The sequence below is a fragment of the Blastomonas sp. RAC04 genome, from assembly GCF_001713435.1.
Lineage (GTDB): Bacteria > Pseudomonadota > Alphaproteobacteria > Sphingomonadales > Sphingomonadaceae > Blastomonas > Blastomonas fulva.
The window spans coordinates 446,021-500,671 of the sequence record NZ_CP016460.1 but is presented as its reverse complement, the minus strand read 5'-3'; the positions used below and the strand labels follow the sequence as shown (position 1 = coordinate 500,671).

The 54,651-nt window shown below is 64.5% G+C and carries 58 protein-coding genes and 1 pseudogene (1 of these 59 running past the window's edge); 24 read left to right on the top strand and 35 right to left on the bottom strand.

Annotation, left to right across the window (positions count from 1 at the left end; translation table 11 throughout):
* Positions 1-68: 68 nt before the first annotated feature.
* Both acpS and lepB read left to right on the top strand, forming a co-directional pair.
* Positions 69-473, top strand: coding sequence for a holo-ACP synthase (gene acpS / locus BSY18_RS03475; RefSeq protein WP_054135994.1), 405 nt, complete (start codon positions 69-71; stop codon positions 471-473).
* Between the two features lie 37 nt (positions 474-510).
* Positions 511-1,389 (top strand): signal peptidase I, encoded by an 879-nt coding sequence (lepB, locus tag BSY18_RS03470; RefSeq protein ID WP_069049663.1) that lies wholly within the window; start codon positions 511-513, stop codon positions 1,387-1,389.
* 136 nt (positions 1,390-1,525) lie between these two features.
* Here the strand turns inward: lepB and BSY18_RS03465 are convergent, their stop codons facing one another.
* Positions 1,526-2,335, bottom strand: coding sequence for an NTP transferase domain-containing protein (locus BSY18_RS03465; protein WP_069049662.1), 810 nt, complete (start codon positions 2,333-2,335; stop codon positions 1,526-1,528).
* A gap of 140 nt (positions 2,336-2,475) precedes the next feature.
* Here BSY18_RS03465 and BSY18_RS03460 point away from each other — a divergent pair, with 140 nt between their 5' ends.
* Both BSY18_RS03460 and BSY18_RS03455 read left to right on the top strand, forming a co-directional pair.
* Positions 2,476-3,780 carry a homoserine dehydrogenase gene (locus BSY18_RS03460; RefSeq protein ID WP_054135991.1) on the top strand — a complete coding sequence of 435 codons (1,305 nt, stop codon included), beginning with the start codon at positions 2,476-2,478 and terminating at the stop codon, positions 3,778-3,780.
* Positions 3,781-3,784: 4 nt separating this feature from the next.
* On the top strand, positions 3,785-4,720 hold the full coding sequence (locus BSY18_RS03455; protein ID WP_069049661.1) for a DUF808 domain-containing protein: 936 nt from the start codon (positions 3,785-3,787) through the stop codon (positions 4,718-4,720).
* A gap of 21 nt (positions 4,721-4,741) precedes the next feature.
* Here the strand turns inward: BSY18_RS03455 and BSY18_RS03450 are convergent, their stop codons facing one another.
* Entirely contained in the window at positions 4,742-5,275 is a 534-nt protein-coding gene (locus BSY18_RS03450) for a GNAT family N-acetyltransferase (protein WP_236823438.1), read from the bottom strand.
* Positions 5,272-5,769 carry a hypothetical protein gene (locus BSY18_RS03445; protein ID WP_150126195.1) on the bottom strand — a complete coding sequence of 166 codons (498 nt, stop codon included), beginning with the start codon at positions 5,767-5,769 and terminating at the stop codon, positions 5,272-5,274. The genes BSY18_RS03450 and BSY18_RS03445 overlap by 4 nt, the downstream gene beginning before the upstream one ends.
* Before the next feature lie 116 nt (positions 5,770-5,885).
* Between BSY18_RS03445 and glpX the strand changes: the two genes are divergently transcribed.
* The 3 genes from glpX (at position 5,886) to BSY18_RS03430 (ending at position 8,520) form a co-directional block, all read left to right on the top strand.
* The gene (glpX, locus tag BSY18_RS03440) at positions 5,886-6,887 is read left to right on the top strand and encodes a class II fructose-bisphosphatase (protein WP_054135988.1); all 1,002 of its coding nucleotides are present in this window, start codon (positions 5,886-5,888) and stop codon (positions 6,885-6,887) included.
* 61 nt (positions 6,888-6,948) lie between these two features.
* The gene (nadC, locus tag BSY18_RS03435; protein ID WP_150126363.1) at positions 6,949-7,797 is read left to right on the top strand and encodes a carboxylating nicotinate-nucleotide diphosphorylase; all 849 of its coding nucleotides are present in this window, start codon (positions 6,949-6,951) and stop codon (positions 7,795-7,797) included.
* Positions 7,798-8,520 (top strand): ribonuclease T2 family protein, encoded by a 723-nt coding sequence (locus BSY18_RS03430; RefSeq protein WP_069049659.1) that lies wholly within the window; start codon positions 7,798-7,800, stop codon positions 8,518-8,520.
* Here the strand turns inward: BSY18_RS03430 and BSY18_RS03425 are convergent.
* Positions 8,517-9,863: an MFS transporter gene (locus tag BSY18_RS03425; protein ID WP_054135985.1), complete on the bottom strand. Its 1,347-nt coding sequence runs from the start codon at positions 9,861-9,863 to the stop codon at positions 8,517-8,519. The genes BSY18_RS03430 and BSY18_RS03425 overlap by 4 nt on opposite strands.
* A complete protein-coding gene (locus BSY18_RS03420) occupies positions 9,860-10,195 on the bottom strand; it encodes an antibiotic biosynthesis monooxygenase family protein (RefSeq protein ID WP_054135984.1) in 336 nt (111 codons plus the stop codon). Before BSY18_RS03420 ends, BSY18_RS03425 begins: the two co-directional genes overlap by 4 nt.
* Positions 10,196-10,324: 129 nt before the next feature.
* Between BSY18_RS03420 and BSY18_RS03415 the strand changes: the two genes are divergently transcribed.
* Together BSY18_RS03415 and rpoZ are read left to right on the top strand one after the other, a co-directional pair.
* A complete protein-coding gene (locus tag BSY18_RS03415; RefSeq protein WP_069049658.1) occupies positions 10,325-10,984 on the top strand; it encodes a class I SAM-dependent methyltransferase in 660 nt (219 codons plus the stop codon).
* A 66-nt stretch (positions 10,985-11,050) separates the two neighbouring features.
* Positions 11,051-11,395, top strand: coding sequence for a DNA-directed RNA polymerase subunit omega (rpoZ, locus tag BSY18_RS03410; protein ID WP_054135982.1), 345 nt, complete (start codon positions 11,051-11,053; stop codon positions 11,393-11,395).
* Positions 11,396-11,593: 198 nt separating this feature from the next.
* Here the strand turns inward: rpoZ and BSY18_RS03405 are convergent, their stop codons facing one another.
* The 7 genes from BSY18_RS03405 to ptsP form a co-directional block, all read right to left on the bottom strand.
* Complete coding sequence (locus BSY18_RS03405) at positions 11,594-11,971, bottom strand: hypothetical protein (RefSeq protein ID WP_069049657.1); 378 nt, start codon at positions 11,969-11,971, stop codon at positions 11,594-11,596.
* A gap of 66 nt (positions 11,972-12,037) precedes the next feature.
* Complete coding sequence (locus tag BSY18_RS03400) at positions 12,038-12,436, bottom strand: hypothetical protein (RefSeq protein WP_083231289.1); 399 nt, start codon at positions 12,434-12,436, stop codon at positions 12,038-12,040.
* 15 nt (positions 12,437-12,451) lie between these two features.
* Complete coding sequence (ftsH, locus tag BSY18_RS03395; protein WP_069049656.1) at positions 12,452-14,407, bottom strand: ATP-dependent zinc metalloprotease FtsH; 1,956 nt, start codon at positions 14,405-14,407, stop codon at positions 12,452-12,454.
* 92 nt (positions 14,408-14,499) lie between these two features.
* Positions 14,500-15,468 (bottom strand): tRNA lysidine(34) synthetase TilS, encoded by a 969-nt coding sequence (gene tilS / locus BSY18_RS03390; RefSeq protein WP_069049655.1) that lies wholly within the window; start codon positions 15,466-15,468, stop codon positions 14,500-14,502.
* Positions 15,452-16,429: a tetratricopeptide repeat protein gene (locus BSY18_RS03385; RefSeq protein ID WP_069049654.1), complete on the bottom strand. Its 978-nt coding sequence runs from the start codon at positions 16,427-16,429 to the stop codon at positions 15,452-15,454. Before BSY18_RS03385 ends, tilS begins: the two co-directional genes overlap by 17 nt.
* A 129-nt stretch (positions 16,430-16,558) precedes the next feature.
* Positions 16,559-17,455 (bottom strand): helix-turn-helix domain-containing protein, encoded by an 897-nt coding sequence (locus tag BSY18_RS03380; protein ID WP_150126194.1) that lies wholly within the window; start codon positions 17,453-17,455, stop codon positions 16,559-16,561.
* A 166-nt stretch (positions 17,456-17,621) separates the two neighbouring features.
* The gene (gene ptsP / locus BSY18_RS03375) at positions 17,622-19,904 is read right to left on the bottom strand and encodes a phosphoenolpyruvate--protein phosphotransferase (protein WP_054136145.1); all 2,283 of its coding nucleotides are present in this window, start codon (positions 19,902-19,904) and stop codon (positions 17,622-17,624) included.
* Between the two features lie 233 nt (positions 19,905-20,137).
* Here ptsP and BSY18_RS03370 point away from each other — a divergent pair, with 233 nt between their 5' ends.
* The gene (locus BSY18_RS03370) at positions 20,138-21,208 is read left to right on the top strand and encodes a sensor histidine kinase (RefSeq protein WP_069049653.1); all 1,071 of its coding nucleotides are present in this window, start codon (positions 20,138-20,140) and stop codon (positions 21,206-21,208) included.
* A 46-nt stretch (positions 21,209-21,254) separates the two neighbouring features.
* Here BSY18_RS03370 and BSY18_RS03365 read toward each other — a convergent pair whose 3' ends face one another.
* Both BSY18_RS03365 and BSY18_RS20585 read right to left on the bottom strand, forming a co-directional pair.
* Positions 21,255-22,376 carry a DUF5694 domain-containing protein gene (locus BSY18_RS03365; RefSeq protein WP_442856568.1) on the bottom strand — a complete coding sequence of 374 codons (1,122 nt, stop codon included), beginning with the start codon at positions 22,374-22,376 and terminating at the stop codon, positions 21,255-21,257.
* Between the two features lie 316 nt (positions 22,377-22,692).
* Positions 22,693-22,851: a YdcH family protein gene (locus tag BSY18_RS20585; RefSeq protein ID WP_082382447.1), complete on the bottom strand. Its 159-nt coding sequence runs from the start codon at positions 22,849-22,851 to the stop codon at positions 22,693-22,695.
* Positions 22,852-23,055: 204 nt separating this feature from the next.
* Between BSY18_RS20585 and BSY18_RS03360 the strand changes: the two genes are divergently transcribed.
* The 4 genes from BSY18_RS03360 (at position 23,056) to BSY18_RS03345 (ending at position 26,179) form a co-directional block, all read left to right on the top strand.
* Entirely contained in the window at positions 23,056-23,253 is a 198-nt protein-coding gene (locus BSY18_RS03360) for a YdcH family protein (RefSeq protein WP_054136142.1), read from the top strand.
* A gap of 129 nt (positions 23,254-23,382) precedes the next feature.
* Positions 23,383-23,862, top strand: a complete 480-nt coding sequence (locus tag BSY18_RS03355; protein ID WP_069049651.1) for a DUF1465 family protein — start codon at positions 23,383-23,385, stop codon at positions 23,860-23,862.
* Positions 23,863-23,969: 107 nt separating this feature from the next.
* A complete protein-coding gene (locus BSY18_RS03350; protein ID WP_069049650.1) occupies positions 23,970-25,076 on the top strand; it encodes a phosphotransferase in 1,107 nt (368 codons plus the stop codon).
* Entirely contained in the window at positions 25,070-26,179 is a 1,110-nt protein-coding gene (locus tag BSY18_RS03345; RefSeq protein ID WP_069049649.1) for a hypothetical protein, read from the top strand. The genes BSY18_RS03350 and BSY18_RS03345 overlap by 7 nt, the downstream gene beginning before the upstream one ends.
* 6 nt (positions 26,180-26,185) lie before the next feature.
* On the opposite strand, the gene BSY18_RS21395 is transcribed toward BSY18_RS03345, so the two are convergent.
* The 6 genes from BSY18_RS21395 to BSY18_RS03315 all read right to left on the bottom strand — a co-directional run bounded on the left by BSY18_RS21395 (position 26,186) and on the right by BSY18_RS03315 (position 31,369).
* Positions 26,186-27,511, bottom strand: coding sequence for an RcnB family protein (locus BSY18_RS21395; RefSeq protein WP_069049648.1), 1,326 nt, complete (start codon positions 27,509-27,511; stop codon positions 26,186-26,188).
* A gap of 193 nt (positions 27,512-27,704) precedes the next feature.
* Positions 27,705-28,187 carry a GAF domain-containing protein gene (locus tag BSY18_RS03335; RefSeq protein WP_069049647.1) on the bottom strand — a complete coding sequence of 161 codons (483 nt, stop codon included), beginning with the start codon at positions 28,185-28,187 and terminating at the stop codon, positions 27,705-27,707.
* Between the two features lie 25 nt (positions 28,188-28,212).
* Positions 28,213-28,620: an alternative ribosome rescue aminoacyl-tRNA hydrolase ArfB gene (arfB, locus tag BSY18_RS03330; RefSeq protein ID WP_069049646.1), complete on the bottom strand. Its 408-nt coding sequence runs from the start codon at positions 28,618-28,620 to the stop codon at positions 28,213-28,215.
* On the bottom strand, positions 28,613-29,326 hold the full coding sequence (locus BSY18_RS03325) for an RluA family pseudouridine synthase (RefSeq protein ID WP_069049645.1): 714 nt from the start codon (positions 29,324-29,326) through the stop codon (positions 28,613-28,615). The genes arfB and BSY18_RS03325 overlap by 8 nt, the downstream gene beginning before the upstream one ends.
* A gap of 5 nt (positions 29,327-29,331) precedes the next feature.
* Positions 29,332-30,324, bottom strand: coding sequence for an LLM class flavin-dependent oxidoreductase (locus BSY18_RS03320; RefSeq protein ID WP_069049644.1), 993 nt, complete (start codon positions 30,322-30,324; stop codon positions 29,332-29,334).
* Positions 30,325-30,436: 112 nt separating this feature from the next.
* Entirely contained in the window at positions 30,437-31,369 is a 933-nt protein-coding gene (locus tag BSY18_RS03315) for a hypothetical protein (RefSeq protein ID WP_069049643.1), read from the bottom strand.
* Between the two features lie 235 nt (positions 31,370-31,604).
* Here BSY18_RS03315 and BSY18_RS03310 point away from each other — a divergent pair, with 235 nt between their 5' ends.
* Positions 31,605-32,981, top strand: a complete 1,377-nt coding sequence (locus BSY18_RS03310; RefSeq protein ID WP_069051666.1) for a cytochrome P450 — start codon at positions 31,605-31,607, stop codon at positions 32,979-32,981.
* A gap of 166 nt (positions 32,982-33,147) precedes the next feature.
* A complete protein-coding gene (gene gpmA / locus BSY18_RS03305; protein ID WP_069049642.1) occupies positions 33,148-33,834 on the top strand; it encodes a 2,3-diphosphoglycerate-dependent phosphoglycerate mutase in 687 nt (228 codons plus the stop codon).
* 12 nt (positions 33,835-33,846) lie between these two features.
* Here gpmA and BSY18_RS03300 read toward each other — a convergent pair whose 3' ends face one another.
* From BSY18_RS03300 to BSY18_RS03260, 10 genes are all read right to left on the bottom strand, one after another.
* A complete protein-coding gene (locus BSY18_RS03300; protein ID WP_069049641.1) occupies positions 33,847-34,872 on the bottom strand; it encodes an adenosine deaminase in 1,026 nt (341 codons plus the stop codon).
* A 153-nt stretch (positions 34,873-35,025) separates the two neighbouring features.
* Entirely contained in the window at positions 35,026-35,583 is a 558-nt protein-coding gene (locus tag BSY18_RS03295; protein ID WP_054136159.1) for a phosphoribosyltransferase, read from the bottom strand.
* Between the two features lie 107 nt (positions 35,584-35,690).
* Positions 35,691-36,110 carry a phosphate-starvation-inducible protein PsiE gene (locus tag BSY18_RS03290; RefSeq protein ID WP_211337816.1) on the bottom strand — a complete coding sequence of 140 codons (420 nt, stop codon included), beginning with the start codon at positions 36,108-36,110 and terminating at the stop codon, positions 35,691-35,693.
* Positions 36,111-36,166: 56 nt separating this feature from the next.
* Positions 36,167-36,313 carry a DUF2474 family protein gene (locus BSY18_RS20900; protein WP_117352457.1) on the bottom strand — a complete coding sequence of 49 codons (147 nt, stop codon included), beginning with the start codon at positions 36,311-36,313 and terminating at the stop codon, positions 36,167-36,169.
* The gene (gene cydB, locus BSY18_RS03285; protein WP_069049640.1) at positions 36,313-37,314 is read right to left on the bottom strand and encodes a cytochrome d ubiquinol oxidase subunit II; all 1,002 of its coding nucleotides are present in this window, start codon (positions 37,312-37,314) and stop codon (positions 36,313-36,315) included. Before cydB ends, BSY18_RS20900 begins: the two co-directional genes overlap by 1 nt.
* Positions 37,311-38,744, bottom strand: coding sequence for a cytochrome ubiquinol oxidase subunit I (locus tag BSY18_RS03280; protein WP_069049639.1), 1,434 nt, complete (start codon positions 38,742-38,744; stop codon positions 37,311-37,313). The genes cydB and BSY18_RS03280 overlap by 4 nt, the downstream gene beginning before the upstream one ends.
* Positions 38,745-38,940: 196 nt before the next feature.
* Complete coding sequence (yghX, locus tag BSY18_RS03275) at positions 38,941-39,852, bottom strand: YghX family hydrolase (RefSeq protein WP_236823436.1); 912 nt, start codon at positions 39,850-39,852, stop codon at positions 38,941-38,943.
* Between the two features lie 40 nt (positions 39,853-39,892).
* Positions 39,893-40,795, bottom strand: coding sequence for a haloalkane dehalogenase (locus BSY18_RS03270; protein ID WP_069049637.1), 903 nt, complete (start codon positions 40,793-40,795; stop codon positions 39,893-39,895).
* 72 nt (positions 40,796-40,867) lie between these two features.
* Positions 40,868-41,503: a TetR/AcrR family transcriptional regulator gene (locus BSY18_RS03265; RefSeq protein ID WP_069049636.1), complete on the bottom strand. Its 636-nt coding sequence runs from the start codon at positions 41,501-41,503 to the stop codon at positions 40,868-40,870.
* A gap of 61 nt (positions 41,504-41,564) precedes the next feature.
* Positions 41,565-42,014, bottom strand: coding sequence for a PaaI family thioesterase (locus BSY18_RS03260; protein WP_083231286.1), 450 nt, complete (start codon positions 42,012-42,014; stop codon positions 41,565-41,567).
* A gap of 341 nt (positions 42,015-42,355) precedes the next feature.
* On the opposite strand from BSY18_RS03260, the gene BSY18_RS03255 reads away from it, so the two are divergent.
* The 3 genes from BSY18_RS03255 to bfr all read left to right on the top strand — a co-directional run bounded on the left by BSY18_RS03255 (position 42,356) and on the right by bfr (position 44,456).
* Positions 42,356-43,594, top strand: coding sequence for a DUF418 domain-containing protein (locus tag BSY18_RS03255; RefSeq protein ID WP_069049635.1), 1,239 nt, complete (start codon positions 42,356-42,358; stop codon positions 43,592-43,594).
* Between the two features lie 65 nt (positions 43,595-43,659).
* Positions 43,660-43,830, top strand: coding sequence for a (2Fe-2S)-binding protein (locus BSY18_RS20580; RefSeq protein WP_082382442.1), 171 nt, complete (start codon positions 43,660-43,662; stop codon positions 43,828-43,830).
* 146 nt (positions 43,831-43,976) lie between these two features.
* Positions 43,977-44,456 (top strand): bacterioferritin, encoded by a 480-nt coding sequence (bfr, locus tag BSY18_RS03250; RefSeq protein WP_054136155.1) that lies wholly within the window; start codon positions 43,977-43,979, stop codon positions 44,454-44,456.
* 164 nt (positions 44,457-44,620) lie between these two features.
* Here the strand turns inward: bfr and BSY18_RS03245 are convergent, their stop codons facing one another.
* The 4 genes and pseudogenes from BSY18_RS03245 to BSY18_RS03235 form a co-directional block, all read right to left on the bottom strand.
* Positions 44,621-45,781, bottom strand: coding sequence for a glycoside hydrolase family 5 protein (locus BSY18_RS03245; protein WP_069049634.1), 1,161 nt, complete (start codon positions 45,779-45,781; stop codon positions 44,621-44,623).
* A 127-nt stretch (positions 45,782-45,908) separates the two neighbouring features.
* Positions 45,909-46,046, bottom strand: a pseudogene (locus BSY18_RS21390) (SDR family oxidoreductase); the annotation flags it as partial.
* Positions 46,047-46,165: 119 nt separating this feature from the next.
* Positions 46,166-47,224, bottom strand: coding sequence for a 2-oxoacid:ferredoxin oxidoreductase subunit beta (locus BSY18_RS03240; protein WP_054136124.1), 1,059 nt, complete (start codon positions 47,222-47,224; stop codon positions 46,166-46,168).
* Between the two features lie 15 nt (positions 47,225-47,239).
* Positions 47,240-49,108 carry a 2-oxoacid:acceptor oxidoreductase subunit alpha gene (locus BSY18_RS03235; protein ID WP_069049633.1) on the bottom strand — a complete coding sequence of 623 codons (1,869 nt, stop codon included), beginning with the start codon at positions 49,106-49,108 and terminating at the stop codon, positions 47,240-47,242.
* Positions 49,109-49,321: 213 nt separating this feature from the next.
* Between BSY18_RS03235 and BSY18_RS03230 the strand changes: the two genes are divergently transcribed.
* The 5 genes from BSY18_RS03230 to BSY18_RS03210 all read left to right on the top strand — a co-directional run bounded on the left by BSY18_RS03230 (position 49,322) and on the right by BSY18_RS03210 (position 54,350).
* Entirely contained in the window at positions 49,322-50,299 is a 978-nt protein-coding gene (locus tag BSY18_RS03230) for an alpha/beta hydrolase (RefSeq protein WP_069049632.1), read from the top strand.
* Positions 50,296-51,036: a hypothetical protein gene (locus BSY18_RS03225; protein ID WP_069049631.1), complete on the top strand. Its 741-nt coding sequence runs from the start codon at positions 50,296-50,298 to the stop codon at positions 51,034-51,036. The genes BSY18_RS03230 and BSY18_RS03225 overlap by 4 nt, the downstream gene beginning before the upstream one ends.
* Before the next feature lie 17 nt (positions 51,037-51,053).
* Positions 51,054-51,530 carry an RNA pyrophosphohydrolase gene (locus BSY18_RS03220; RefSeq protein ID WP_054136120.1) on the top strand — a complete coding sequence of 159 codons (477 nt, stop codon included), beginning with the start codon at positions 51,054-51,056 and terminating at the stop codon, positions 51,528-51,530.
* Between the two features lie 37 nt (positions 51,531-51,567).
* A complete protein-coding gene (locus tag BSY18_RS03215) occupies positions 51,568-52,548 on the top strand; it encodes a DUF481 domain-containing protein (RefSeq protein WP_069051663.1) in 981 nt (326 codons plus the stop codon).
* 131 nt (positions 52,549-52,679) lie between these two features.
* Positions 52,680-54,350 (top strand): thiamine pyrophosphate-binding protein, encoded by a 1,671-nt coding sequence (locus tag BSY18_RS03210; protein ID WP_069051662.1) that lies wholly within the window; start codon positions 52,680-52,682, stop codon positions 54,348-54,350.
* A 123-nt stretch (positions 54,351-54,473) separates the two neighbouring features.
* Here BSY18_RS03210 and BSY18_RS03205 read toward each other — a convergent pair whose 3' ends face one another.
* Positions 54,474-54,651, bottom strand: partial view of a CsbD family protein gene (locus tag BSY18_RS03205; protein WP_054136118.1) — the 3' portion only. Its footprint extends 5 nt past the window's final position; 178 of the gene's 183 nt are visible here — the last part of the coding sequence; its start codon lies off the right edge, out of view — the gene reads right to left on this strand; it ends in the stop codon at positions 54,474-54,476.

Below are 54,651 nucleotides of genomic sequence, written 5' to 3'. Positions count from 1 at the left end.
AGGAGTTGCCAGGCAGCAAGCTGCCAGGCCAACTTCATCCTCCCCCGCAAGGGGGGAGGAGCAACACTATGATCATCGGCCTCGGCTCTGACCTTTGCAATATCGAGCGAATCCAAAAGTCGCTCGACCGGTTCGGCGTGCGGTTCGAGCAGCGCGTGTTTACTGAAACCGAACAGGCCAAGGCCGCCCGCCGCCCGTTTACCAAGGCGGGAACGCTCGCCAAGCGCTTTGCCGCCAAGGAGGCTTTTTCCAAGGCTGTTGGAACCGGGTTCAAGGCGGGCGTGTTCATGAAGGACATCGGCGTCGTCAATGCCCCGTCGGGCGCACCGACGCTGAAACTGACCGGGGGTGCGAAAGCGCGGCTGGACAGCATGATTCCCGCAGGCCATAGCGCTTTCATTCATCTGACGCTCACCGATGATCATCCATGGGCGCAGGCATTCGTGATCATCGAGGCGCGGCCCATTGACTGATACTCCCCCGCCCGGTCCGGACCCGAAAGACACCCGCATGGCACCCGAAGCTTCCGACGCTGCGATCAACGCTGACACCGTTCGCCGTCCGCTCGCCGAAGACGAGCACAAGCCGATCAACTGGTTCGACGAGGTGCGCGGGCTGTTCCTGCTGCTGCTCGCGGTGCTGGCGTTCCATTCGCTGGTCGCCAAGCCCTTCTACATCCCGACCATGTCGATGATGCCCAACCTGCTGGTCGGCGACCGGCTGGTGGTGAGCAAATACCCCTATGGCTGGTCCTGGGTGTCGGTGTCGTTCCACCTGCTGCCGCCGATGAAGGGGCGGATCATGGGATCGACGCCCGAATATGGCGACATCGTCATCGCCACGCCCCCGGGCGGCAACGCCGACTATATCAAGCGCGTGATCGGCCGCCCCGGCGACACGATCGAGGTGCGCTCGGGCCGAGTGATCCTCAACGGCGAAGAAGTGGTGCGCGCGGTGCAGCCCAACATGCTGCTGCCGGTCGATCTGAACTCGCCGTGCAACGCCAGCGATTTCCCGATGCTCAAGATGCGCGGCGCCGACGGCAAATATTATTGCGAGCTGCCGATCATCCGCGAGACGCTTCCCAATGGCGTTTCGTACAACACCATCGATCTCGGCCCCGACTATCCGCTCGACAATTACGGCCCCTACAAGGTGCCTGCGGGCCATGTCTTCCTGATGGGCGACAACCGCGACCGCAGCGCCGACAGCCGCGCGAGCCTGGAAGAACTCGGCCTGGGCGGCGCGGTGCCGCTGGAGAATATCGGCGGCCGGGCGGAGATCGTCACCTTCTCGCTCGACGGCAGCACCAACTGGAACCCGATGAGCTGGTGGCAGTCGCTGCGCGGAGAGCGGGCAGGCAATTCGCTCCGCGCGGGCAAGGACTGACACTCAATACTCTGTAACGTCATCGTCACCCCCGCGAACGCGGGGGTCCCGCTGCTGCGCCGAGGTTGCAGAACAAGCGGGATTCCCGCGTTCGCGGGAATGACGGCGGATCTGGCGTGCTCTAGAAGGGCGTGCTCTATGAAGGCTTGCGCTTGGCGAGCAGCATCTCGGCGATCTTGTAGGTACGCTCGTTGTCGACATCGACCGCATAGGCGCCTTCGGTCAGCAGGAACGCGCGGACCTTGACCTTGAACCGGCGCGAGATCGCCGCCATCGCGCCATCGACCGTCGACCAGCCCAGCCGGAACCGGATGAGGTTGAGGATGCCGAAGGCCTGCGCGATCCGGCCCTTGGTCTTGATGAACTGGCCGCCACCGCGAAACGCCTCTGCCGCGCGGAACGAGGCCGCATCGCGCAGCCAGTAGGCGTTGCAGTTGGAGATCGCCATGTCCTTGAACTCGTAGAACCGCCGCTGCGCCTCGGGGTGTTCGGCGAGGATCGAGGCCTTTTCGGCGATCGCGATCACCGCCCCTGCCCCTTCGCGCATTCCGAAATCGTGGATGGCCCGGATCTCCTCTGCGGTGACCAGCACGTTGTCACCGGTGGTGATCAGCATCGGGAACGGATTGGTTCCCTGCTTATTGGCCTGCTCAATGACAGCCTCGATGCTCTCAACGATGCCGTCGCGCGACACGCTCATGTGCAACCGGGCCGCCCGGGTCAGCTCGGCAACGCCGGGCACATCGGCAATCACTTCGGGATCGTGGATAGAGACCCAGATCGGCGCATCGGCCCATCCATCCTTCACGCCCTCGAGCACCCATTGCAGCAGCGGCTTGCCCTGGATCGGCACGTTGCACTTGTGGGTGACGCCCGCGGCTTCGGCCAGCGGGTCGAGCTTGCCATCACGCTTGCCCGCGAGGATGAGAACAGTTGGCGATGACATGATGCAGACCTTTCGCGCGCCCCGATTATCGCAGCGCCTATAGGCAGGGTTTGGCCAAGCAACAACCCGGCTTGCCCTCTTCCCTTTGACGCGGCAGACGCTAAGAGCCAAGCGGATGAATTAACGCTGAAGGACGTCTGATGGGTGAAACGCTGAACATCGCGCTGGTCGGGCTGGGTACCGTGGGCGCGGGCGTGATCCGGCTGCTGGAGGAAAATGCGGCGCTGATCGCGCGGCGCGCGGGCAAGCCGATTCGCGTCGCCGCGATCACCGCACGCGACCGCTCCAAGGATCGCGGCGTCGATCTGTCGCCCTATGAATGGGTCGATGACATGGGCGAATTCGCCAGCCGCCCCGATATCGACGTGGTGGTCGAGCTGATCGGCGGCGCAGACGGCCCCGCGCTGACGCTGGCGAAGGAAAGCATCGCCGGCGGCAAGGCGTTCGTCACCGCCAACAAGGCGATGGTCGCGCACCACGGACTCGATCTTGCGCAGCGTGCCGAGACTGCCGGTCTCGCTTTTAAATATGAAGCTGCGGTGGCAGGCGGCATCCCCGTCATCAAGGGGCTGCGCGAGGGCGCTGCGGCCAACCGGCTTGAGCGGGTCTATGGCATCCTCAACGGCACCTGCAATTTCATCCTGTCGGCGATGGAAAAGACCGGCCAGGACTTTGCCGAAGTGCTTGCCGAAGCGCAGGCACGCGGCTTCGCCGAAGCCGACCCCAGCTTCGACATCGATGGCGTTGATGCCGCGCACAAGCTGTCGATCCTCGCCGCGCTCGCCTTCGGAACGCAGCTCGACTTTGAGGGCATCGAACGCAGCGGCATCCGCAAGGTGCTCTCCGCCGATATCGCGCAGGCCGATGCGCTGGGCTATCGCATCCGCCTGATCGGCATGGCCGAACTCGACGGCAGCAACGGCGACGCGCGGCTGTTCCAGCGGGTCCACCCCTATCTGGTGCCGATGAACCATCCACTGGCGCATGTCGACGGATCGACCAACGCGGTGGTGGCAGAGGGCAATTTCTCAGGGAGGCTGCTGTTCCAGGGCGCAGGCGCGGGCGATGGCCCGACCGCCAGCGCCGTGGTTGCGGACCTCATCGACATCGCGCGCGGCGAGATCGGCCCGGCTTTCTCGATGCCGGTGCGCGAACTCGAGCAGGTGCAGCGCGCCGAAACCGGTCACCGCATCGGCAAATGCTATCTGCGCTTCGAGGTTGCCGACCGCCCGGGCGTTCTGGCCGAGATCACCGCCGCGATGCGCGACGCCGGAGTCTCGATCGAGAGCCTGATCCAGAAGGGCCGCAGCCCCGATGGCAGCGTGCTGGTCGCCATGGTAACGCACGAAGGCCCCGAAAGCGCGGTGGCGGCAACCATTTCCGCGCTCAACGGTTCCCCCAGCTTGCACGCTGCTCCGCTCGTTATCCACATTCTGGGAGACTGACCCCATGCCCTCAGGCCTTGCTGCACTTTTGGACGATGTCGCAGCGCTGACGCGGCTGGCGGCGGTCTCGCTCGACGATGTCGGCGCAGCCTCGGCCAAGGCCGGCGCAAAGGCGGCCGGGGTTGTGGTGGATGACGCTGCGGTTACCCCGCAATATGTCACCGATTTCAAGCCCGAGCGCGAGCTTCCCGTCATCTGGCGGATCGCCAAGGGTTCGCTGTTCAACAAGTTCATCATCCTGCTGCCCATCGGGCTGCTGCTCAGCGCATTCCTGCCTTGGGCGATCACGCCGATCCTGATGCTGGGCGGGCTGTATTTGTGCTTCGAGGGCGCCGAAAAGGTGATCCACAAGCTTGGCCACCATCAGGATATCGCCGAGGATGTCAGCCAGGTTCAGGACATGTTCGCGCTCGAGAACGAGCGGGTCAGCGGCGCGGTGCGCACTGACCTGATCCTTTCGGCCGAGATCATGGCGATTGCGTTGTCAGAAGTCGCCAGCCGCCCGATCGCCATCCAGGCAGCCGTGCTGGCGCTGGTCGGACTGGTGATTACCGCTGCGGTCTATGGCGCGGTGGCGCTGATCGTGAAGATGGACGATTTCGGCCTGCATCTGGCGCAAAAGCCTTCGGCCGCGCTGCAGGGCTTTGGCCGGGGGCTGGTCAAGGCGATGCCGATCGTGATGTCGGCGCTGGCGATCATCGGGACAGCAGCGATGATCTGGGTCGGCGGTCAGATCATCATCCACGGGCTGGCGGTGTTCGGTTTTGCAGGTCCCGAGCACCTGATCCACGATATCGCGGTGGCAGCCGGCGCGGCTGTCCCTGCGATCGGCGGGCTGGTCGAATGGCTTGTTGGCGCTGTGGGCGCTGGTATCGTCGGCTTTATCCTTGGCAGCATCATCGCACTGGCCTTGAAGGCACTTCCGGGCAAGAAGCACTGACAGCCCAACCTCAGGTAATCGTCAGGGCAAACGCCCAGGGCGGCCGTGGATATTCACCGGGTGGCCGTCCAGATCACCCCTGCCGAAGAGCACGAACCCCAGTTTCGCGGCGACCTTTTCCGACGCCGTGTGCCCGGGATCGATGATGCAGCGCACGATCGGCGCCTTCAGCACCGTATCGCTCCAGTCCAGAACGGCGGCCATCGCCTCTGTCGCGAGCCCCCTGCCCCAGGCGTCGGGTGCCATCGCCCAGCCGGCCTCGGGCACGCCATCGATATCGGGCAGACCGCGTTCGAAGCTGGCAAGGCCCCCTACCCCCATCAATGCGTCGGTGCGCCGGTCGGCAAACAGCCAATAGCCATAGCCGCACAGGGCCCACAGCCCATGCATGCCGATGAACCGGGCCCAGCTTTCATTGCGGGTGCGCGGATTGCCGCCGATATAGGCTGTCACCCGCTGGTCGGCCCACATCGCCGCATAGGCATCGAAATCCGCCATCACCGGCGCGCGCAATCGCAGCCGCTCGGTCTCGATCACCGGAATGGCGGCCATCATTGCGGCCCGCCGCTGCTTGCCGCCTGTTCGCGGCGGCGTTCGGCAGCCTCTGCCTCGCGCGCTTTCTTGAGATATTCCTCGTCCACCTCGGGCAGCTTGGAAAAATCGATCAGATAGGCGGGCGGCGGCGGGCATGGCGGCACCACGCACAGATTGCTGAAGGTCGCCTTGCCCTTGAAGATGCCATCGCCCGCAACGTCGGGCGCGGGCGGGGGACCACCGGTGGCAAGCCGCCCCTCGGTATCGGGCGGAACGCGGAACTTCGCGCTGGGATCGGTCTCGCCGCACACCACGATATCCTTGCCCGCGGCGCTTGGCTGGCAGCGCTTGGCGCGCTCTTCCTTGCCGGTCCATTCATCGGCCTTGCGAATCATCTGCTTGACCTTTGCGTCAACCCGGTCGGATTCGCGCTGTTCGGGCTCGGGCAGCCGCGTGTCATCCTGGGCGTCCTGAGCGCTTGCGGGCGGAGCAAAAAACGCGGAAAGGGCCAACACGGCCGCCGCAAACAGCATTCTCGACAATGCAATAATGCTCCCTTATGGACCGGGCGCAATGCACCCGGCCTGAAAGCGGAACTGGTGCCCCACATTAGAAGGATGACCCGCCTGCCATGTCCAGCGCAAGCCTGAAAGCAACGCCGCCTGCAGAAACCCCGCAGCTTGACCGCGTCCTGGTGCTCGAAATGGTCCGCGTGACCGAAGCCGCCGCGATCGCTGCATCCAAGCTGATCGGCCGGGGCGATGAGAAGGCCGCTGACGCCGCCGCCGTGGAAGCGATGCGCGCCGCGCTGAACGGACTGGATATCGACGGCACCGTGGTGATCGGCGAAGGCGAGCGCGACGAGGCCCCGATGCTGTACATCGGCGAGAAGGTGGGCCTGGGCAATGCAGGCGCGCCGCGCATCGACATCGCGCTCGATCCGCTCGAAGGCACTACCATCACCGCCAAGGCGGGACCCAATGCGCTTGCGGTCCTGGCGATCGCCGAAAACGGCTGCCTGCTCAACGCGCCCGACGTCTACATGGACAAGATCGCGGTGGGCCCCGGCTATCCCGACGGCGTTATCGATCTCAACAAGTCCCCGACCGAGAACGTGCAGGCGGTGGCCGCCGCCAAGGGTGTGAAGCCCGGCGACATCATCGTGTGCGTGCTCGACCGCCCGCGCCATGCCGAGATGATCGAGGAACTGCGCGGCTTGGGCTGCGGCATCATGCTGATCCCCGATGGCGATGTCGCAGGCGTGATCGCGACGACCAATCCCGACACCACGATCGACCTGTACATGGGATCGGGCGGCGCGCCCGAGGGCGTTCTGGCGGCAGCCGCGCTGCGCTGTGTCGGCGGCCAGTTCAAGGGCCGTCTGCTGTTCCGCAACGACGACGAACGTGCGCGCGCGCGCAAATGGGGCATCGAGGATCTGAATGCGATCTATGACCTCACCGATCTTGCCAAGGGCGACTGCATCTTTGCCGCCACCGGCGTGACCGACGGTTCGCTGCTTGAAGGCGTCAAGCGTCGCCGCGATGGCGTGATGACCACCGAAACCGTGGTGATGCGCTCTTCCAGCGGCACCGTGCGCTGGGTCAAGGGCGAGCACCGCATCGCCGACTGAACGGATCTGCGGCTTGGCACCGGATGCGCGCGTCGCGCCATCCGGCGGGGGATGAATGGCTATGGCGTTTGCGATCGACGGCTTTGACCTGGACCGGTTCGTGGCCTGCACGCTGGCCGAAGATCTGGGCCCGGACGGGATCGACGTCACCTCGCAAAGCGTCATCCCCGCAGACGCACGCTTTACCGGCGTGATGGATGCGCGCCATGCAATGGTGGTCGCAGGGCTCCCGGTCGCCGAGGCCTTTTTCCGGGCACTGGACCCCGATTGCGAGGTCCGCCTGCTGGTCGAGGAAGGCGCGCAGGTCTCCGGCGGCACCGATATCCTGCATGTCTCGGGCAAGGCGCGCGCACTGCTGACCGCGGAGCGCTCGGCGCTCAACACCGTCCAGCATCTCAGCGGAATAGCCAGCCTGACGCGCACCTATGTCGATGCGATGGCGGGCACCGGCGCGGTGCTGCTCGATACGCGCAAGACCATTCCGGGCCTCAGGCTGCTGGAGAAATACGCGACCCGTCAGGGCGGCGCGCAGAACCACCGCATGGGATTGTGGGATGCCGCGATGATCAAGGACAACCATGTCGCGGTGGCCGGCGATATCGGCGAGGCTGTCCGCCGCGCGGTGGTGGCGGGGATCGCGCAGATCATCGTCGAGGTCGATCATGTCGAACAGATCGAGCCTGCCCTGGCCGCCGGCGCCACGCATCTGCTGCTCGACAACATGTCGCCTGCCACGCTGCGCGGCGCGGTGACGCTGGTCGGCGGACGCGTCCCTTGCGAGGCATCAGGCGGCGTCACGCTGGAGACGATCCGCGCGATTGCCGAAACCGGGGTCGATTACGTCTCGGTCGGGCGCCTCACCCAGTCGGCCCCTGCTGCCGATGTGGGGCTGGACTTCACGGCGGTCTGAATGCGCTGGCTGGCCGCGCTTCTCCTTCCGGGGCTGTGGGGTGCGATGCAGCCCGTTCCGGCAAGCGCACAGGCCTATCAGTGCCGAATGCCGGAGCGGCTTGCCCCGGTCACACCACCACGGCGCGGACCCGAAGATGTCCGCCGTGTCACGCCCATCACAGGCTATACCCTGGCGCTCAGCTGGTCGCCCGAATATTGCAAGGGGCGCGAAGATCGCCCGGGTGAAGCGCTGCAGTGCAGCCGCAACCACGGCGAGTTCGGTTTCGTGCTGCACGGGCTGTGGCCCGAGGGGAAGACCTCCGCCTTTCCGCAATATTGCGCGCGCACGCCTGTCCAGGTGCCAGCGTCGGTCGTCCGCAGCACCTTGTGCTCCATGCCGTCCCGGCGGCTGATCGCGCACCAATGGGACAAGCACGGCAGCTGCATGGCGCGCGACCCGCAGTCCTATTTCCAAACTGCGACAAGGGTTTACCGCGCAATACAGCTCCCAGACATGGAGCGCCTGTCGCGCAGGCCGCTGACCCACGGCATGCTCAAGCAGGAGATCGCCCGGCGCAATCCTGGGATGAAGCCCGATGCCATCGCAATCAAGAGCAATGGCCGCGGATGGCTGCAGGAGGTGCGCATCTGTCTGGCGCCGGGCTATCGTCCGCGCGCCTGCCCGGCCTATGTGCGCCAGCCGCGCGGCGACACGCGCCTGCGCATATGGCGCGGGCTTTAGCGGACCAGCATCTCGTCGCGCTGCAGCGCCTTGCGTCCCCAGGCCAGCAGGAACACGCACAATGCGATGATGATCGCGAAGGATTCGAGCGGCGCGATGTTGTACAGCCAGACGCCGATGGCCGGCGCAACGATATAGGCCGCACCATTGACCGAGGCCACGATCCCGGCGACCTGGCCCTGTTCGGCGCGAGTCACCGCCAGCGAGGCACCGGCGGTAAAGCCCGGGCGGAACAGCCCGAAGCCGAGCGAGGCGATCGCAAAGCCCAGCGCGATCGCGTTGATGCTGTACGAAAACGCGACCAGTGTGCACCCGGTCGCGGCCAGCGCCATCCCCCACAGGGTCGAATTGCGCGGCCCCATCTTCAAATAGGGGATCAGCCCCCATTGCGCGAGCAACGTGGCAAAGGCCCCCGCCATCAGCACCAGCCCGGTGGGCCCGGCGGCAAGCTCGGGCGTGGCGCGCAGGTCCAGCCGATCAAGCAGCATGAAGCCGACCAGCCCCAGAATCATCGCATTGGCATGGCCGCCAACCAGCCCGGTGATCAGCCACGGCCGCAACCGCGCGTCCTTCCACGACAAGCGCTGCTGCGTGGGATCGACCGGTGCAGGAGGAGCCTCGTCATGCTCATCGGCATCATACACTTCCCCGGCGGCGCTGGTGCTCATCGGTTCGGACACCAGACGGCCGCGTGCGGCATAGCTCGGCGTGTCGTCGGGAAGCCGCAGCTTGAGCGTCACCAGCACCAGCAGGCCGAAGGCTGCGAACACGAAGAACGGACTGGGCAGGCCCAGGAACGGCAGGATGATCAGCGGCGCCAGCGCGGGGCCGATCACGGTGCCGAGGCCAAAGGAGGAGGAGATCATCGACAGCGACTGGGTGCGCTCTTGCCGGCTGGTGCGTGCGGCGACATAGGCCTGCACTGCGGGCGGTGCGGCGGAGCCCAGCCCGCCGTACAGGCTGCGGAACATCGCGAAGATCAGCATCGTCCACGCGCCCGAAAGATAGCCGTTGAGCCCCACGATCAGCGTCAGCCCGCACAGCGCGAATGACGAGATGAAGCCCACCAGGCCAAGGTTCATCAGAGCCTTGCGCCCGCGCCGGTCGGACAGCCGTGCCCAGCGGGGCGCAAAGACCATCCACAGCAGCGCCGACCAGCTGTACGCCAAGCTGACCCAGACATCCGCGACCCCCAGCCGGGTCCCGATCGCGGGCATCACCGATTGCATCGCGGTGTTGCCCGCTGCCGTCACCAGCATCACCATGAACAGTAACGCCATGCGGTCGGTCGGCAGTTTCTGTCCGGAAAGCGGGCCCTCGTGCTGGGCGGGCATGTCACTCATGGCCAGGCATAGCCTCTCTCGATCCGCGCGACGTGCAGGGTGTAATGCGCGTACCAGCGGTCCCGCCCCGCCTCGCGCGCGGCGCGGTGCTCGCGGTTGTCGCGCCATGCGCGGGCGCTGGCGTCATCCGCCCAGTAGCTGACCGTGATGCCGAAACCGTCCGCCCCCCCGCCATGGTCCATTCCCAGATAGCCCGGCTGCTGCGCAGCCAGTGCGTCCATGGCCTCTGCCATCGCCGCATACCCCTCTGCATCGCGCCCGCTGCGCTGCGCCGCGAAGATCACGGCAATACTGCCATTGGCATGGATGCGGGAATCTGTGGACGCGTGCATGGCAAATGCTCTACGCGCTGCCACCTGTGTTGCAAAGTGTTGCGATGGCCTGCGGACGCACATGATTGCTTTGCCCGGCCCAATCTGCAATTGTGACAGACTGTTGACAGATATTCTGAGAGGTTCTTCATGCAATCCAACGACCTGGCCCAGCTGCCCCTGCGGCAGCGGATCAAGGCGCGCGCCGAGCGGCTTTTCGGGGCCTGGGGAGTGTTTTTCAAAGGGTTTCTCAAGCACCCGGTGATGGTCGGATCGATCGTCCCCTCGTCCGACCGCACCATCCGCAAGATGCTGGCGCCGGTCCCCTGGAAAGACGTGCAACTGTTTGTCGAATATGGTCCGGGCGTCGGCACCTTTTGCCGCCCGGTGCTCGAAAAGCTGCCACGCAATGCCACCTATATCGCGATCGATACCAACCCCGATTTCATCCGCTATCTGCGCAAGACCATCCCCGACAGCCGTTTTGTCGCGGTGCACGGATCGGCTGCGGATGTCGAAGACATCATCGCCAGCCACGGCTTTGCCCATGCCGATTTTGTTCTTTCCGGCCTGCCGCTCTCGACGCTTCCCGGAACCGTCGCCGACGATATCGCGCAAGCCACACATCGCGCATTGCGGCCAGGCGGTGCATTTCTGATCTATCAGTTCAACACCTTCACCACCCAGCTGCTCCGCCCCTATTTCGAGCGGATCGATCGCGGTTACGAGCTGCTCAACGTGCTTCCCTGCCACCTGTTCTGGGGCTGGAAGGCACAAGACGAAAGCGCCGCCGAACACGGCAATCGTTGACTTTGCGCGGGTCAGCGACTAAGGCCCGCCTTTCCCTGATATTCTGACAGAGTCTGGAGCCCGTTCATGGCGCGCGTTACCGTTGAAGATTGCATCGACAAGGTCACCAACCGGTTCGATCTCGTTCTGCTCGCTGCCCAGCGTGCACGCGAGATCAGCGGCGGTGCCGAGCTGACCATTGATCGCGATCGCGACAAGAACCCGGTCGTGGCGCTGCGCGAGATCGCGGACGAAACCGTGTTCCCCGAAGAGCTCAAGGAAGGCCTGATCGTCTCGCTTCAGAAGGTGCAGGTCGATGACGACGACATGCCCGACGAGATCGGTTCGCTCAGCCTGTCGGCAGAGGCGCTGCGCCTCACCGCATCGGCGCCCGCGCGCACCAGCAACATGGGCAGCGATTTCGAAGGCTGATCCTTCGCGCTGCAAGCTATCGAAAAGGCCGCGCTCCCCATGGGGCCGCGGCCTTTTTCGTGTGCCTGAAAACGGTGGGCTGGATACCCTGCCCTCTTCGTCACCCCCGCGGAGGCGGGGGTCCCGCTTTTGCGCCGACTTTGAGAAAAGCGGGATGCCGCGTTCGCGGGAATGACGATCAGAACTGGCCAACCGCCCTTATTTGCAGGGGTATTTCTGCTTCATGAAATCATACAGCGCGGTGCGGAAGGGCTGCTTCTTCTTCGCCGCAGGCAGGCCGGTGAGGTAGGTCTTGAGCTCCTCGCCCTTCATCTTGCCCTGGCCCTTGGGCGGTGGGCAGCTGTGGCGCGGTCCACCGGCCTTCGCCTGCTTTGCGACATCGGAGCGGTAGAGCGTCAGCACGCGCTCGCTCTCGGCGCGCAGCGCGCGGACATCGGACGACATCAGCGCCGCAGGTCCAAGGCTTTCCGCCTTGTTCATCGCAGCCAGGAATTGCCCGGCAGTCATCTCGGATGTCGCCCCGACCGACAGGAATGCCACTGAGGCCAGCACCGCCGACCGGATCGCCCATTTCATCTTCAACTACCTCCACCCAACTGTGCCGCGCCTATAACACACCAAGATGAACCGTCGATGACCTCATTACGGCGGTGTCGGGCAGGGAAACCGCAGGGTCATCACCAGAGCAAACGCGGTGGTGACCGGCATGGGCCGGTTGGCGTCCGGAAATGCCCGGAACAGTTCGGTGATGTCCCCCAGCGAGAGCTGCGCCTGCCCTGGCGGCGGTGGGCAGCTGGCAGGCGGCGCGCCGCGCTGGACGGCCTCGGCCAGGCTGGCGCGATAGGCCATCGCAGCCTGCTGCAGCGCGCTGCGGATGGCATCGGCCTGCGGTGATGTGGCCGCCGCGTCGTTTCCGGCTGCCAGCAGCGCGTCTGCCTGCGCCAGGAACTCCGCGACCGTCTCGGGCGGGGCCGGAACGGCAACCGGCGCTGCGGCCTGTGTGGCCAGCAGCGCCGGAGCGAGTATTGCAATGCCGATCACGGATGAACGGTGGGCTCAGGCACCCTGCGGCTTGGGATCGTGGAACGGACCCTTGCGCTTGCCTGCGCGCGGGATGACCGCACCGATGCCGGGAGCGACGTCGGGCTTGATCGACTTGCCATCAGGCCGATCGAGCTTGCCAGTGGCGATGATCTCCTGGATCTCGTCGCCACTGAGCGTCTCGAACTCGAGCAGTGCCTGGGCCAGCGTGTGCAGCTGGTCGACATGCTCGGATAGCACCGCCTTGGCGCGGTCGTACCCTTGATCGACGATCTTGCGGATTTCCGCATCGATCTTGCGCGCGGTATCGTCCGACATCATCATCCGCTGGCTTTGGCCATAGCCCAGATAGCCTTCAGACTGCTCCTCGTACTGCAGCGGGCCGAGCTCGTCGGACATGCCCCATTTGGTGACCATGTCGCGCGCCAGCTTGGTCGCATACTGGATGTCGCCGCTGGCGCCGGAAGACACCTTGTCATAGCCGAAGATCACTTCCTCGGCGACGCGGCCACCCATCGACACGGCGAGGTTCGCATACATCTTGTCGCGGTGATAGCTGTACACGTCGCGTTCGGGCAGACGCATCACCATGCCCAGCGCACGGCCGCGCGGGATAATCGTCGCCTTGTGGATCGGATCCGAAGCCTCTTCGTGCACCGCAACGATGGCATGGCCAGCCTCGTGATAGGCGGTCATCCGCTTCTCGTCCTCGGTCATGACCATCGATTTGCGCTCGGCGCCCATCATGACCTTGTCCTTTGCAGCCTCGAACTCGCTCATCGCGACCAGACGCTTGCCACGGCGTGCAGCCAGCAGGGCGGCCTCGTTGACGAGGTTGGCAAGGTCTGCACCCGAGAAACCGGGCGTGCCGCGCGCGATCGTGCGCGCATTGACGTCGGGCGCCAGCGGCACCTTCTTCATGTGCACCTGCAGGATCTTTTCGCGGCCCTCGATATCGGGGACCGGCACCACGACCTGGCGATCGAAGCGGCCCGGACGCAGCAGCGCGGGGTCGAGCACATCGGGACGGTTGGTCGCCGCGATGATGATGATGCCTTCATTGGCTTCGAAGCCGTCCATTTCGACCAGCAGCTGGTTCAGCGTCTGCTCGCGTTCGTCATTGGAGTTGCCAAGACCGCTACCGCGATGACGGCCGACCGCATCGATTTCGTCGATGAAGACGATGCACGGCGCATTCTTCTTGGCCTGCTCGAACATGTCGCGCACGCGGCTGGCACCGACGCCGACGAACATTTCGACGAAGTCCGAGCCCGAGATGGTGAAGAACGGCACGCCGGCTTCGCCTGCGATCGCACGGGCGAGCAGCGTCTTGCCGGTACCGGGCGAGCCGACCAGCAGCGCGCCCTTGGGGATCTGGCCGCCGAGTCGCGCAAACTTGCTGGGATCACGCAGGAACTCCACGATCTCCTGCAGCTCTTCGCGCGCTTCGTCGATTCCAGCGACGTCCTGGAAGGTCACCTTGCCCGACTTTTCGGTGAGCAGCTTGGCCTTGGACTTGCCAAAGCCCATCGCCCCGCTCGCGCCGCCGCCCTTCTGCACCTGACGGAGCACGAAGAAGGCGATGGTGATGATCAGGATGAACGGCAGCGACTGCAGCAGAATGTACATCAGCAAGCTAGGCTGCTCTTCAGCCTTGCCGCTGTAATCAATGCCTTTTTCTTCCAGCAGCGGGATCAGCGACGGGTCGTTCTCGACGCGGACCGCGGAGAACTGCTCGTCATTGACATAGGTGCCGGTGACACGATCGGGCGAGATGGTCACGCTCTTGACCTGGCCGTCGGACACTCGGTCGCGGAAGGTGGAATAGCTGATCGAGCTTCCGCGATCCGCGCTGCCGCGGGTATCGATGAGCGATACGACCACCAGCAGGCCGATGATGACACCCGCCCAGATGAGCATGTTCTTCATCCAGCCGTTCTGGTTGGTGTTGGGATCCTGATCGTCGTTCATCACATAGCCTTTGCGGACGTAAACTATGTTCAAGATAGGCCACTAATCCTGAATGACAATATAATCCGCCTGCCATTTGGCGTAGGAAAGCTTTATTCGGTCGCCATCCCCTCGCCGCCCGCTCCACGCCGCGCAGGAGCCCGGGCAAAATGCCAGGTGGCACCGCCTCGACACAGCACATCGCCGATCATTCCCTGCCCGCCTGCGTTCAGCGTATCGATCAGCCGTCCCAGCGCCTCGCCGCGCGGCGCGATCCCCGGCTGTACCGCCTCGAGGCAACGCTGGACGAGCCGCCTGAGCAGTGCTGCAGGATAATCGTGCCGGATCAGCGATGCACCGCCGGGCCCGGTATGCAGCACCTGTGCGGCTTCGGAATCGACCATCCAGTCCAGCGCATCGGACACATCGGCGAGCGCCGCAGCCGAACGCACCGCCTGCAAGGGGTCGACGACATCGAACTGCCCCAGCGCTGCGCGCATCCGCACCCGATCGAAATCCGGGCTGGCGTTACTGGGATCGCGCACGAACGGGATGGCCTGATCGGCGCAATATCGCTCCAGTTCGGCCTTTCGCAGGCAGAGGATCGGGCGGATCACCTGGCCGTTTTTCGCGCGCACCGCAGCCAGCCCGTCGACCCCGCTGCCCCGCGCCAGCCGCATCAGCATCGTCTCGAGCTGATCGTCGGCATGATGCGCTGTCACGATGAACTCCGCGCCAGCCCGCGCCGCCGCTTGCGCCAACAGACGATAGCGGGTGGTCCGCGCCGCCGACTGGAGGTTGCCGGTGATCGGCGCATCGGGGCAGAGCGTGACATGCGGCACGGCGATGCTGGCGCAATAGTCCGCCACCATCGCGGCCTCGCCGGCGCTTTCGGGGCGCAGTCGGTGATCGACCGTGGCAGCCGATACGGGGCCTGCCCAGCCGCGCCGGACCATGTCGAGCATGGCCATGCTGTCGGGACCACCGGACACCGCCAGCAGCAGCGCGGCATCACGCCCCCCGGTCAGCGCCGCAAGCGCGCCTGCAACCTGCGTCAGGGGATCGTTATTTGCATCCGGCATTGCGGCGCCCGGAGGCCAACCGGTCCGATAGCCGCCCGGCGGCAACTTCGGGATAAACCTCGGCAAGTTCCGCAAAGGCGATGCACGCCTTGGGCTTTTCGTTGAGCTTGATCAGCGATTCCCCAAGGAAATACAGGCTTTCGGGCGCGCGATCACCCTTGGGCTCCTTCTCGTAATTCTCGGCGAACATCTTGGCTGCGGCGCTGGGCTTGCCGTCGTCGAGATAGGCGCGACCCAGCAGGTTGCGGGTATAGCTGGTGCGCTTGTGCTTGGGGTGCTTGTCCAAGGCGAAGCGCAGCTGCGCCTGCGCCTCGGGAAGGAACTTGGCCTCCCACAACCGATAGCCGTACAGATAGGCATCCTCGCCCGCATCGGTGGTCTCGGGCTTTTCGATCCGCGAGACCGCAGCGACGCGCTCTGCGCTGGGTGCGGCGGCGGCAGCCCCGGCAGCGGTCGTCGGCGCGGCAGGCGTGACGCGCGCAGGTGCTGCGCCGGTTCCTGCCCCCATGGTGCCCGTGGTGCCGGCAACCGGGGCGACAGCCGCAGCCGCGGCCTGCGCGGCCTTGTCCTCAAGCTGCGCCAGCCGCTTTTCTAGCTGGCCAAGCTTGAATCCGTTCTCCTCGGTCTGCGCGGTGAGCCGGGTGATCTGGTTTTCCAGCGTGTCGACCCGCTGCAGCAGATCGGTGATCGGCGCGCTGGCGCTGGTGCCGGTGGTGCTGGGCGCGGTCGCAGGCGCAGAAATTTCCGGCTCGAAGAAACGGTCCGATCCGCCCGGGAAAACCTTGCGCTGCACCGCGCGCATTTCGGTCTCCAGCTTCTTGACGCGCGGCTCGATCGACGCTGCCTGCGCGGCTGCGGGGCTGGCCGATGCCATCAGCGCAGCGATCAGGCTGCCGGCGATCAGCCGACCGGACCGGCTGAGGGGGCTTGCGCAGAGCAGGGAAAAACGGCGGGTGGACATGTCAGGCTCCAGCTCAAAAAGTGTTCGCAGGCGAATCTATACGGTGCCCACCGCTTTCGTCAAAGCCGGGCGATCACAAAATTGATGTCATGACGTCGCTGAACCTGAGTTGACCAGCGGTGGCGGGGTTCATCCCGCCTGATCGGTGCCGGTGCTGGCCTCGGTTGATTGCTGCGCAGGCTCTGCGGGACGCGCCAGCAGAGCGGTGGCGGTTACGGGAACATCCTTGACCGCAACCTCCGATGTGCCCAGCGGCGCCACGGTGCGACCGCCCACGGTGATCTCGAACGCGTCGGGACGTCCGGTCCAAACCTGCGGGGCCACGGCATCTGCGGGCACGGTGTACTGCTCACCCAGCGCCATCTGCTTCTGCATAAGCTGCTTGCCTTCGCCATCGTAGAACTTGATCCAGATATTGTCCTCGGTCGCGGTGAACACGACTTCGGCCTTGGGATCGACGGCGGCGGCGGCAGCGGCGGGCTTGCGATTGGCGGCAGCACCGGCTGCCGGGGCGCGCACGCTGCCTGCCTCGGCATCGGCTGCCTGCGCAAGTTCCTCGACATTGGCGCCCGGGAAGAAATAAGTCCGCCAGATGCCGAACCCGGCAATCAGGATGACCGCGCCCACCGCAGCGGCCAGCCACGCGATCCGCGCCGATGGAACCTTGCTGGGCTCGTCGAGATCGAACTGGGTCGCTTCGCGCGACGGCCCGGCGGACGAACTGCCCAGAGCTTCGCGGATCGACTGTGCAATCTCTTCTTCGGGAAGATCAACAGCGCGGGCATAGGCGCGGCCGAAGCCAATCGCATAAGTGCGTCCGGGCAGCCCGGCGAATTGGCCCGCCTCGATCGATTCAAGATGACGAACGGGAATGCGGGTGCGCGAGGCGACGTCGTCGAGCGTCATCTTGTGTGCCACACGCGCGTCGCGCAGACGTTCTCCGGCATGGGCGGGCGGGAACAAACTTCCCGTCTCCGCACCATCTGCTGATGGTTCGCCTTGTGCTTCCTCTGGCGTCTTGGCCACGTGCGCGCTCCCGACCCGGGTTTACCCGGTTGTAGTATTGCCCCTGCCCAGCAGAAACACCGAATGGCCGCCAAAGTCAACGTTTTTGGGCGATTCCAGCGGGTTTATCTATGCAAACAGATGTAACTGAACTGCCTCTTGACGGAGTATTGCAAACCTTTGCGGGTCACGCCAGCTCGACCCCTTGTGCCTGCGCCCAGGCGAGCAGTTCGCCGCGCATGTCGGCAGGCGGATGGCTCAGCAGCTCTTCCATCTTGGCGCTGGCCGCCGCGATGTCGAGCGAGCGCACCATGGCCTTGATCGGCCCGACGGCAGCGGGCGTGATCGACAGCCGCCGCATGCCGATGCCGAGCAGCGCCAGCGCCTCGAGCTGCCGCCCGCCCATTTCGCCGCATACTGTGACGTCGATGTTATAGGGTGCAACGTCGCGGACCACCCGGCGCAGGAAGCGCAGGATCGAGGCCGAGATCCAGTCGTAGCGCTGCGCCAATTTGGGGTGAGCGCGGTCAGCTGCCAGCAGGAACTGGGTGAGATCGTTGGTGCCGATCGACAGGAAATCGAGCTTTGGTCCAAGGATATCAAGCGTTTCGGCAAGCGCAGGCACCTCGAGCATCGCGCCGTAGCGGATGCGCTCGGGCAACATCTTCTTGCGCGCCTTCAGGAACGCGAGCTGGTCTTCGAATACCTGCCGCGCGGCATCAAACTCCCAAGGCTCTGCCACCATCGGGAACATGACGTTGAGCGTGCGCCCTGCAGCCGCCTCGATCAGCGCGCGCGCCTGCACCTTGAGCAGCCCGTCGCGCTCCAGCGCCAGCCGCAGCGCGCGCCAGCCCATCGCGGGGTTCTCCTCGCCCGGCCCGTCCTCGCGCAGATAAGGCAGCGACTTGTCGCCGCCGATGTCGAGCGTGCGGAAGATCACCGGCTTTTCGCCTGCCGCATCGAGAACGTCGCGGTACAGGCGCAGCTGCCGCTCGCGCTGCGGCAATGTCGCGGAGACGAGAAACTGGAATTCTGTCCGGAACAGCCCGACGCCATCGGCGCCCGAAACCGAAAGATGCGCAATGTCGTCGCGCAGGCCTGCGTTGATCAGCACCCCGATTCGCGTACCGTCCTTGCTCACAGGCTCGACATCGCGCAGCGCGGCATAGGCCGCCATCTTCTCGCGACTGCGCAGGAACTTCTGCTCGAACGCCTCGATCACCTGCGGCGCGGGGCGGATGAGCACCGAATTCTCGTTGGTGTCGATCAGCAGGTGGTCGTCCTGGCGCACCTGGTGGCGGATGTTGCGCATCCGCCCCATCACCGGAATGCCCATTGCGCGCGCCACGATCGTCACATGCGCGGTGAGCGATCCTTCCTCAAGGATCACCCCCTTGAGCCGCCGCCGGTCGTATTCGAGCAGTTCGGCCGGGCCCAGGTTGCGCGCGATGAGGATGGTGTCCTGGCGCAATCCCATCTGCGCTGCGGTGCCGATCTGGCCCGAGACGATGCGCAGAAGCCGGTTGGAGAGGTCCTCAAGATCGTGCATCCGGTCGGCGAGCAGCGGATCGTCGATCTGCCTCATCCGCATCCGGGTGCGCTGCTGGACGCGCTCGATCGCCGCTTCCGCAGTCAGGCCGCTGTCGATCGCCTCGTTGATCCTGCGCGACCAGCCTTCGTCATAAGCGAACATCTTGTAAGTCTCGAGTACCTCGTCGTGCTCGCCACCGGTGCCGAATTCCGCCTGGCTCGACATCTTGTCGATCTGCTCGCGCATCTTGATGAAGGCCGAATAGACCCGCTGGCGCTCGGCCTCGACGTCCTCGGCGACCACATGCTCGATGGTGATGCGCGGCTGGTGGAATACCGCCTTGCCGCTGGCAAGACCCGCGACCAGCGGAAAGCCGATCTCGTGTTGCGAATGGGTGAGCTCGGCCTGCCCGTCAAAGGTGCCGTGTTCGTCGACCATCTCGGCATTGGCGATCAGCTCGGACAACACCATCGCCACCGTCTGCATCGCCTCGATCTCGACCTCGAGATAGCGGCGCGGTTCGACATGCTGGATGCACAACACCCCGATCGCGCGTTCCATGCGGACGATGGGAACCCCGGCAAAGCTGTGGAACTTTTCCTCGCCGGTTTCGGGGCGATACTGGAAGTCCGGGTGCGCGGTGGCCTCGGCAAGGTTGAGCGTCTCGACATTCTTGGCGATCGTGCCCGTAAGCCCCTGCCCCAGGGCCAGCTTGGTGACATGGACCGCCTCCTGGTTGAGACCGCGGGTGGCGAACAGCTCGAGCACGCCTTCGCGCAGCAGATAGATCGAGCACACCTCGCTGTTGAGCGAATCGCCGATGATGTCCACCACCTGGTTGAGCTTGGCCTGCGCATTGGATCGTGCGGCCATAACGTCGTGCAGACGGGTCAGGATGTTGCGGGCGGCAAGGGTGGCGTTGATCTGGGCTTCCGACATGGGCGGAGGTCTAGCACGCAGTTGCGCGCTAGGCTATCGGGGGTTGGCCCCGATTTGGCAGCGAGGGGTTGCGTCCCCACCCGTTACGAATTCGTGCGCGATGGATGCCACCGGCATGCTAGCAGACGGATATCGGGACAGTATTCGGTTTTTGCCGATCCATATCTGCTTCAAAAAATGGGATGCCAACAAGGCCGCGTCTTGCGGTCCGGGCAACCGGAAGGGCGTGCCACATGGCTGCCGATCAAACACCGATCAATCTGGGCCGCTCGCTGGGGCTGGCGGTCGTGCTTGCGTCCAATGCACCTCTGCTGCTGCTCGACGACAAGCTGACCATTGTTGCCGCGAGCGACAGCTTTTGCGCCGCGTTCGGGATCGATCCTGCAACCGTTACCGGACAAACCATCTATGATCTGGACCACCACCATTGGGACCTGCCGCGGCTGCACTCGCTGATCGACGCGACCCTGTCAGGCGCGGCGGATATCGAAGCCTATGAGATGGAGATTCTGACCAGCGCCGGCGCGACACGCTGTGTGGTGATCAAGGCGCAACTGCTTGAATATGGCGACATCGACAATTCGCGGATGCTGGTCACGGTCATCGATGTCACCGAGACACGTAAGGACGATAAGCGCCACAAGGAGCTGATCCAGACCAACGCGGCGCTCCTGCACGAGATGCAGCACCGGGTGGCCAACAGCCTGCAGATCATCGCAAGCATTCTGATGCAGAGTGCCCGCAAGGTGCAGTCTGAAGAGGCACGCGGCCATCTGAGCGATGCGCATCAGCGCGTCATGTCGATCGCGACCCTGCAGCGCCACCTCGCCCAGTCCGATGGCGGAGCCGTCGAACTTTCGCCGTATCTGACGCAATTGTGCGCCAGCATCGGCGCTTCGATGATTCACGACCGCAAGAGGTTGACGCTAACGACGCGGGTCGACCCGGTTCTGATCGACGGGGACGTTTCGGTGAGCATGGGTCTGGTCGTGACCGAACTGGTGATCAACGCGCTCAAGCACGCGTTTCCGGATGGACGCATCGGCCATGTCGTTGTCGGCTATACCGCAGACGCAGACGACTGGACGCTTTCGGTGTCGGACGACGGCATCGGCATGGACGCGGATGCCGAAGATACCCAGGCCGGGCTCGGCACCCGCATCATCCAGGCGCTCGCCAAGCAGTTGGGGGCGATAATCTCCGTCGAGAATGCCGCGCCGGGCACGCGCGTCTCGCTGATCCATACGCGGAAAATCGCGCGTGAGGTCGCGGAGAATGACGAGGCGGAAAATGGTGTGGCATAAAAACCCGCGCGCACCAAAGTGCGACGCATGGGTTCCGGATTAAGCCCTAGCGAAGAACCGCACCGGCATCGGCCAGATGGACGTCGTGCATTTGATTCAGATACGCATCGTAATAGCCCTTGTGCGATGCGCCGACGATGGTCAGCAGGCGCGTGCCCGGATAGCGACCGATGATGTCGCGCATGTTTGCCACCATGCGCAAATTCCGCGTTTCCCAATAACCGACATATTGCCTACCAAAGCCCTGGGGCGACGGCTCGACCAGTGCGGCCCCGAAATCCGATCGATAAACGAGCATGGGCGCATCGGGTGCGTTATAGGCGCGGTAGAGGTTCAGCAGGCCATCGGGCTGCGCCAGTCGTGCGGTCAGCTGCTCGCTTTCGGCCCGACGCGCGCGGGTTGCCGGGTTGTCCCAGGCCTTCGTGATCGCCGCTTCATTTGCCTGGATCTCTTCTGGGATGACCGGTCCAGGCGAGTCCGCAGAGTGATCGTCGACGCTCCACAGCCGCTCGAGCCCCAGCCGCGTGGCAAGCGTGGCAGCGACCAGATAGGTCTCGTTGCGCCGCGTCCGGGCTTTCTCCAGCGTGGTGACAAGAGCGTCGGTCAGGCCGTCTCCTGCTCGGCGTTCCTCGGCTGGCAGCCTGAGCCACTGCACCAGCGCCGACCCGCGTTCGCCCGAAGCGAGGAATATCGCTGCCAGCTGCCGACGCTGCGCGGGGGCGGGTGCTGCCGGCCACGCGGCGAGCAGGCGTTCCGCCTCGGCATTGGCCGCTGGAACGTCGAGCCCGGTGGCTTGCCCCGCTGGAGCGGGATCGAAGCAGTAGGTCTTTACCGTCTCTGCGTACCGTGAAGGATAGCGGCGCAGACTGTCGCACTGCAGGCCGGAAAGGTCCTCGGTCGCAATCGCCGTTGGACGCCACGCGGCGAGCCGGTCGAGCAATGGCGCGAGCATGTCGGGCGTGAAGCTGTCGGGAAGCCCGGACAGGTGCGGCGTGCCGAGGACCAGCACCTCATTCGGCGTGCTGCTGGCGGGCAGCTTCAGGGCGCTGGGATCGAAGCTGGGGCGATAGAACTGCGCGGATACAGGCAGGGCGCAAAGCGCTATCCCCACACCCAGCATCATGCGCGTCCTGAAAAGGCCGAATACTGTCATGCGGTCCGAACTCATGCCCCCCCCCTTCCCTGATGTGTGTTGCTGTATTGGTACACCATATCAAATTGGCTGTCCATGGCCGCTGCGCTGCCCCATACGCAGCCACGCCTGCATCGCGCGGACCGCATTCGCCCGCACGTGCATTCTGCCCCTGGTGTGAATTGCCCTTGATGGGAAGGAATCATGTCCAGCGAGCCGTTGCTCCAGCTGGCGGAGGGCATTTTCGCCCCTCCCCGTCGCCCGGCGCGCGATCTGACCCCTCGTCAGACGCGCCGGGCTTGGATTTGGCGTCCGGGATCTGCCCCGGTCCGCTCTAGATCAGATCAGTTGATCAATGCAGGCTGATCTCTTCCTTGATGCGCAGTTTCTGCTTCTTGAGCTTGGCAATCAGCGCGGTATCGGGCGCCGGCCTGCGTTCCTCGTCGTGGATCATCCGTTCAATCCCGGCATGCTTGGCCATGAGAGCTTGCGTATGACTGTCTTGCAGCATGTATGTCTCCTTCGACTCGTTGCCTTCTCATCTTGGGATCGTGATCTAAACATAAAATTTATGGGCTGTCTGTGGTGTTATGCACAGGTGCGCTTGCAATGCGGCGAAACATTCCATAACCGCGACAATCGGCAGGCGTGTGGTCTGCCCACAGGATAATCCGGTGCCCGATGCGGCCCGGCCAGGTCTGGAAAGGCGTCGCGCGTGACAGAGGAAGAAGTCCGGCAGAAGCTGGCCTTGCTGCGCATCGAACATCGCGACCTCGATCATGCCATCGGCTCGTTGAGCAACGGCGGCACCACCGATATGCTGCAGCTTGCCCGGCTGAAGAAGCGCAAGCTGCTGCTGCGCGACCAGATCGCCATGCTCGAAGATTATCTGATCCCCGACATCATCGCCTGATCGCCACGACCGCATCGCGCCTTCATCCAGACAGGCGCAACTGTTCCGCGTTGACACAGGCGCGGTGTTTGCAGGCTTAACCATAGGTTCCGGCTGGGCAGCCCCACGGGATTTTGGCAAGGATGGGGCATGTCCAACCACCAATTCCCTTTCACGGTCAAACTGGTCGAGTCGCTCTATGTCGAGGCGATGGTGCTGGCCGACGAGGCGCGGTCCTATTTCGAGCTGACGCCAGAAGACCAGGGGCTTACCCGGCATGACGACATTCGCATCGACATGTCGTGCGAATCGCTGCGCGTGACCACCCGACTGATGCATTCGATCGCCTGGCTGCTCAACCAGAAGGCCTATTTCGCAGGCGAACTCTCGCTGCACCAGTTGCACAGCCGCAGCCGTTCGCTGGGCAAATGCACCTCGAGCGATCCGTTCGTGGTTGCGCGTCTGCCGCAGGAAGCCCAGCGGCTGGTGCAAGAAACCCAGCACCTGCTCGACCGGCTGGTCCGGCTGGAAAAGTCGCTCGAGGCCGAGCGGCTGGGCTTTGTCGAGGAAACCGCCTTGCGCCCCGCGGTGCTGCAGATGCAGGCGCGGCTCGCCAGCGAACTCGCCTGACACGGCGCATCTGCCCCCTGCCCAACTGAGCGATTGCAATCCTTCCGCGCTGGTTTAATCATACGATTAAACTATCGACCGGGTCAGAACCGGCGGAGAGGAATGGCATGGAGGCGTTTCCAACGCGGGCGGAGGATATCACCCCGGACTGGCTGCAGGCTCAGCTCGACAATGCGGGCGTGCTGGGCGGCGCGCGGATTGCCGCCATCACCTGCGCGTCGATCGGCACCGGTCAGGTGGGCGATACCGTGCGGATCGCGCTGGCCTATGACCGCCCTGCCCCCGGCGCCCCGGCCTCGATCGCTGCCAAGCTGCCTTCGCGCGACGCCACCAGCCGCTCGACCGCGGCGCATTTCCGGCTCTATCTGCGTGAGGTCAACTTCTATGCCCGGATCGCCCCCCTGGTCGCGATGCGGGTGCCCAAGGTCTATGCCGCGTTGATCGAGCCGACCGGATGCGATTTCATCCTGCTGTTCGAGGATCTGGGCCCGGCGCGCGCTGGCGACCAATTGGCGTCCTGCACGCTCGACGAGGCCCGGCTGGCGGTGTGTCAGGCGGCATCGCTGCACGCGTCAACCGACAATCTGAGCGTGCTGGACGAGGACTGGCTGCTCCCCGATCCGCAAGCGCGCGACTGGATCATCCAGGCCTATCCCGGCGCGCAGGCCGTGTTCCGCGAGCGTTATGCGGGGCAGATCGAGCCCGAATACCTCGCCATCTCCGAGGCGCTGGCCGACGCTGCGCCGCACTGGTTCGGCTGGCAGCCCGGCACTCGCTGCCTCACCCATGGCGACTTCCGGCTCGACAATATGCTGTTTGACATTCGCGGCGGTGCAGAGCCTCTGGCGGTGGTCGACTGGCAGACCTGCGTCACCGGCGCCGGCACCAGCGACCTTGGCTACTTTCTGGGCACCGGCATCGGCACCGATCTGCGCCGCGCGCACGAAGCCGAGCTGATCGATCTGTATTGCGCCGAAATGACCCGCCACGGCGTGCCGCGCAGCAGCAACACGATCTGGGACGATTACCGCATCGGCGCGCTGTCGGGGCTGTCGACCGCGGTGTTCAGCGCCGCCTTTGTCGAGCGCACAGCCCGCGGCGATGCCAACTTCCTGTCGATGGCGCGCGGCGCGTGCAGCCTCGCGCTGGACCATGACAGCATCGGCGCGCTGCTATGCCATGCGGAGCGCAACACGGAGACCACGACATGCTGACCCGAGGCGATGATTACCCGCTGCACCAGACCGCAGAGCCGATCGCCTATGCTGGCACCGACCGCAATTTTTACGACCGCTATTTCTTCAACGGCTACAACCCCGATGGCACCGGCTTCTTCGCGCTGGCCTTTGGCGTCTACCCCCATCTCGATATCGCAGATGCGAGCTTTTCATTCATTAGCAACGGGTTGCAGCATGCTCTTCACGCCTCGCGCGAGCTTGCCATGGAGCGGATGGACATGGCCGTAGGGCCGATCCGCATCGAGGTGATCGAGCCGCTCAGGGTCTTGCGCATCCTGGTGGACGGTGAAGGCATCCGGGCCGACATCACCTTCACCGGCCGCGCCTTCCCGATCGAAGAGCCGCGCTTCACCTTCCGCAACGGTCCGCGCACCTTCATGGACTACACCCGCATGACCCAGAACGGGCACTATAGCGGCTGGATCGAAATCGATGGCGAGCGGGTCGAACTGGCGCCAGGCTGCGCGGGCACCCGCGACCGCAGCTGGGGCGTGCGCCCGATCGGCGCGCCCGATGCCCAGCCGCATTCCGGCAGCGCCCAACCGGCATTCTTCTGGCAATGGACCCCGATCAACCTGCCCAGCCGCAGCCTGTTCTTCCACCTCAACGCACACCGATCGGGATCGGCGTGGAACACCCGCGCGGTGGTCGCACCCGATGGCGCCGGGCATGACGGGTTCGATGAGACGCCCTCGGCGCTGCTGGAGACGCAGATCGAGCCCGGCACCCGCTGGCCCGCAGGGGGGACGCTGACGATCCAGACCGATACCGGGCCACTCGCCGTGACCTTCGAGCCGGTGCAGCGGTTCCAGATGCGCGGGCTGGGCTATACCTGTCCGAAATGGGGTCATGGCCGCCACCACGGGCCCCTGGTGGTAGAGCGCGATGTCATCGATCTTGCCGCAATCGATCCGATGGCACCGACGATGGAAAACCTGCACGTGCAAATCCTCTGCCGCGTCACCACCAGCGAAGGCGAACAGGGGCTGGGCACGTTCGAACAGCTGGTGCTCGGACCCTATGAACCCTGGGGACTGACCGGCTATGTCGATTCGCCGGTCAGCCGCTCCAAGGACTGAAACCGCCTACCTGGCGTGCACTTTCACGTTCTTGCTGCGATAGACCCTGGGGCGGTGGCGAACGGGAACCGTCTCGGTCACCACCACCTCTTCGGTGCAATTGCAGGCAGCAGGCGTGATCGTCACCGTGGTGACGATCGGCGGCGGGTAGTAATAATAATATCCCGACGGCGGGGGCGGATAGCCGCCCTGACCCGGAGGCGGCGGATAGCCGGCCCCCTGTTGGGCGAGAAGACGCCTGCAGCGTTCGCGGTCCTCGGCCTTGTCGATCACCATCCCGGCGACGGCGCCGACGCCCGCGCCGATCAGCGTTCCACCGGTGCGGTTGCCGCGTCCGGCGACGCGGTTGCCCGCAAGACCGCCGACAGCCGCGCCGATCGCCGCGCCGCCCAGACCGGTTTCACGGCGGCAGGCCTCGAGAAAGGCGGGGTCGTAGTCACCGGCAAAGGCAGGCGGCGGGGCGATGGGAGGCTGGCCGTAGCTGACGCCGTAGCCGCCCTGCGCCTCGCGCGCGAGCAGCCGCTTGCAGCGCTCGCGGTCTTCCGCCTTGTCAAGCACCATGCCAGCGATCGCGCCGACGCCTGCGCCGATCAGCGTGCCGCCGGTGCGGTTGCCGCGTCCGGCGATGCGGTTGCCCGCAAGACCGCCCGCAGCCGCGCCGATCGCCGCGCCGCCCAGACCGCTGTCACGGCGGCAGGCTTCGAGAAAGGCGGGGTCGTAATCGCGGTCATATTGCGCGACCGGAGGCGGAGGCGCCATATCATCGGGGTCGTAATCGACCCCCGGCGCCGAGTCTTCTGCGGTCCGTGCCCAATGCGTGCCATGCACCACCTGATCGTTGCCGAGCAGCAGATCGCCGTCGTAATTGTACGGATCGTAATCGGGCGAATAGGTCTGGCTGACCACTGCCTGCCCGGCCTGCGCCGCCTGCCAGTTCACGCCCTGCAGGCTGTCATACACACGGCCATTGCGATCGGTCAGCACGGCGTCGTCATAATAACGCGACCAGCCATAGCCCTGCGCCGGGCGGGCCAGGCCATAGCCCTGCCAGTTGGAGATGTAGTAAGTTGGCACGATCCAGATGCGGGGCAGCAGGAAGCCACGGAACGGGCGGACATAGGCAGGCGCGCCGACCGGGATGCGCGCGCCATAGGACGGCATGCCCACCGGTCCACGCTGGAGGGCACTGCCCGCCTTGAAATCGAGCCTCGACGGCAGCGGCCGCGACAGCTGCGAATCGGCGGCCTGAACAGGCAGGGCCAGCGAAACTGCACCACCGATACAGGCGGCAACGGCAGCATGGCGCACAGAAGCAAAAGCGCGGCTCTTCATGGTTAACTCCCCTCGGACAATCGGGCAGGCCATCGCAGAAAAGGGACGCAACCGCCCCCCGCCCATCCAGCCTGGTTAAGCGATTGTTAGCATTTACAGGGGGTTTGCACCATCGCACCGATGTAAAACCGGGTGCCCTGGCGCGGGCTGTTTCAATATGGGGCAGCGCACACGAACAGGTTAACGCAAGGGTTCAGATGCGTCCGGCGAGCGTTCTGGCCAGCCGCTCGATCCCGGCGCGGTCGTCTGCATCGAACCGCGCCAGATGCGGGCTGTCGAGATCGATGACATGGGTCACTTGTCCTTCATGGATCACCGGCACCACAAGTTCGGACTGGCTCGCAGCATCGCAGGCGATGTGACCGGGAAAGGCATGGACGTCGTCGACCAGCTGGGTTTCGCCGCTGGCTGCCGCGGTGCCGCAGACGCCGCTGCCCAGCGCGATGCGGATGCAGGCAGGCTTGCCCACAAAAGGGCCCAGCACCAGCTCGCCATCGACCATGCGATAGAAGCCCGCCCAGTTGAGCCCGGGCAGGAACTGGCCCAGCAATGCAGCGACATTGGCCATGTTGGCGACACCGTCACGCTCGCCATCGACCAAGGCAAATGCTGCGGAATGCAGGTCGTCATACAGCTGGGGTTTGGGAGTATTTGCATCAATTTCAAACGCGTACATGCCAAAGCTTTCACACAATAAAAGGTCAGTCGAAGGCGACGCGACCCCGGTTCTTCTTCACCGTCGACCGGTTCTTCTTGCCCGCCAGCCGCTCGGTCTTGCCCACGCGGTTAAGCCGCGACTGCGCGCGGGTGGCGGGCAGATCATAGGCCTCTGCCAGCATCGCCGACACGCGTTCGCGCGCCAACTTGCGATTGGCCTCCTGCGTGCGGTGGTTGCGCGCCAGGATGACCAGCTCGCCTTCCTGGTTGATCTTGCTACCTGCCAATGATTTCAGTCTGTTATAGACTAAAGGTGGCAAACCTAGAGCGTAAATATTGACGTGCAGCTGGACCGCTGTTGCCACCTTGTTGACGTTCTGGCCGCCAGGGCCGGAGGCGGTGATGAACCGTTCGGAGACGATTGCGTGATCGGGGACGGTGAAATCATTCATCGCCTGCCGCCTCGGCCACGCTCTGGTCTTGCTGGGGGCCAAATCCCAGATCGATGAAGCGCCTGGGCATCGGTGCGGCGGCGAGCACTGGCGGCTTGTCCCCGCGCGGCACCACCAGCCCCGCTGCATGCAGCATCAGGCCCGAGGAATAGCTCTTGCCGTAAAACGGATCGCCGAGCAGCGGCTTGCCCAGCCCGTGCAGTGCATGCACGCGGATCTGGTGGGTGCGTCCGGTCTCGGGGCGGAACTCGACGAGCGTCCGCCCGCCTGTCGCCGCGATCCGCTTCCAGTGCGTCACCGCGCGCTTGCCGGCGGCGTCGGGCACGATCCGCCAGCCAGCTTCGGCAGTGCTGGTCTTGCCCAGCGCGATGTCGATCGTGCCGAGGTCGTCATCGAGGTCGCCCTCGACGATCCCGAGATAGGTCTTCTCCACCGCGCCACTCTCGAACGCCGCTCCGAAGCGCTTGGCCGCCTTGGCGTGGCGCGCCAGCAACAGACAGCCAGACGTGTCCTGATCGAGCCGATGCACAGCCGTCGGCGACCGCTGGAAGCCGAAGCGCAACTGGACGAGATAATCGTCGAGACTGCGCCCGCCCTTGCGCGGCTGGGTGACCGGAAGCCCCGCGGGCTTGTCGATGACGATTGCCTCGCCATCCATGAACGGTAGCGTCTCGGCGACGCAAAAGGCTGGTGTGTGAAAACCCATGATCGTCAGGCCGCCTCTGCCATCTCGAAGCTGCGCGCGAACAGTTCGATCGCGCGCATCCGGTCGGCATGGTGATAGGCATTGCACGAGATCATCACCTCGTCCGCACCGAACGCCTCGACCAGCACCTGCACCTTGTCGCGCACCACATCGGGCGTGCCGAAGGCAGCGATCCGCGCCTGCGCGCCGATGATCATCGCCTCGCGCTCGGTAAAGCCCATATCGCGGCTTTCCTCGGGCGACACCGCAGGCTGAAGCCCGCCTCCGAGCAACCGCGCGATGTTGAGGAAATAATTCTTGCGCAGCAGATCGGCCTGATCGGCATTGTCACAGGCAAAGGCGGTGGTCGCGAGCATGACATAGGGCTTGTCCAGCGTCGCGCTGGGGCGGAAATTGTGGCGGTACAGCTCGGTCAGCCCCGGCGTTGCCTGCGGGTTGATGAACAAGGCGAGCGCATAAGGCAGCCCCAGTTGCGCTGCGAGCATTGCGCTGTCGGGGCTGGTGCCGAGAATCCAAACCGGAACGTCGCCCGCCGGTTCGGGGCTGAGCCGCGGCTCGGCGAGGTCCCCGGTCATGTACCCGACAAGATCGGCCACCTGCTGGGGAAAATCGCGGAACGAGGGTGGGTGCGGCGCAGACAGGGCCGCTGCGACCCGCATCTCCCCACCGGGCGCACGGCCCACGCCCAGATCGATCCGGTCGGGATAGAGGTTGCTCAGCACTGCAAACTGCTCGGCGATCTTGTAGGCGCTGTAATGCGGCAGCATCACCCCGCCCGACCCCAGACGGATCCGCGAGGTATGCGCGCCCATCGCCGCCATCAGGATTTCCGGCGCGCTGCCGCACAGGAAGCGGCTGGCGTGATGCTCGGACACCCACAGCCGGTGATAGCCCAGCCGGTCGGCCAGGCGCGCGGCCTCCAGCGTGCCGGAAAGCGCGGTGGCGGCAGGGACATCGGCGAAGCGCACCGACTGGTCGAGCAATGAAAATTGTACCATGCCCTCAATGATAGGGCATTTGGGGCGGGTCACAAGGGCCACCGGTGTTTCGGTGGCCCTTGTGCCGCTGGCCGATCGGGCTGCGCGACTGCGTCAGCAGCCGATCAGGCGATCAGTTTTCCTGCATGTCCTGTGGCCGCAGTCCCGACATGTCGGGGACAGTGCGCGGCGCAGATCCGGGCGACCGGTCGATCCGCTGCTGACGCTGCGGACGCTCGGCGCGCGGGGGTGCGCCGCCGGGCTGTGCCTGGGGAGAAGACTGGCGCATTGTCGGGCGCTGGCGGCGCTCGCCGCGCATGCCCTGCCGACCTTCCAAACCCTGGCGACCCTCGATGCCCTGGCCATTGCCGGCTCCGCCATTGCCCTGCCAGTTGCGACGTCCCTCGCGCCCCTGACGGGGCTGGCCGATGGCATCCTGCTGGCGCTGCTCCCAGCGTTCCATGCGACGCTGGCGATCCTCGGGGGTCAGGCCGCCCATGCGCTCGCGCTCGCCCTGCCGGGTGCGGGGAACCTCGCCGGCATTGTTGCGGCGTTCCTGGCGCCAGTCGCGGCGATCATCGAGCGTCTCGCGCCGGTTCTCGCGACGATAGTCGCGGCGGTCGTCACGCCGATCCTGGCGGAATTCCTGGCGGCCGCCGCGGCGCTGCTGCTGATACTGCCAGCGCTGCTGACCCCAATACTGCCGGTGCCGGTTCTGCATCGCAAAGCGACGTCCGCCGGGGCGGTCGTAGATCCACGTGCCATAGCCGGGATAATAGAAATTGTCCCAATAGCCGCCGCCAAAGCCGATCTGGCCAAAGCCCAGCCCGGCGTCGCAGCCATAAAAGCCGTCCCAGGCCGAATAGGCGTCGCAATAAGGGTCATAGCCACCGGCATAGCCGCCGCTGCCCACGCCCACGGAAACGCCGCCATAGCCGCCATAATCGCCCACGCCATAGGCGCAGGCCGACAGCGAGACCGCGCCCAGCGCGACAGCGGCGATACGGACGACACGCCGGCCAAGGGACGGGATGCGGATCTTTTCAAGAAATGCAGATTGGGTCAAAGCCAAGGTTTCCTGTCTCGCCGCAAGTCCTGGCGCGGCGGGCCGGCGGAGCGGAGCCCCGATAGTTTGTTCATACAAATGCCAAGTTGAATTAACGATGAATGATTTTCCCGCCGTCAGACAGTGCTTGCTAACATTGGTGTCAGTTGGTATTTAATGGCTCGATTAAAACAGTGCAGAGGATTCCCCCATGGCCACCGTCCTTGCTCCCCAAGCGCCTGCTGCCCCGCGCGAGATGTTTCCCGACCACAGCATCCAGCGCGACAGCGGCAACCCGCACTGGACCCCCCTGCCCGGCAGCAACGCGCTGGATCATATTCCGGGCGAGGATGGCCTGCCGATCCTGGGCGTGACGCTCAGGATGCTCGCCGACCCGGAAGGGTTCGGCAATGAAATGCGCGCCAAATACGGCCCCGTCTACCGCACCAATGCCTTCGGTCGCCGTCAGGTCGCGCTGTTCGGCGCAGATGCGAACGAACTGGTGCTGTTCGATCGCGACAAGGTGTTCTCGTCCGAGCAAGGCTGGGGCCCTGTGCTCAACCTGCTGTTCCCGCGCGGACTGATGCTGATGGACTTCGACCATCACCGCGCCGACCGGCGTGCGCTGTCGATCGCCTTCAAGCCCGCGCCGATGCGCCATTATGCCGAATCGCTCAACGAGGGCATCGGCGCGCGCGTGCTGCAATGGTCGAACAAGGACATCACCTTCTACTCCGAGATCAAGAAGCTGACGCTCGATCTGGCCGCGACATCGTTTCTCGGCATCCCCTGGGGCCCCGAAGCCGACAAGATCAATACCGCGTTCGTCGACATGGTGCAGGCCTCGATCGGCGTGGTGCGCCGTCCTTTGCCCTTCACCAAGATGGGCAAGGGCGTCGCGGGACGCAAATTCCTGGTCGACTATTTCACCCCGCAGGTGCTGCAGCGGCGCGAGCAGCAGGGGCCGGACATGTTCAGCCAGTTCTGCCGCGCCACGCGCGATGATGGCAGTTTGCTCACCACCGACGAGGTGGTCGATCACATGAACTTCCTGATGATGGCGGCGCACGACACCATCACCTCGTCGGCAAGCTCGCTGATCTGGCTGCTCGCCAAGAACCCCGAATGGCAGGACAAGATTCGCGCCGAGCTGCTGGAGCATGCGCCTGCCGGTGCGCCGATGCCCTATGACGCGCTCCCCAATCTCGAGCTCACCGAAATGGCATTCAAGGAAGCGCTGCGGCTGATCCCGCCGGTGCCCTCGACCCCGCGCCGCGCGCTCAAGGATTTCGAGTTCGGCGGCTATCGCATCCCTGCGGGCACGCCGGTCAGCATCAGCGCGGCCTATACCCACAAGCAGGAAGAGCACTGGCCCGAGCCGCACAGGTTCGATCCCCTGCGCTTCACCCCCGAAGCGACGCGCAACCGCCACAAATACGCCTGGGTGCCGTTTGGCGGCGGTGCGCATATGTGCCTGGGGCTGCACTTTGCGTACATGCAGATCAAGGTGCTGCTGCACCATGTGCTCAGCCAGCACCGCATCGTCATCGAGCCGGGCTATGAGCCGGGCTGGCAGGCATGGCCGATCCCGCAGCCCAAGGACGGGCTGAAGGTGCGCTTCGAGACACTTTAACCCCGCCGCCTTCTGCGGGACCCCCGCGCATGCGGGGGTCCCGCTTCTGCCGCTGACGTCGCGAAAAAGCGGGATTCCCGCGTTCGCGGGAATGACGATTGGAAAACGGGTTTTCTCTGGCTTGCATCGGCGCTAGGTGGCGGCAACAGAAACAGGAGACGCCCCGATGCCGCAACTCGTCCTCATCCGCCACGGCCAGTCGCAATGGAACCTGGAGAACCGGTTCACCGGCTGGTGGGATGTCGATGTGACCGAAAAGGGCGCCGAGGAAGCACGCGCGGCCGGAAGGCTGATGCGCGACAAGGGGCTCGATTTCGACATCGCCTTCACCTCGCTGCAAACACGGGCCATCAAGACGCTCAATCTAGCGCTCGAAGAGATGACCCGGCTGTGGCTGCCGGTGGAGAAGGACTGGCGGCTCAACGAGCGCCATTATGGCGGCCTCACCGGTCTCGACAAGGCCGAGACCGCGGCCCGGCACGGCGACGAGCAGGTCCACATCTGGCGCCGCAGCTTCGACATCCCGCCGCCGCCGATGGAAGCCGGATCGGAATTCGACCTGTCCAAGGACCGTCGCTACGCTGGCATCGCGATCCCCAACACCGAAAGCCTCAAGGACACCATCGACCGGGTGCTGCCCTATTGGGAAAGCCGCATCGCGCCCGAACTCAAGGCCGGCAAGCGCGTGATCATCTCTGCCCATGGCAATTCGCTGCGCGCCTTGGTCAAGCACCTGTCGTGCATCGCCGATGGTGCCATCACATCGCTCGAAATCCCCACCGGCCAGCCGATTGTCTACGAACTTGACGAAAACCTCGCCGAAGTCGAGCGCTACTACCTCTCCGAGCGGTAAGCGCAGGCGCGCTCAGCCAGCGAAATGCGCGTCGTAATGGTCGATCTCGGCCAAAAGATGCGCAATCTGGTCGGGCGGCAGGAACGATCCGGTGAAGCTGTTGCGTGCCAGCGTGCGCAGCTGCTCGCGGCTCAGATTGAGCGCAGACGCGATTGCGTGGAAATTGGCGTTCACATAGCCACCGAAATAGGCCGGGTCGTCCGAGTTGACCGTCGCCTTGAGCCCTGAAACGAGCATCTGCTTGACCGGGCTGTCGGCGATATCGCCGATCACGCACAATTTGAGGTTGGAAAGCGGGCAGACGGTCAGCGTCATCCCCTCGCCCGCCAGTCGTGTCACCAGCGCAGAGTCCTCCATCGCGCGGTTGCCGTGGTCGATGCGATCGACATGGAGCACGTCGAGCGCCTCATGGACATATTCGGGCGGCCCCTCCTCGCCCGCATGCGCGACGAGCTTGAGCCCCAGCGACTTGGCCCGCGCGAACACATTGGCGAACTTCGAGGGTGGATGGCCCATTTCGGACGAATCCAGCCCCACGCCCGCGATCCGATCCAGATAGGGCAGTGCTTCGTCGAGCGTCGCCTGCGCCGCAGCTTCGTCGAGATGGCGCAGGAAACACAGGATCAGCCTTGACGTAATCCCCCACTGTTTCTCGCCATCTGCGAGCGCGTCGCTGATCCCGGTGATCACGTCTGCAAAGGTCACCCCGCGCTCGGTATGGCCCTGCGGATCGAAGAAGATCTCGACATGCCGGACATGGTCGTCGTGCGCGCGTTCCAGATACGCCCAGGTCAGGTCGTAGAAATCCTGCGCCTTCAGCAGCACCGCCATGCCCTGATAATAGATATCGAGGAAATCCTGCAGGTTGCTGAAGTTGTAGGCGTTGCGGATATCCTCGACGCTGGCGAACGGGATATCGACATGGTTGCGCTGCGCCAGCGCGAACAGCATTTCGGGCTCGAGCGAGCCTTCGATGTGCAGGTGAAGCTCGGCCTTGGGCAGGCGGTCGATATAGGCGGTGCGCTGGTCGGGGGTCATGAAGGGCTTATGCCAAGGGGCTAGTGGCGGCGCAATTGCTTGTATCGCCATCTTCTTCACCCCCGTGCACGCGGGGGTTCAGCTTCTTGCTCGCCCCTGGGGCAAAAGCGGGATTCCCGCGTTGGCGGGAATGACGAAGGAGGTTCAGCCCCCCTACTCCCCCAGAATGATGCTCGCCCCGGGCTTGTGCGCCCGGATTTCCTCGACACTCAGCCCGGCGATCTCGTGCGGGAAGACCAGCCACTGTTCGGTCTCGTGCACGAAATAGTGCGGCGACAAATCGGTGACATTGCGCGAGGGCTTGTAATAGACCGTGGCGATCCGCCAGTCGTGTGGCATGTTGTAGCGGCACTTGGCGGCCAGCTCGTGGATGAAAGCGCGGATCGAGCGGCCGCTATCGAACACATCGTCGACCACCAGCAGCCGGTCCTCGGGGCTCAAAGTGTCGATCAGATAGCCCAGCGCATAGACGCGCACGTCCTTGCTCTGCTGGTCGATGCCGTAATAGCTGGCGGTACGGATCGCGATGTGATCGGCGTTGATGCCGTGATATTCCATCAGTTCCTGCACCGCGATCCCCACCGGCGCGCCGCCGCGCCAGATGCCGACGATGTGGGTAGGCTGGTAGCCGCTGTCGATCACCTGCATCGCGAGGCGATAGCTGTCCTCGAGCAGGCTGTTGGCGCTGATGTAGAGCTTGTCGGTGGTCATATGCGGGGCTGGCCTTGCTGGGTACGGGCTTGCGGCCTTCATGCCAGCGCGGCGGCTGCGGTCAAGTGCAACTCCGTCAGGACGGGCCGGATAACCCTGCAGCCGTTTCAGGCCCTGCCCGCGCGGGTGATGACCACGGCGGCGATGGCGAGCAGCAGGATCGCGCCGGCTTCGAACAGGATCTTGTCCGGCGCCATGTCCTTGCCCTGCAGCACGATCAACCGCGCCAGCGCGGTGATCGCGATGAAGATGGGATAGACGAACGGCGACCCGCGCCCGGTATAGAACACCGCGATCATCCCGATCACCTCGGTATAGAGGAACATCAGCAGGATATCGGCGAGCGAGATGGTCCGCGCCGCGAGGATACCCCCCACCTCGATACCCGCCGCCCCCAGCGTCATCAGCGCAACCAGAATCAGCAGGATGTGCTCGATCAGGCGAAAGCCGCGCACCGCCACCGAATCATCGGGCAGCGGACCGGGCGATGCGGCAGGTGGCGGGTCATCGGCAGCAGGGTGAGCCATGCGCCACAGGCTATCATGTTTTGCCGCGCTTGCCGACCGGATTAGCGGAACACGCGTCAGCCATGGATCCACCAGCGGATCGCATAGGCGACAACGCCGATGAAACCCACCGACATCAGCCAGATCGCAGCCATCCAGCCCAGCTTTTGCGCCAGCGGGCGGGCATCGCCGCGATCAGGATCATCGGCATCGGGCAGACGCATCAATGATATCCCTCGTCGCCCACCTTGCCGCGGAACACCCAGTACGCCCATGCGGTATAGCCGATGATCAAAGGCACGATGAACAGCGTGCCGACCAGCATGAACATCTGGCTGCTCGGATGCGTCGCGGCGTCCCAGATCGTGATCTCGTCGGGCACGACATAGGGGAACATGCTGATCCCCAGGCCGATCATGCCCAGCAGGAACAGCGCCAGCGTGAGCAGAAACGGCGCGTAATCGCGTCGCAGCTTGAGCGCGCGGTAGAGCAGGAAGGTGATCAGCGCGACCAGCACGGGCACCTGCGCGGAAAACAGTACGCTGGGGAATGTGAACCAGCGGTTCCAGTATTCGCCCTCCAGGAACGGCGTGTAGAGGCTGACCGCGCCCAATGCGAGCAGCGTTGCCGGAAACAGCTTCCAGCTCATCCGGAAGGCATGCTCCTGCACCACTCCTTCGGTCTTCATGATCAGCCAGGTCGATCCCAGCAGGCCATAGCCGATCACCGTGCCGACACCGGTGAGCACCGAATAGAGGCTTAGCCAGTCGAGCCAGCCGCCGGCATAGGCGCGGCCATCGACCTCGACCCCCTGGAGCAGCGCGCCCAGCGTCACCCCTTGCGCAAAGGCTGCGACGAACGACCCTGCAGTGAACGAAAAGTCCCAGAATGGCTGGTGATTGGGGTCGCGCCAGCGCCCCTCGAACGCCACGCCGCGCAGCACGAGGCCCAGCAGCATCGCGATAATCGGCGGGTAGATGGCGGGCAGGATGATCGCATAGGCGAGCGGAAACGCCGCGAGCAGCCCTCCCCCGCCCAGCACCAGCCAGGTCTCGTTGCCATCCCATACGGGGGCTACCGTGTTCATCGCCTTGTCGCGCTCTGCCCCGCGCCCGAGTGCCGGAAAGATGATGCCGATGCCCAGGTCGAACCCGTCCATCACGACGTAAGCGAACACCGCAAAGGCGATGATGAACGCCCAGACGATCGTCAGGTCGATGTTCATGCGCCCTTCTCCAGCATGGTGGCGCTCTGACCACGGCGCGAACTGTCGGCGGATGCAGGGGTGATGCCCGCGCTGCGCAACGGGCCGGAAGCGGCCGCTTCCTCATGTCCGGTCGCAGGTTTGCTCATCAGCTTGAGGATATACAGCGTGCCTGCGCCGAACATGATGAAATAGGTGATCACGAACGCCAGCAGAGATGCCCCCACCGCCGGTGCAGCGAGCGGCGAGACGCTGTCCGCGGTCGTCAGCAAGCCATAGACGGTGTAAGGCTGGCGGCCGACCTCGGTGGTAACCCAGCCCGCAATCACCGCGACAAAGCCCGATGGGCCCATGACCATCGCTGCGCGGTGCAGCCAGCTCCACTCGTAGAGCTTGCCGCGCACCCGCGCGAGCAGGCTGAACACGCCGATTCCCAGCATCGCAAAGCCGATGCCGACCATGATACGGAACGACCAGAACACCATGCCAACCGGCGGCTGCTTGTTCGCCGGAATGGTGTCCAGCCCTGCAAGCGGCGCGTTGAGGTCGTGCTTGAGGATCAGCGAGGAGGCCTTGGGAATTGCGATCGCATAATCGACCCGCTTTTCGGCGCTGTTGGGGATGCCGAACAGGATCAGCGGCGCGCCATCGGGGTGGCTGTCGTAATGCCCCTCCATCGCCATCACCTTGGCGGGCTGATGCTCCAATGTGTTGAGCCCGTGCATGTCGCCTGCGAAAATCTGCAAGGGAGCGACCAAAGCCGCCATCCACATCGCCATCGAGAACATCCGCCGCGCGCGATGATCGGCCTTGTCCTTGAGCAGGTGAAACGCCCCCACCGCACCCACGACGAACGCGGTGGTGAGATACGCCGCCATGACAGTGTGAACCAGGCGATAGGGAAAGCTGGGGTTGAAGATGATCGCCATCCAGCTGTCACCGGGGATGAACTGGCCGTTTGCGGCGATCTCGTACCCGGTGGGCGTCTGCATCCAGCTGTTGACGCTGAGGATCCAGAATGCCGAGATGAACGTGCCCAGCGCCACCATCAAGGTCGCGGTGAAGTGCAGTTTGCGCCCCACCTTGTCCATCCCGAACAGCATGACGCCCAGAAAGCCTGCCTCGAGGAAGAAGGCGGTCAAGACCTCGTACGCCATCAGCGGGCCGATCACGGGGCCGGTCCGGTCCGAAAACACCGACCAGTTGGTGCCGAACTGGTAGGACATCACGATTCCCGAGACGACGCCCATGGCAAAGGCGATCGCGAAGATCTTGCGCCAGTACTTGAACAGATCGAGATACACGCTGTCGTTAGTCTTGAGCCAGAGCCCTTCCAGAACAGCAAGATAGCTCGCCAGACCGATCGAGAAGGCTGGGAAGATGAAGTGAAAGCTCACCGTAAAGGCAAACTGGATGCGTGCCAGCATCAGCGCGTCAAAACCGTCGAACATGACCTCCGACCTCCCGCCTTATGATCCCGTGCAGCGGCGATTGGCCTTCCGGAATGGGAAGGCCTGCCCGCCACGACGATCGCGCCCCAATAAACCCCCTGCATGTGGCGGCAATGTGACACATTGTCCCATCGCACGGCAAACCCGTCCTTGACCGGCCAGTGTACGCTATCGGCGGCGCCTTTGACCGATCGGTTTAGGCGCGCAATGTCCGCTCGAACAGCGCCAGCGTCCGCTCCCAGGCCAGCTTTGCCGCCGCCTCGTCATAACGCGGCGTGGTATCGTTGTGGAAACCGTGGCTGGTGCCGGGGTAGAAATGTGCCTCATAGGTCTTCCCATTGGCCTTGAGCGCGGCTTCGCACGCCGGCCAGGTCGCGTTGACCCGCTCGTCGTTCTCGGCAAAGTGGATCAGCAGCGGTGCCTTGATGCTGGGCACCTCTTCGGGGCGCGCCTGGCGCCCGTAAAACGGCGCTGCGGCGGCCAGATCGGGATAGGCCACCGCCAGCGCATGGCACACGCCGCCGCCATAGCAGAAGCCGGTCACGCCGACCTTGCCGGTCGAGCGCTTGTGATCGCGCAAGAATTCGAAACCGGCGAAGAAGTCTTCCATCAGCTTTGCCGGATCGAGCGAGGCCTGCATCGTGCGGCCTTCGTCATCGGTGCCGGGATAGCCGCCCAGCGAGGTTAGACCGTCCGGTCCAAGCGCCATATAGCCCGACTTTGCGAGCCGCCGCACGACATCCTCGATATACGGATTGAGCCCGCGGTTCTCGTGCACCACCAGCACCGCGGGCAGCTTGTCCTTTGCACCCTTGGGCCGCGCCATCAGCCCGCGCACGGTGCCGTGCCCCTCGGGGCTGGGATAGTCGACCCGCATCGTCTCGATTGCCGGATCATCGGGGGCGACCTGCTGCGCCAGCGCGTAATTGGGGCGCAGCTGGTTGTAGATCATCAGCCCGGTGACACCTGCCGCAGCATAGCGCCCCGCCTGGCGGATAAACTCGCGCTTGCTGAGCTTGCCGTGGACATAACCATCGAAAATCTCGAGGATATGCGGGTGGAAATCGCTGGCCCGCATCGTGCGGGTGGGGGGAGTTGCCTCGGTCACGTCATGTCCTTCCGATGGGGCATTGCCCGTGCATAGTGCATCAATCCCCAAAGGCTGCAAGCGCCGCGCGGGCGATTTGTTCCCCCCATTCCTGCACGAAGTGCCCACCGTCGGGAATGATCAGCGGATCGCCGCAGCCGTTGATCAGTTGCGCGAGACGCGCCATCGGTTCCACCCCCAGCACCGGATCGGCGGCCCCGACCGCCATGAAGGTGTCACCCTGCCACTGCTCACGCCAGAAAGCCGCCGCCTTGCGCCCGATGTCCACCCCCGGCATGTCGGGCGATACCGGCACCAGCGCCGGGAACACCTGTGCGCCTGCCTTGTATTCGGGACCCGGAAAAGGCGCATCATAGGCGGCAATTTCTACCGGGGTCAGATGCGGGGTTCCGCGCGCGATGATCTTGCCCACGGGCAGATCGGGGGTATTGAGCGCATAGGATTTCCAGGCATCGAACCCTGGCCCTAGGCTTTCGCCCAGACCAAGCCCGGTGTTCATCACGATCAGCCGTGACAAACGCGCCGCAAAACCCATCTCGACAGGGAGCGTTAGACCGATCAGTCCACCCCAGTCCTGCACCACCAAAGTGATGTTTGCGAGATCGAGTCTCTCGACCAGCCGCAGCAGATACTCTCGATGGAAATCAAAGGTATAAATCGATTGCTCGACCGGCTTGTCCGATCGCCCGAAGCCGAAAAGATCGGGTGCCACCACCCGCGCGCCGCTGTCCAGAAACGGCGGAATCATGCGGCGATAGAGGAACGACCAGCTCGGCTCGCCATGCAGGCACAGGAATGTCCGGGGCGCATCTGCAGGGCCAGCGTCCACCCAGGCAGCGCGCAACCCCTCATAGCCCGGCATGTCATCGGCATAATGCACCGGATAGTCGAAATCGGGAATGTCGGCAAAAGCCGCGTCCGGCGTGCGCAATGCGGTGATCATCGACAGTCGTCTCCTCAGGCGCAGGCAGACCGATCAGTCCAGCGACAAACCGGTTGGTCGTTTATCGCCCGATCAGCCGCGCTCCACCATCGCGCACAGCATCTGGGTGGTCAGCGTCACCGGTGCGGTATCTCGGCGGCAGCGCGCCAGCAGCATCGCACCTTCATGCGCCGCGATGATGGTGGCGGCAATGTCCCGAGCGCGCGCAACCGCGATGCCTTCGAGCATCAGCCATTTGGCGAGCCGCATTTCGATGCGCTGATAGGCGATCCGCACGGCATCGGCGAGGGCGCTTTCGTCCCCGCCCTGCTCCTGGCCGATCACCGCCAGCAGCGAGCCATCGCGCCAGTCGGTCTTTTCGAGCCAGGCGGATGATTCCGCGCCAAGTTGCCTTAGAAATCCAATGATATCAGCGCCGGATGCCGATGCGTCATCAAGCGCGGCCAGCGTGCTGGCGGCAATCCGGGTGATGCAGGCTTCTGCAAGTTCGGGCTTTCCGCCGGGAAAGTGATGGTACAGCGACCCCTTGGGCGTTTCCGACAGCGCCAGGATCTCCGCCAGGCCGACCGCATGATAGCCGCGCTGCTGGAACAACCGCGTCGCAACCTGCAACAGCCGCAACCGGGTGGGATGCACGTCCTCCTGCGGCTTGGACATAGCGGGTGCCTGTGCGCGCAAGGCACCATCTGTGGAGACGAACAGCATCATAGACCGGTCAGTCTAACGGCATCCGCCCGTGGGTCAAGACCAGCCTTCGCAAGGCTTTTTCTCACGACGCTCCGCCTCTTGCGGCCGCCCCCACGGTCGCGATCAGCGCAAGCGCGGTCGCCACGCGCCTTTCTGCCCCGTCTTCATCGACTGCGAACAGCTGCGCTTCGGCCGAAACGTTGCGTTTGCCCTGCTTGATCACCGTCGCGCGGGCGCGCAGCAAAGCCGTATTGGCAGGCGCGTGAAACTGCACCGTGTAGGTGGATGTCACCACGTCTCCGGCGACGGTGGCTGCGGCCCAACTGCAGGCGGTATCGGCCAGAGCCCCAATAATTCCGCCATGAACGAAGCCGTGATGCTGCGTCTGGTCTTCGCGAATGGCGATTTCGAGCCACACCTGACCTGCCCCCGCTGCCAGCAGCCGCATTCCGCTCCATCGGTTGAACCCCGACGACTGGGCAGAGCGGCGCAAAGCCTCTTCCACCACAGGATTGGAAAATGACATATCCATGAGCGCTCTCCTCAGAAAGGCGGATCGAAACAATCCGACCGGTCGGTATATTTCATGTCTAAACCGACTGGTCTGTTATTTCAACCGATTGTTCGTCCGGTGACGCCGGGAATAAAGCTAGGTCACGCCACCTCCCTCCCCATGACATGCCTCATACAGCACCATTCCGTGTTCCAGCGCGTCTCCATTGCCTGGCCCGCCCTCCCACCCAAGCCGGTCCAGCGGCCGCAAACCGGAAACGCTGGCATTTTTTGTGGAGCTATGCTGTTTCTGCTCGCGTGCTTTCGGCGATGATGGCCTTTCGGTTAGGCCATGGCAGCGCCAGCACATGGAGGGATTGCATGCAGGGTTCAGATCGACACCTTTCGCTGGATGCCATGCGCGGCTTCGGAGTGATGGGCATCCTGCTGCTCAATATCATCGGCTTTTCTATGCCCGGCGCGGCCTATGTGAACCCCGCCGCCTGGGGCGGCACCGATCCGCTCAATATCGGCGTCTGGGCCACCAATTTCGTGCTGTTCGACGGAAAGATGCGCGGGCTGTTCAGCGTACTCTTCGGCGCCAGCATGCTGCTGATCATCCAGCGCGCAGAGGCGTCCGGGCAGAACCCCAAATCGGTGCATCTCAACCGGATGGCCTGGTTGTTCGTGATCGGGGCAGCGCACTACACCGTGCTGTGGTGGGGCGACATCCTGGTGCCCTATGCGATCTCCGGGACACTCGCGCTCTACTTCGTCAAGAAAGACGTCAAGCAACTGATCCGCTGGGCCATCATCTTGTTTTCGCTGTATTTCATCATCGCCTGCCTGATGGTCGGCGGCGGCTGGTGGCAGTCGATCCAGGGGATCGCCCCGGGCACCGATGCCGAGACGGTGGAGAGCACCCGACAGATGCTCGCCAGCTTCGGCAAGCCCGGATCTGACGAGATCACCAGCGATCTGTCGCTGTACAGAAGCGGCTGGCCTGCGATCTTCGCCGACAATCTGTCGACCTTTCCATCATCGCTGGTCAACGCGCTGCTGCTGTTCACGCTCGACACCATGGGCATGATGGTGCTCGGAATGGCGATGCTGAAAAGCGGCTTCATCCTGGGGCTCTGGGCGCCGGACTTCTATGCCAAGGTGGCCCGCCGCGCCTTTGCCATCGGCCTCGGCCCGATGATTGCGCTGGCCGCCTGGGTGATCGCCAGCGGTTTCGACACGATGACCGCATTCGGCGCGTTCTTCGCCTTTTCCTTCCCCTTCCGCGTGGTGCTGACCGTGGGCTGGGCCGCTCTGCTGCTGTGGTTCGTGGTGCGCAACCGCGACAACGCGCTGGTCGTGCGGGTGGCCGCCGCAGGACGCGCCGCGTTTAGCAACTATCTCGGCACCAGCCTGGTGATGACCTTCGTGTTCTATGGCTGGGGTCTTGGCCTGTTCGGCCATATCGATCGCATTACCGCGATGGCATTCGTTTTCGCGGCATGGGGGATCATGCTGTTGTGGTCCAAGCCCTGGCTTGAGCGATTCCGCTTCGGCCCGGCAGAATGGCTGTGGCGCTCTCTGGCGCGGCGCAGCGTACAACCGATGCGTTTGCGATAAATTCGCAAAAAGACTGTTGCGATGCGTTCTCAATATCGCTATCTCTGCTGCAACAGGAGAGACGCATGGTTGTTTGCATCTGCAACGCGATTCGCGAACAGGATCTGAAGGACGCTCTGCGCGATGGCGCGGCCCGCCCGTCAGAGATTTACGCCCGTCTCGGTCGGCGTCCCAAGTGCGGTCAGTGCCTTTCGTTTGCGCAAAGCATTATCACCCGGGAAACTGCGACCGCCTAGCAATAGCCTGATAAATTCTCTATTAGAATCAAATATTTCCCGCGTTGCATCGCTTCCCTTGCGGTCAAAACGACGCTATGATGCTTGCCTGATTTAACGCGGATCGGCTGCCCCTAGGGCTGCCCGTCCGAACCAGGAGCATCATCATGAAGGGCGACCCCAAGGTCATCGAATTTCTCAACGACGCGCTCAAGAACGAGCTGACGGCGATCAACCAGTATTTCCTGCACTCCAAGATGCTGCAGAGCTGGGGCATCAAGAAGCTCGCCAAGTTCGAATACGAAGAGTCGATCGACGAAATGAAGCACGCCGACAAGCTCGCAGACCGCATCCTGTTCCTGGACGGACTGCCCAACTTCCAGCTGCTCGGCCGGTTGAAGATCGGTGAAACCGTCGAGGAAATCCTCAAGGCCGATCTCGCGCTGGAAAACGAGGCCATTCCGCTGCTCAAGGAAGGCATCGCCTATTGCGAGACCGTCCGCGATTACGGCAGCCGCGACCTGCTCGCCTATATCCTCCACAGCGAGGAAGAGCATGTCGACACGCTCGAAGCCCAGTTCGACCTGATCGCACGCATGGGGATGGAAAACTACATCCAGCTGCAGTCGAGCCCGGCCGAGGATTGATCCGGGCCTGCGCGGATCTGCGCTGGCCTTGCAGAGCCTGACAATATTCGCAAGCGGACGGCATTCGACAAGGAATGCCGTCCGTTTTCGTTGGAGACACTGATCTCCAGCAAACGGCGCCGCCCAGCGGGTACTCCTCGCCCCGCCACCTTATACTCTCGCCATCACCAACGCTGGTTGAGCTGCCAGTGCCGCAACAGTGTCCTGTGGCCGGGAGAATTGACCCCTCCGAACAGCGTGGGATGGATCGCGACTTCCGGTGCATCCGGCGCAAAGCTCGGATTCCAGCCGTTCCAGGTGTTATAGGTGTGGAACAGCCAGTCCACCCCATTGGCTTCCAGGATCGAAACCATGTCGGCGATCCAGCGGTCGCGACCCGGCGCCCAACGGGTAACGCCGAACTCGCTCGCCATCATCCGCACATTGTGGCGACGGGCGAAATCGAAGGCGGGCTGCATGCTCGCGGCGAGCGATGCCCTGCCCCATTGGCTATAGGGTTCGCTGTCGAACTCGCGCAGGCGGCCCGGATAGCTTCCCTGACGCGGTTGCGCGCCGACGCCCTGGTGCGTGTAATTGTGCGGCGAATAATTGTGGAAGGTGTAGAGGATGGCGGGGTCGTCTATCACCGGCATGCTGCCATAACGACGCGCAAATCCCCACGGCCAGGGCATCACCGCAAGCCAGATCGTAGGATTGATCGCGCGAATGCGGCGGATCGCCTCGGGCAGCAGCTGCTCGTACCACACCGCTCCGTCCGCTTCGCGCCGGAAGGTGTAGTTGGGCTCGTTGAGCACGTCATAGGCGAAGATCGCAGGATCGTCGCGCAGTTCGCGCGCGATTGCCGTCCAGAACTGCATGAGGCTGTCCCCCACCCCGATGCGGAACGACCGGCCACTGCTGTCATCCAGCCTCACCGTGTCGCGGCCATAGATGCCGTTCGCCGCCAGCATCACCCCCACTCCGAGCTGCGCGCACTCGGCGGTAAACTGCTTGAGCATGGCAAGGTTGGTACGATAGGGCGCGAGCGGATCGGCGCGGCTGGGGCGGATCATGCGTCTGTCGGGCGATGTTCCAGCGGCCAGATCGGTCGAGAAGTTGATGCGCACCGTGTTGACGCCCCAGCCGGCAAGCTCGCGCACAATAGCAGGCGACAGGCTCCCAGGGGCAAGCTCCAGATTGAGCCCCCGCATTCTTGCAGGCAGCACGGGCGACAACGGCGCCGCAGCCCCGCGCTGCAACGCCTGCGCCGCGCCCTGCCCTGCCACCACCGCAGCGCCGACGCCAAGGCCGGCCAGCAGGGTGCGGCGGGAAAGCGGATCGGTCATTCGGGCACCTTTTGGCTGGCGGGACGGGCGCTGCCTGACGGCGGCTTGACCATCCTGCTATGGCTGCAAGGCTGAACGAAGGCTTACGGGCGATGGCGCGCGAACCCTGTTGCGCTGTCCATCCGCCATCGACCACCAGTTCGGACCCGGTGATGTAGCTGGGATCCTCGCGAACGAGGAAGAAGAGCGCGCCGGCAATCTCCTCGGGCGGGGCGAGCCTGCCGATCGGGGTGGCATCCTCGGCATTGTCGAGATCGGACAGCACGACCTTGGCCCCTTCGGCCGGAAACCGCTCGACACAGGCGCGGCCGATCCCGCGCAGGCCGCCGGAGATGATCGCCACCTTCCCGACCAGCCGCTACGCTGCCATCGCGGAACCTTGCCTCAATGCGCGAAGCCATCGGGCTCCACCACCCAGGTCTGGCCCTTGCTCACCAGCTTCTGCAGATCGGGCACCTTGCCCCGGGTCGCGGCCTGGATCTGGGCATGCACCGCGACTTCGAGCGTCGGGCGCGGGTCGTCATAGATCACGCCCAGCGCCATCGGGAACGGACCGAACGGCATCTCTACCAGCATGTGCGCCACTGCGCGGTTGGTGACGTCGTGCACGATCACGCCCGCCGCCTGCCAGTCGCCATCCGCCACATCGACGACCCTGAGCGTCAGCGTGGCATGATCGACCGCGATACCCTTTGCGCCGCCCCCGTCCTTGTCAGCGCCGAACAGCATGGGCTGGCCGTGGGTCAGCCACAGCTGGCTGAGCGCGGCATTCTTCTTCTCGGTGAAGTCGCCGAACACGTCCTTGTTGTAGACGATACAGTTCTGGAAGATCTCCACGAACGCCGCGCCCTTGTGCGCATATGCGGCTTTCAGCTGATCGGGCAGGTTCTTGTGCACATCGATACTGCGCGCAACGAACCGCGCGCCCGATCCCAATGCGAACGCGCACGGGTTGGCCGGATGATCGACCGATCCGTAAGGGGTGGACGGGCTGCGCGTGCCTTCGCGGCTGGTCGGCGAATACTGGCCCTTGGTGAGGCCGTAGATCTCGTTGTTGAACAGCAGGATCTGGCAATCCAGGTTGCGGCGCAAAAGGTGCATCGTGTGGTTCCCGCCGATCGACAGCGCATCGCCATCGCCGGTGATGATCCACACGTCGAGTTCGGGATTGGCGAGCTTCAGCCCGGTCGCGATCGCCGGCGCGCGGCCGTGGATGGTGTGGAAGCCATAGGTTTCCATGTAATAGGGAAAGCGCGACGAGCAGCCGATGCCCGACACGAATACGGTGTTCGCCGGATCCGCGCCAAGCTCGGGCATCGTTCGCTGCATGGCTTTCAGGATCGCGTAGTCCCCGCAGCCGGGGCACCAGCGCACCTCCTGATCGGTCTCCCAGTCCTTGATCGTCGTCTCCGCGCGCGGCGCGATCCTGGTCATCTCGTTCATCGTCAAAACGTCCCGTTAATTGGAGAGGGTTGCCGCAATCGCCGTTTCGATCTCAGCGATCGTGAACGGCTGGCCCGATGTCTTGTTGAGCGGCCTGGCATCGACCAGGAACTGGTCGCGCAGCAGGGTCTTGAGCTGGCCGGTGTTCATTTCGGGCACCAGCACATGCTCGAAGCTGTGCAGCAGTGCGCCCAGATTCTTCGGGGTCGGCCAGATATGGCGGATGTGGATGTGGCTGACGTCGTGCCCGTTGCGGCGCGCGCGCAATACCGCCTGGTGGATCGGGCCATAGGTCGATCCCCAGCCGACCACCGCGAGCTTGCCGCCCGCCGCGCCCACGACCACATCCTGATCGGGGATCGAGTCCGCCACGCCCAGCACCTTGTTCTGGCGGATGTCGGTCATCGCCTGGTGGTTGGCGGGCGCATAATCGATATGCCCGGTGCCCAGCGCCTTTTCGATCCCGCCGATGCGGTGCATCAGGCCGGGCGTGCCGGGCTTGACCCAGGGCCGCGCGAGCTTTTCGTCACGCGCATAGGGCAGGAAGCCGCCGTCCTGCGCCTTGCCCATGAACTCCACCGGAAAGGCCTTGTAGCTCGCCATGTCGGGCACCTTCCACGGCTCTGCGGCATTGGCGATATAGCCATCGGTCAGCAGCATCACCGGGGTCATGTATTGCACCGCGATGCGGCACGCCTCGATCGCGCAGTCGAATGCGTCGGCGGGCGAGCGCGCGGCGATCACCGGCATCGGCGCATCGCCGTTGCGGCCATAAACCGCCTGATAGAGGTCGGATTGCTCGGTCTTGGTCGGCAGCCCCGTCGAAGGCCCGCCGCGCTGCGAATTGACGATGACCAGCGGCAGTTCGGTCATGATCGCCAGCCCCATCGCCTCGCCCTTCAGGGCGATGCCAGGGCCGGAGGACGAGGTGACGCCGAGCGAGCCTGCATAGCTCGCGCCGATCGCGGCGCAGATCGCGGCGATCTCGTCCTCGGCCTGGAAGGTGGTGACGTGATATTCCTTGAGCCGCGACAGATGGTGGAGGATCGCGCTGGCTGGCGTGATCGGATAGCCGCCGAAGAACATCGGCAGCCCGGCCAATTGCGCGCCAGCGACTAGACCCAGCGAGATCGACTCGGCGCCGGTGACCGTGCGGTACAGCCCCGGCACCGCGGGCGCGGCTGGCATCGCGTATTGCCGCATCGGGCCGGAGAGTTCCGCCGTTTCGCCAAAGGCGTGTCCCGCGTTCAACGCGGCGATATTGGCCGCGAGGATGTCGGGCTTGCCCGCGAACTTCGCCTCCAGCCAGTCGATGATGGGCTGGCGCTTGCGCGAGAACATCCACAATGCCAGCCCCAGCGTCCACATGTTCTTGCAGCGAAGCGCCTCCTTGTTGCCAAGGCCGTGCGGTTTGACCGCATCCAGCGTCATCTGCGAGATGTTGAACTTCATCAGCTGCCACTTGGCCAGCGATCCGTCCTCAAGCGGATTGGTCTCGTACTTCGCCTTGTCGAGGTTGCGCTTCGAAAACTCGCCCTCGTCGGCGATGATCAACCCGCCCTCCTTGAGCGCGCCGACATTGGTCTTGAGCGCCGCCGGGTTCATCGCGACGAGGACGTCGGGGACATCGCCCGCGGTATCGATCTCGCTGCTGCCGAAGTTGATCTGGAACGCCGAAACGCCGAACAGCGTGCCCTGCGGCGCGCGGATTTCGGCGGGAAAATCGGGGAAGGTCGCAAGGTCGTTGCCTGCCAGTGCGGTGGACAGCGCGAACTGCCCCCCGGTCAGCTGCATACCGTCGCCGCTGTCCCCGGCAAAGCGCACCACGATGGCGTCAGGTGTCTGGGTGTTGGTGTCGGTACGATCGAGCGCGGCGGTTGCCATGGAACACAGACCCCTAAGTTTCGACGTGAGCGCGCTGATAGGTGTAGCACCGGGCGGCGGGCACGCAATTTGGTTTTTGTGACAGCAGACAGCAGCGCGTGCGTCGTTGATCAGGATCAAACCGGGCCTCGATTGGCCACCCGATTTTGCCGATGGACCCGCAGCATCCGACGCGTTAACCTCCCGGTTAAACACAAACAGAGGATGATCCGAATGAGCGACACCATCGAACTGCAGCGTGATGCCGACGCGACAACAGGCCCGTTCGTGCGGCCCGATGTTGCGATGCTGCTGGCGATGCTGTCGGCTGCAGGCGCGCCGCCGATGAACGAGATGACCCCCGCCGATGCGCGCGAGGCCTATCGCATGATGCGCTTTGTCGCCGATGCCGAGCCGACCGAACTTGCCATCGTGCGCGACCTCACCTGCCCCGGCCCCGGCGGCGAGATCCGCCTGCGCTATTACGATGCGCGCGAAACCCGCGCGGCGGGCCCGGTTATCATGTTCTTCCACGGCGGCGGATTCGTGATCGGCGATCTGGACACGCACCATCCCTATTGCTCCGAACTGGCCGCCAAGGTGGACCTGCCGGTGATCGCCGTCGACTATCGCCTCGCGCCCGAACACCCCTTCCCCGCCGCCACGGACGATTGCGAAGCTGCGGCACGCTGGCTCGCGGACAACGGCAAGACGCTGGGGCTCGACATCACCGGACTTGTCTTCACCGGAGACAGCGCGGGCGGAAACCTGACGATCGTCACCTCCCAGGCGCTGATCGCCAATCCGGCATCGGTCCCGGTGATCGCACAGGCACCGCTCTATCCGGTCGTCGATTCGACGCAGACCGGCGGGTCGTTCACCGACTTTGCCGAGGGCTATCTGCTCACCGCCGACACGATGAACTGGTTCGGGACCGCCTATGCCGCGACCCCCGGCGATGCCCGCAACGATTGCATCAATGGCGATATCGCCAGCCTGCCGCCAACGCTGCTGGTCACCGCTGGGCTCGACCCCTTGCGCGACCAGGGCCGCGATTTCGCCGCGCGCGCGGTGAAGGCCGGGGTCGATGTGACCTATATGGAGATGCGCGGCACGATCCACGGCTTCATCTGCCTGCGCAAGGGCGCACCCAGCGCGCAGGAGGATTGCGACGCGATTTTCCGCGGCATGAAAGCGATGCTCAAGCTGTGAGCGGGCAAAGCCTGGCGCGGGGGCTGGCGGCCGGCCTGCTGGCGGCGGTGCTGGCGCAGGCAGCGCCATCGGCCGCGCAGTCCGCGCCCAAGGTCCGCAACAAGGCCGATTTTGCCGGGGTCGCGCGCGACTATCAGCAGCAGCGCGCCGCAAAATCGGAAGGTTGCTGCAGCTTCAGCACGCCGGTGTTCGACCGCAATGTCTCGTTCCGGCTGTTCGACACCTTCGAGCCTGTCTACGAAGCGAAGAACGAGCGGCAGATGATCCTGGAGTTCGTGCCGCAGGGTGCAACCGTGGAAAGCTGGACCCGGATGATCACGCTGTCCGCGTTCGGCGGCGCGGGGTCCTCGCCGGTCTCCACCGCAGAGATGCAGGCGCGCTTCTTCAACACCAGCCAGGGATGCCAGCAGGCCAACTTCTCGCGCGTTATCGCCAGCGGGCGCACCAGCGACGGCACCGAATTCAATCTGTCGAGCAACGGCTGCGGATCGATCGCAGCCGGCGGCTATCCCGGCGCGACTTCGGGCCGCGGCGAGCAGTTTCTGGCGCTGCTGCTGCGCGACGCGCAAAATGTGGTCGTGCTGCAATATGCCGAACGCGGGGAAGGCTTTGCTCCGGGCGGCGAGCCGATCGGCGACGAGGCCGTCAAGGCGGTGATGGGCCGCTTTCGGTCCATCGGCTTTTGTCGGACGCAGACGCCATCTGACGATTGTTCAATTGCCTTTGATGCCCGCTGACCGCTAAGGCGGCAGACATGAGTGAATTTGACAGTCTCCCCTATCGTCCCTGCGCGGGAATCATGCTGGTCAACAACGACGGCAAGGTGTTCGTCGGCCAGCGGCTGGATAGCAGCGCCGACGCCTGGCAGATGCCGCAGGGCGGTATCGATCCCGGCGAGGAGCCCGAACAGGCGGCCTATCGCGAACTGGGCGAGGAAACCGGCATCGCGGCGCATCTGGTCGAGGTGATCGCCCGCTCGCGCGACGAGCATCTCTATGATCTTCCTGCCGATCTGATGGGCAAGATGTGGGGTGGCAAATATCGCGGCCAGCGCCAGTTCTGGTTCCTGATGCGCTTCATGGGCACCGATGCCGACATCAACATTGAAACCGACCACCAGGAATTCCGCAGCTGGAAATGGACCTCGGCGGAGACGCTGGAGGGACTGATCGTGCCTTTCAAGCGACGGTTGTACCGCGCGGTGGTGGAAGAGTTCCGCCCGCTGATCTAGGCTGCGCATTCCTGTTCGCAACCCCGGGATGCCTGACATGACCACCACCCGCGCCGCGCTGAGCGTGCTCGCCGTGATTCTTGCAGCTGCCCAGCCGCTCGCCGCGCAGGCGCCCGATGGAATTACCAAGCTGATCGACACCGCCCTGCGTTCGGGCGACAAGGCCGGGCTCGATGTGGTGCTGCGCTATGCCAAGCAGGCGCATCCACAAGCCGCAGAAGCGATCGACGCACAGGTCGCCGCGTTCCGCACCGATTCCTCGACGCAAACGGCCCCGCCCCCTCCCGCCGCGACGGTGGTGGTGGCCGAGGCTGCCGTCCCGGTGGCTCCTGTGGTTGCGGCATCTGCTCAGCCAGCCGAGGAAACGGCGCACGCGCAGACCAAATGGTCGGGCGAAGGCGAGCTGGGCGCGTTCACCACCACCGGCAATGCTCCAGGCATGGGGCTTGCTGCGGGGCTCAAGCTCACTGCCGAGGGCGAGGACTGGCGCGTCGGCCTGCTCGGGCGGGCGGATTACCAGGAAACCAGCGATGTCGTGGTGCGCGAACAATATCGCTTCAGCGTCGAGCCCAACTACAAGTTCAACGAGCGCGGCTATGTCTATGGCCTCGGCCAATACGAGCAGGACCGTTTCCAGGGCTTTCACGCACGCTATTCGATTTCAGGCGGGGTGGGTTACAGCTTCCTCACCGGCGACAATGCCAAGCTCAGCGTCAAGGCTGGGCCCGCCTGGCGGTTTACGCAGCTTACCACGGGGATGGACGAATCGGTCGTCGCGGGTCTCGCCTCGGTCGATATCAAGCTCAAGCTGACCCCGACGATCAGTCTTTCGGAAGCCGCCAGCGCCTATGTCGACGAGCAACGCAGCACGCTGTTTTCGGTCGCCGCGCTCGACAGCCAGCTGATCGGCAAGCTGAAGGCGCGCCTGTCCTATACCGTGCAGTATGAATCGACCCCCGCGCTGGGCCGTGCCCCGACCGACACCACCAGCCGGTTGACGCTGGTCTACGGTTTCTAGCCCCGATCCGCATCCATCCCCGCTCGGGCGGCGCACCATGTTGACACGCCGTGCCCGCCCGCTTTAGCCCCATGGCCAATCAAGGCGGGATGCCACCCGCTCCGACCGCACAGGCAGAGGACCCGCACCCCATGACCAGCATCTCCCGCACCGGTGGCCGGATTCTCGTCGATCAACTGGTCGCGCAAGGGTGCGACCGCATCTTCACCGTGCCCGGCGAGAGCTTTCTCGCGGTGCTCGATGCGCTCCACGATGTGCCCGCGATCGAAACGATCGTGTGCCGCCAGGAGGGCGGCGTCACCTTCATGGCGTGCGCGGATGGCGCGATGACCGGGCGGCCCGGAGTCGCCTTTGTCACGCGCGGGCCCGGCGCGACCAATGCCAGCATCGGCGTGCATGTGGCCATGCAGGACAGCAAGCCGATGGTGCTGTTCATCGGCGATGTCGATCGGGGAATGCGGGACCGCGAGGGCTTTCAGGAGGTCGATTTCCAGGCGATGTTCGCGCCGCTTTGCAAATGGGCAGCGCGAATCGACGATGCGGCGCGCATCCCCGAATATGTCGCCCGCGCCTTTTCGGTCGCGATTTCGGGACGCCCGGGCCCTGTTGTGCTAGCGCTGCCCGAGGACATGCTCAAGGACGTGGCCGAAGTCGCCGACCGTCCGCACGTCACCCGCCCCGCGCAGCCGGTATGCCCCAACGGCTTTGCGGTGCTGATGGAGATGCTTGGCGGCGCAAAGGCGCCGATCGCGATCATCGGCGGCGCGGACTGGAGCCCCTCGGCGCGCGCGAACTTCCAGGAGTTCGCCGAGCGGATCGGTCTGCCGGTGGCCTGCGCCTTCCGCCAGCAGGACGCGTTCGACAACGCCTCGCCCGTCTGGGCGGGCAATCTGGGCTATGGGCCGAACCCGAAGCTGGTGGCGCGGGTTAAGGCCGCCGACCTGATCCTCGCGGTCGGTGCGCGGCTGGGCGAGGCGACCACCGATGGCTATACGCTGATCACTCCTGAACATCCCGGCCAGCTGCTGGTCCACGTCCATCCCGACCCCAACGAGCTGGGCCGCGTCTTCCGTACCGATTTGCCGCTGTGCGCCGACATGGACGAGTTCGCCGAGGCGGCGGCTTTGTGGGATTCAGAAGCGTGGGATGGGGACGCGGTGCGCTTCGATACCGGCGAGCAGGCGCATGCCGAGTGGCTCGCCTGGTCGGATCCGCAACCGACCGGCGTGCTGCTGGACCTTGGCCAGTGCGTGCGCGCGATGCGCGATGCGATGCCCGCCGACACGGTGATCTGCAACGGCGCGGGAAATTTTTCGGGCTGGTGGCACCGCTATTGGCATTATGGCGAAAAGCCCTCGCAATTGGCACCGACCGCGGGGGCGATGGGCTATGGCGTGCCCGCCGCCGTCGCCGCCGCGCTGCGCCTCCGTGACCGCAAGGTCGTCGCGATCGCCGGCGATGGCGATTTCCTCATGAACGGGCAGGAGCTGGCAACCGCGGTCCAATACGACGCCGATCTGCTGGTGATCGTGGTCGACAATGGCGCCTATGGCACCATCCGCATGCATCAGGAGCGCGAATATCCCGCGCGGCTGTCGGCAACGACGCTCAAAAACCCTGACTTCGCTGCGCTCGCCCGCGCTTATGGCGGCTGGGCGGCGACGGTGGAGCGCACAGAAGAGTTCGCGCCTGCGCTGGCCGAGGCGCTGGCGCAACCGGGGTTGAAGTTGCTGCACCTGAAGACCGACATCGAGGCAATCGCCGCGAGCGGTGCGACGGTGAGCGGGTTGCGGAACCGATAAGGCTGAGCGCACTACCGGCTCCCCCTGACCAAGAGCGGGCCGCTCGCGACGCACACAAAAAAACCGGCCCCCCGCTAGCTTAGGGGGCCGGTTTTTTTGTTACGTCAGATCAGATCGGAAGGATCAGATCTTGTCGCCGAACGCGCCCTTGACGTCGCCCTTGAGCTTCTGGGCATCGCCCTTGAGCTGCTGTGCTTCGCCTTCGGCGACCAGTTCGGGGTTGTCGGTTGCGCGGCCAACGCCTTCCTTGGCCTTGCCGGCCAGATCATTGCCAACGCCTGCGGCTTTGTCTTTGAATTCA

Excerpts from the sequence above, each read along its gene's own strand:
- ptsP (WP_054136145.1), bottom strand. The coding sequence starts at position 19,904 with ATGTCGGAAGCCCAGATCAACGCCACCCTTGCCGCCCGCAACATCCTG.
- BSY18_RS03235 (WP_069049633.1), bottom strand. The coding sequence starts at position 49,108 with ATGGCAACCGCCGCGCTCGATCGTACCGACACCAACACCCAGACACCT.
- acpS (WP_054135994.1), top strand. The coding sequence starts at position 69 with ATGATCATCGGCCTCGGCTCTGACCTTTGCAATATCGAGCGAATCCAA.
- rpoZ (WP_054135982.1), top strand. The coding sequence starts at position 11,051 with ATGGCGCGCGTTACCGTTGAAGATTGCATCGACAAGGTCACCAACCGG.
- BSY18_RS03280 (WP_069049639.1), bottom strand. The coding sequence starts at position 38,744 with ATGTTCGACGGTTTTGACGCGCTGATGCTGGCACGCATCCAGTTTGCC.
- BSY18_RS03255 (WP_069049635.1), top strand. The coding sequence starts at position 42,356 with ATGCAGGGTTCAGATCGACACCTTTCGCTGGATGCCATGCGCGGCTTC.
- BSY18_RS03325 (WP_069049645.1), bottom strand. The coding sequence starts at position 29,326 with ATGGGTTTTCACACACCAGCCTTTTGCGTCGCCGAGACGCTACCGTTC.
- cydB (WP_069049640.1), bottom strand. The coding sequence starts at position 37,314 with ATGAACATCGACCTGACGATCGTCTGGGCGTTCATCATCGCCTTTGCG.
- nadC (WP_150126363.1), top strand. The coding sequence starts at position 6,949 with ATGGCGTTTGCGATCGACGGCTTTGACCTGGACCGGTTCGTGGCCTGC.
- BSY18_RS03460 (WP_054135991.1), top strand. The coding sequence starts at position 2,476 with ATGGGTGAAACGCTGAACATCGCGCTGGTCGGGCTGGGTACCGTGGGC.
- BSY18_RS03425 (WP_054135985.1), bottom strand. The coding sequence starts at position 9,863 with ATGAGTGACATGCCCGCCCAGCACGAGGGCCCGCTTTCCGGACAGAAA.
- BSY18_RS03345 (WP_069049649.1), top strand. The coding sequence starts at position 25,070 with ATGCTGACCCGAGGCGATGATTACCCGCTGCACCAGACCGCAGAGCCG.
- BSY18_RS03385 (WP_069049654.1), bottom strand. The coding sequence starts at position 16,429 with ATGTCCACCCGCCGTTTTTCCCTGCTCTGCGCAAGCCCCCTCAGCCGG.
- arfB (WP_069049646.1), bottom strand. The coding sequence starts at position 28,620 with ATGAATGATTTCACCGTCCCCGATCACGCAATCGTCTCCGAACGGTTC.
- BSY18_RS20585 (WP_082382447.1), bottom strand. The coding sequence starts at position 22,851 with ATGCTGCAAGACAGTCATACGCAAGCTCTCATGGCCAAGCATGCCGGG.
- glpX (WP_054135988.1), top strand. The coding sequence starts at position 5,886 with ATGTCCAGCGCAAGCCTGAAAGCAACGCCGCCTGCAGAAACCCCGCAG.
- tilS (WP_069049655.1), bottom strand. The coding sequence starts at position 15,468 with ATGCCGGATGCAAATAACGATCCCCTGACGCAGGTTGCAGGCGCGCTT.
- BSY18_RS03450 (WP_236823438.1), bottom strand. The coding sequence starts at position 5,275 with ATGATGGCCGCCATTCCGGTGATCGAGACCGAGCGGCTGCGATTGCGC.
- BSY18_RS03420 (WP_054135984.1), bottom strand. The coding sequence starts at position 10,195 with ATGCACGCGTCCACAGATTCCCGCATCCATGCCAATGGCAGTATTGCC.
- BSY18_RS03455 (WP_069049661.1), top strand. The coding sequence starts at position 3,785 with ATGCCCTCAGGCCTTGCTGCACTTTTGGACGATGTCGCAGCGCTGACG.
- BSY18_RS03335 (WP_069049647.1), bottom strand. The coding sequence starts at position 28,187 with ATGTACGCGTTTGAAATTGATGCAAATACTCCCAAACCCCAGCTGTAT.
- BSY18_RS03415 (WP_069049658.1), top strand. The coding sequence starts at position 10,325 with ATGCAATCCAACGACCTGGCCCAGCTGCCCCTGCGGCAGCGGATCAAG.
- BSY18_RS03295 (WP_054136159.1), bottom strand. The coding sequence starts at position 35,583 with ATGACCACCGACAAGCTCTACATCAGCGCCAACAGCCTGCTCGAGGAC.
- BSY18_RS03230 (WP_069049632.1), top strand. The coding sequence starts at position 49,322 with ATGAGCGACACCATCGAACTGCAGCGTGATGCCGACGCGACAACAGGC.
- BSY18_RS03270 (WP_069049637.1), bottom strand. The coding sequence starts at position 40,795 with ATGATCACCGCATTGCGCACGCCGGACGCGGCTTTTGCCGACATTCCC.
- BSY18_RS03310 (WP_069051666.1), top strand. The coding sequence starts at position 31,605 with ATGTTTCCCGACCACAGCATCCAGCGCGACAGCGGCAACCCGCACTGG.
- BSY18_RS03240 (WP_054136124.1), bottom strand. The coding sequence starts at position 47,224 with ATGAACGAGATGACCAGGATCGCGCCGCGCGCGGAGACGACGATCAAG.
- BSY18_RS03245 (WP_069049634.1), bottom strand. The coding sequence starts at position 45,781 with ATGACCGATCCGCTTTCCCGCCGCACCCTGCTGGCCGGCCTTGGCGTC.
- BSY18_RS21395 (WP_069049648.1), bottom strand. The coding sequence starts at position 27,511 with ATGAAGAGCCGCGCTTTTGCTTCTGTGCGCCATGCTGCCGTTGCCGCC.
- BSY18_RS03290 (WP_211337816.1), bottom strand. The coding sequence starts at position 36,110 with ATGGCTCACCCTGCTGCCGATGACCCGCCACCTGCCGCATCGCCCGGT.
- bfr (WP_054136155.1), top strand. The coding sequence starts at position 43,977 with ATGAAGGGCGACCCCAAGGTCATCGAATTTCTCAACGACGCGCTCAAG.
- BSY18_RS03465 (WP_069049662.1), bottom strand. The coding sequence starts at position 2,335 with ATGTCATCGCCAACTGTTCTCATCCTCGCGGGCAAGCGTGATGGCAAG.
- lepB (WP_069049663.1), top strand. The coding sequence starts at position 511 with ATGGCACCCGAAGCTTCCGACGCTGCGATCAACGCTGACACCGTTCGC.
- BSY18_RS03370 (WP_069049653.1), top strand. The coding sequence starts at position 20,138 with ATGGCTGCCGATCAAACACCGATCAATCTGGGCCGCTCGCTGGGGCTG.
- BSY18_RS03430 (WP_069049659.1), top strand. The coding sequence starts at position 7,798 with ATGCGCTGGCTGGCCGCGCTTCTCCTTCCGGGGCTGTGGGGTGCGATG.
- BSY18_RS03355 (WP_069049651.1), top strand. The coding sequence starts at position 23,383 with ATGTCCAACCACCAATTCCCTTTCACGGTCAAACTGGTCGAGTCGCTC.
- BSY18_RS03365 (WP_442856568.1), bottom strand. The coding sequence starts at position 22,376 with ATGAGTTCGGACCGCATGACAGTATTCGGCCTTTTCAGGACGCGCATG.
- gpmA (WP_069049642.1), top strand. The coding sequence starts at position 33,148 with ATGCCGCAACTCGTCCTCATCCGCCACGGCCAGTCGCAATGGAACCTG.
- BSY18_RS03265 (WP_069049636.1), bottom strand. The coding sequence starts at position 41,503 with ATGATGCTGTTCGTCTCCACAGATGGTGCCTTGCGCGCACAGGCACCC.
- BSY18_RS03210 (WP_069051662.1), top strand. The coding sequence starts at position 52,680 with ATGACCAGCATCTCCCGCACCGGTGGCCGGATTCTCGTCGATCAACTG.
- BSY18_RS03405 (WP_069049657.1), bottom strand. The coding sequence starts at position 11,971 with ATGAAATGGGCGATCCGGTCGGCGGTGCTGGCCTCAGTGGCATTCCTG.
- BSY18_RS03300 (WP_069049641.1), bottom strand. The coding sequence starts at position 34,872 with ATGACCCCCGACCAGCGCACCGCCTATATCGACCGCCTGCCCAAGGCC.
- BSY18_RS03220 (WP_054136120.1), top strand. The coding sequence starts at position 51,054 with ATGAGTGAATTTGACAGTCTCCCCTATCGTCCCTGCGCGGGAATCATG.
- ftsH (WP_069049656.1), bottom strand. The coding sequence starts at position 14,407 with ATGAACGACGATCAGGATCCCAACACCAACCAGAACGGCTGGATGAAG.
- BSY18_RS03350 (WP_069049650.1), top strand. The coding sequence starts at position 23,970 with ATGGAGGCGTTTCCAACGCGGGCGGAGGATATCACCCCGGACTGGCTG.
- BSY18_RS03260 (WP_083231286.1), bottom strand. The coding sequence starts at position 42,014 with ATGGATATGTCATTTTCCAATCCTGTGGTGGAAGAGGCTTTGCGCCGC.
- BSY18_RS20580 (WP_082382442.1), top strand. The coding sequence starts at position 43,660 with ATGGTTGTTTGCATCTGCAACGCGATTCGCGAACAGGATCTGAAGGAC.
- BSY18_RS03215 (WP_069051663.1), top strand. The coding sequence starts at position 51,568 with ATGACCACCACCCGCGCCGCGCTGAGCGTGCTCGCCGTGATTCTTGCA.
- BSY18_RS20900 (WP_117352457.1), bottom strand. The coding sequence starts at position 36,313 with ATGCGTCTGCCCGATGCCGATGATCCTGATCGCGGCGATGCCCGCCCG.
- BSY18_RS03320 (WP_069049644.1), bottom strand. The coding sequence starts at position 30,324 with ATGGTACAATTTTCATTGCTCGACCAGTCGGTGCGCTTCGCCGATGTC.